The organism is Pseudomonas sp. WS 5027 (assembly GCF_012985695.1).
Classification (GTDB): Bacteria; Pseudomonadota; Gammaproteobacteria; order Pseudomonadales; family Pseudomonadaceae; genus Aquipseudomonas; species Aquipseudomonas hygromyciniae.
This window is the reverse complement of record NZ_JAAQWU010000017.1, coordinates 1-57,671: the sequence shown is the minus strand read 5'-3', so window position 1 is coordinate 57,671 and position 57,671 is coordinate 1. Positions and strand designations below refer to the sequence as shown.

Genomic DNA, 57,671 nt, shown 5'->3' with positions numbered 1-57,671 from the left:
CTTGAGCAGGGCTTGCACGGTCAGCGCCACACCGGCTTCGCGGGCCGCCAGGTGCGGCGCGATGGCGGGCTCAAAGGCCAGCGGATTGACTTCGGCATAGGCCAGCGGCAACGAGCACTCCGCCAGCAAGGCCAGGGCATCGGCGTTGCGCAAGCCCCGTGGGGTCACTTCGCAGCCCGAGGCCACTGGTTTGCCGGCAGCGGTGCTCTTGCCTGCCTGTCGAGCCGCATGCAACAGGCCCGCGGCGACAGTAGTCTTGCCGACATCAGTGTCGGTGCCCGTGATGAAATAGGCAGCGCTCATAAGGGTTTCTCCAATACGGCGTACACGACTTGATAGGTTGCTGGCAGGCCCTGGACTTGGCGCAACTGCTCGTAGGCCTGCACCAATGCAACAATCCGCGCGCGGCCTGTCAAGCCACCTGGGCGCCCCGGATTGATATTGTGGGCCCCCAATGCTTTCAGTTCGTGGGTCAGGCTGCGTACATCCGGGTAATGCAGCACGTGGGGGCGCTGCTCCAGGCTCACCACGCGCAAGCCACTGGCCGCACACTGCTGTTGGTACGTGCTGAACGGGCGAAAACGGTTGACGTGAACCATGGTGTCGGCCGCCCGCCAACTGTCGCGCAACTCATCCAGGGTGCCGACGCACAGGCTGGCAAACGCCAGCACGCCACCGGGCTGCAACACCCGCTGGGCCTCACGGAGCACCGCCATGAAGTCAGCACACCACTGCACCGCCAGGCTGGAGAAGATCAACTCGCAACTACCGTCCTGCAACGGCAAACGCTCGGCATCCCCGGCGATAAAGTGCTCGGCACCGCCCAAGGGCCGCGCGTGGCTGAGCATACCTTCGGCGATATCCAGCGCCAGGCCTTGGCCCTGCGGGAACGTTCTATTCAATTGGCGGCTGAAAAATCCGGTACCGCAGCCCAGATCCAGCCAGCGCCGGGGCATCAACGCCGATGGCAAGCGCCCGAGCAACTCGCCGCCCACGTCACGCTGCAACGCGGCGACACTGTCGTAACTGGCCGCCGCCTTGGAAAACGATGCCGCGACCTGGCGTTTGTCGGGCAAGGCGCCCGGCAATGGAGGATGGGACAAGTCAGTCATCGCCGCACTCATGCAAAAAAGCCTGGATCGCCCCTGCCACTCCGTGGGGGTTGTCCAGTAGGAAAGCGTGCCCGGCCTGTTCAATCAGACCGACCTCAACATCGGGCAATAACTTCAGCAGTTCAGTGGCGGCTTCACAGGGCACCAACTCATCGAGACCGGCGAACAGATGCAACTGCGGGCCACGAAAGGCCTGCAAGGCCTCGCGGGTATCCAGTTGCGCAAGCAGTTCAAGACCGCTCATCAACGCGCCGGACGGCGTTTGCGGCGCGGCGCTGATCAACAAGCGCGCCAGCCCGCGAGGGTCTTGGGCACCTTTGCCACACAACAGGCCGAAGCGCTTTAGGGTGACCTGGGAGTCGGCGTGGCAGCCGGCGAGGAATGCATCGAAGGTGTGCGCAGGCATAGCGCTAGGCCAACTATCATGGGCGACAAAACACGGATTGCTCGCCAGGGTCAGCAACCCGCAGCACCGTTCGCCACGTCGCGCCGCCAATTCAGAGGCCAGCATGCCGCCGAGGGACCAGCCGCCAAGCCAGGCGTTATCCGGCAAGGTGGCGTCGAGTTCGTCCAGCCATTCGCCGAGATCACTGGCCTCCAGCGCCGGCAACGGCTCGATGTGTACGTGCAGGTGTTCGTCCAGCCCCTGCAATGCGGCGGCCAAAGGCCCCAGGGGCGATACGCCGAGGCCCCAGCCGGGCAGCAATATCAGTCGATCACGCATGGTCGAGCTCCAGGGCGCCTAGCAAGCGGAAACACTCTTCCAATGCGCTTAACAATAGCTGCACCTGCGCCTCGCTGTGGGCCGCCGTCAATGTCACGCGCAAACGGGCGCTGCCGGCTGGCACAGTGGGTGGGCGGATGGCCTTGACCATAATCCCGCGCTCGCGCAGCATCTGTGACAGGCGCACCGCTCGAGCGCTGTCGCCAATCATGATCGGCTGGATCGGTGTGAAGCTGTCCATCAGCTCCAGACCGATCTGCTCGGCTCCCCGGCGGAACTGACGGATCAGCATGTGCAAATGCTCACGCCGCCAATGCTCACTGCGCAGCAGCTCCAGGCTCTTCAATGTGGCGCAGGCCAGCGCCGGCGGTTGGCTGGTGGTGTAGATATACGGGCGAGCGAATTGGATCAGGCTTTCGATCAGTTCCTCGCTGCCAGCAACAAACGCCCCGGCGGTACCGAAGGCCTTGCCCAGGGTGCCGACCAACACCGGCACATCCTCCTGGCCCAGGCCGAAATGCTCGACGATCCCGCCGCCCGTGGCGCCCAGCGGCCCGAAGCCATGGGCATCATCCACCATCAGCCAGGCGCCCTTGGCCCGGGTTTCGCGAGCCAGGGCCGGCAGGTCGGCGAGGTTGCCGTCCATGCTGAACACGCCGTCGGTGACTACCAGGGTATTGCCGCAAGCTCTTTCCAGACGCTTGGCCAGGCTGACCGCATCGTTGTGCAGATAGCGATTGAAACGCGCACCAGACAGCAAGCCCGCATCCAGCAGGGAGGCATGGTTGAGCCGGTCTTCGAGTACCGTATCGCCCTGCCCGACCAGCGCGGTGACGGCACCGAGATTGGCCATATAACCGGTGGTAAACAGCAGCGCACGCGGGCGCCCGGTGAACTCGGCCAGCGCCTCCTCCAATTCATGGTGTGGCGTACTGTGGCCGACGACCAAGTGCGAGGCGCCTCCACCCACGCCCCAGCGGGCAGCCCCGGCCTGCCAGGCTTCGATGACTTGCGGATGATTGGCCAGGCCCAGGTAGTCGTTATTGCAAAAGGCCAATAGCGGTTGGCCGTCCACCACCACCTGCGGCCCCTGGGGACTTTGCAGCAGCGGGCGTTGGCGGTAGAGATGTTCTGTACGGCGGGCAGCGAGGCGCGCGGCGAGATCGAATGACATGCTGGCCTCGGATTTAGCGGTTGAACTCGATCAAACATGTGGGAGCAGGCTTGCCCGCTCCCACATTTGGATGGCATTTCAATCAGACGACAGCGTTGTAGAACTGCTCGCTGCTTTTCTGCTCGACCAACGCCTGCTCAATCGCCGCTTGGTGAACTTCATCGGCATGCTCTTCACGGGCTTGCGGCAGGATGCCCAGGCGCGAGAACAGCTGCATGTCCTTGTCGGCCTGTGGGTTGGCGGTGGTCAGCAGTTTGTCGCCGTAGAAAATCGAGTTGGCGCCGGCAAAGAACGCCAAGGCCTGCATCTGGTCGTTCATCGCCTCGCGGCCGGCTGACAGGCGCACATGGGATTGCGGCATCAGGATGCGTGCCACGGCGAGCATGCGGATAAAGTCGAACGGGTCGATATCCTCGACATTCTCCAGGGGGGTACCCGCCACCTTGACCAACATGTTGATCGGCACCGACTCAGGATGCTCCGGCAGGTTGGCCAACTGGATCAGCAGGTTGGCGCGGTCGTCGAGGGACTCGCCCATGCCGAGGATGCCGCCCGAGCAGATCTTCATCCCCGAATCACGCACATACGCCAGGGTTTGCAGGCGTTCGCTGTAGGTGCGGGTGGTGATGATCGAGCCGTAGAACTCCGGCGACGTGTCCAGGTTGTGGTTGTAGTAGTCCAGGCCGGCCTGGGCCAGCGCCTCAGTCTGCTCCTGGTCCAGACGACCAAGGGTCATGCAGGTTTCCAGGCCCAAGGCTTTCACGCCTTTGACCATCTGCAAGACATAAGGCATGTCTTTGGCCGACGGGTGCTTCCAGGCGGCGCCCATGCAGAAACGGGTCGAACCGATGGCCTTGGCGCGTGCAGCCTCTTCGAGGACCTTCTGCACTTCCATCAGCTTCTCTTTTTCCAGGCCGGTGTTGTAGTGGCCCGACTGCGGACAATATTTGCAATCTTCCGGACAGGCGCCAGTCTTGATCGACAACAAGGTAGACACCTGCACCCGATTGGCATCGAAATGCGCGCGGTGCACGGTCTGCGCCTGGAACAACAGGTCATTGAACGGCTGGACGAACAGGGCTTTGACTTCGGCCAAAGACCAGTCGTGACGCAAGGTGGCAGTGAGGCTGGCGCTCATGGGCGATTCCTTGTTTATGCTTGGGCAAGCGCTGTGGGAGGGCAATACCCACAGGCACGACACGGATGCCCGGCATATTTAAGGAAGATTCATGCACTGTCAACCTGACTACAAACACAAGGTTTACATCTGGTTAAAAAGCAACCAAACCTGTCTAATCTGCGATGAGCCGACTGATTCGCCGTCTACGGTGTGCAACGTCTGCGAAATCGAGCTGCCGTGGCTGACCGACTGCTGCCAAGTGTGTGCCCTGCCGTTGCCAATGAGCGGGCTGGTCTGTGGCCAATGCCAGCAGTCACCGCCTGCGTTTAAACAGGTCGCGGCGCCCTGGACCTATGGTTTTCCGGTGGACAGCCTGATCAATCGCTTCAAGCACCAGGGTAAATGGCCCCTGGGGCATCTGCTGGCAAGCCTGCTGGGGCAATGCCTGCAAGACCGCTTCGACAACGCCGAACTGGCACGCCCCGACCGCTTGCTTGCAGTGCCGATGGCCGCCAAACGCCTGCGCCAACGCGGCTACAACCAGGCCGCCATGCTCGCCCGCTGGCTGAGCCGGGACCTCGACCTGCCCGTGGATGAACAACTGCTGCTGCGCCCCCACGACACCATCGCCCAACAGCAACTGGACGCCAGGCAACGCCAGCGCAACCTGCTCAAGGCCTTTGCCCTGGCCCCGGGTGCGCAGGTACAGGGCCAGCACCTGGCGCTGGTGGACGACGTACTGACCACCGGCGCCACCGCCCACAGCCTGGCCCGCCTGCTGATAGATGCCGGCGCGCGCCAGGTCGATGTGTACTGCCTGGCGCGCACGCCCAAGCCCGGCACATGACTTGACTCTGGCGGCGCCTGCCCGCAACGTCCCGGGTATTCCAAGCCAGTGTGCAGCCGTTCGCCATGCCTTTACCGTCTCTGTTGAGCCAACATATCGTCCGTCGCCCCCAGCGTATCGCCTTGCTACAACATATCGCCGAGCAGGGCTCCATCACCCGTGCCGCGAAAAGCGCCGGCTTGAGCTACAAGGCCGCGTGGGATGCCATCGATGAACTGAACAACCTGGCGCAAAAGCCTCTGGTTGAACGCAGCGTCGGCGGCAAAGGCGGCGGCGGTGCGCGGCTCTCGGCAGAAGGTGAACGGGTGTTGCGCCTGTATCAGCGCCTGCAGACCCTGCAGGCCCAGGTGCTGGAGGGCGCCGAAGACGCCAGCGACTTCAACCTGCTGGGCCGCCTGATGCTGCGCACCAGCGCGCGTAACCAATTGCACGGTCAAGTGATCGGCATCGACAGCCATGGCCGCAATGATCGGGTGCGACTGGAACTGGCCGGCAGCTTGACCCTCGATGCGCAGATCACCCATGACAGCACCCTGCGCCTGGAACTGGAAATCGGCACTGAGGTAGTAGCGTTGATCAAGGCCGGCTGGCTGGAGCTGATCGCGGCTGACCAAGCGCCGACGCTTGGATTTAACTGCATGGGCGGCGTGGTCGAGGCCATTCTTGATGCCGATGATGGCCCCAGTGAAGTGCGCATCGCCTTGCCCAGCGGCCTGGTGCTGTGTGCGCTGGCGGCGCCCGAGCAGCTCAAGGCGCTGGGGGCGGGTGAAGGCACGCTGGTTCAGGTGCAGTTTGCGCCGAGCAATGTGCTGTTGGGCACGCCGGTTTAGGTGATCTTTAGGGCCTCATCGCGGCATAGGCATCTACACAACGTTCAGACACTGACGCCCCCCCTGTGGCGAGCGGGCTTGCCCCGCGTTGGGCTGCGAAGCAGCCCCAAAACCAGCCGCTACGGATTATCTGATACACCGCATTCGGCTGATGGGGGCTGCTTCGCAGCCCAGCGCGGGGCAAGCCCGCTCGCCACAACAACCACAACCACAACCACAACAGCACTGCCTGCTTGGATTTATGGGTTACGGCAACATTGTGTAGGTACCGATGCTCACCGCGGGCACACACACCACCTATCCAAGGCCCGGTGCGCTACCATACCCGGCCGGACGCGGCGACCTGCTGCGCGCAGGAGTTCGCATGGCCCACCCGTTTGAAACATTGACCCCCGACCTGGTTCTCGACGCTGTCGAAAGCATCGGTTTCCTCAGCGACGCCCGCGTATTGGCGCTCAATAGCTACGAAAACCGTGTCTATCAAGTCGGCATCGAAGACTCCGAGCCGCTGATCGCCAAGTTCTACCGCCCCCAGCGCTGGACCAACGAGGCGATCCTCGAAGAACACCGCTTTACCTTTGAGCTGGCCGAGTGCGAAGTCCCAGTCGTCGCGCCGATGATCCATAACGGCGAAAGCCTGTTCGAACACGCGGGCTTTCGTTTCACTCTGTTCCCGCGCCGTGGAGGCCGGGCGCCGGAGCCGGGCAATCTCGATCAGTTGTACCGCCTTGGGCAGTTGCTCGGGCGCTTGCATGCGGTGGGCGCCACCCGCCCCTTCGAACACCGCGAAGCCCTGGGGGTGAAGAACTTCGGTCATGACTCCCTGAACACCTTGCTCGAAGGCAACTTCATTCCCAAGAGCCTGCTGCCTGCCTACGAATCCGTGGCCCGCGACCTGCTCAAGCGCGTGGAGGATGTGTACAGCGCCACGCCGCACAAGAACATCCGCATGCATGGCGACTGCCACCCCGGCAACATGATGTGCCGAGACGAAATGTTCCATATCGTCGACCTCGACGACTGCCGCATGGGCCCGGCGGTGCAGGATTTATGGATGATGCTGGCCGGCGATCGCCAGGAATGCCTGGGGCAGCTGTCGGAGTTGATGGACGGCTACCAGGAATTCCACGATTTCGATCCTCGCGAACTGGCGCTGATCGAGCCTCTGCGCGCCCTGCGCCTGATGCACTACAGCGCCTGGCTGGCACGGCGTTGGGATGATCCGGCATTCCCCCACAGCTTCCCGTGGTTTGGCAGCGAGCGGTATTGGGGCGACCAGGTGCTGGCGCTGCGCGAGCAATTGTCGGCGCTCAACGAAGAACCTCTGAAGCTGTTCTAAGAAATCACCCGCGCTCATCAATGTAGGAGCGAGCTTGCTCGGGAAGATCGTTAACGATAACGCGGGAAACCTGACACCCAGCGGTGCCCTCAGGTTTTTCGCGAGCAAGCTCGCTCCTACAAAAAGCCAACCCATCGATAGACAAACTTCCTTACAATCACGGTTTTGTTAGCTGCCTATGCAAGGATTCTGCATGCAAGCCGCCAACCCGCGTCGCGGGTACATCCTGGGCCTGAGTGCCTACGTCATCTGGGGCCTGTTCCCGCTCTACTTCAAAGCCATCGCCAGCGTGCCGGCCGCCGAAATCATCGTCCACCGCGTGCTGTGGTCGGCGCTGTTCGGCGGTTTGCTGTTGCTGGTGTGGAAACACCCCGGCTGGTGGCGCGAACTGCGGGACAACCCCAAGCGCCTGGCGATCCTGGCGTTGAGCGGTTCGTTGATCGCAGGCAACTGGCTGACCTATGTATGGTCGGTCAACAGTGGCCGCATGCTCGAAGCCAGCCTGGGTTACTACATCAACCCACTGGTCAACGTGCTGCTGGGCATGCTGCTGCTCGGTGAACGCCTGCGGCGCCTGCAATGGGTCGCCGTCGGGCTGGCCGCCGTGGGGGTTGCGCAACAGGTATGGCAGGTGGGGAGTTTGCCGTGGGTGTCGCTGGTGCTGGCGTTGACCTTTGGTTTCTACGGCTTGATCCGCAAGCAGGCGCCGGTCAAGGCACTGCCGGGCCTGGTGGTGGAAACCTGGATGCTGGTGCCGATTGCCCTGGCGTGGCTGCTGCTCAACCCCACCGCCCATAGCGCCAATATGGCGTTCTGGAGCACATCCGAAGCCTGGTGGCTGGTGGCCGCAGGCCCGGTGACATTGATCCCGCTGGTATGTTTCAACGCTGCCGCGCGGCACTTGCCGTACACCACGCTCGGTTTCCTGCAGTACTTGGCGCCGACCCTGGTGCTGCTGCAGGCGGTGCTGCTGTTCGACGAACACATGAGCCCCGCCAGCCTGGTGGCGTTCGTGTTTATCTGGGCTGGGCTTGCGGTCTACAGCATCGATGCGTGGCTGAGCCTGCGCAAACGCTGATCAAATAACGTACAAAACCCTGCAAGCCACAGCCGGCTTGGCTTGCAGGGTTTCACCCCAAGGTTATCCACAACCTGATCCCCGGCGTTTGTGCACAAGCCGTTGAAATTGCTCGTTTTTTGCTCAACACGCGGCAAGCCCCGGCCGGCGTGGCCTGGCGCCGAGTCTCTACAGCTTATCCACAGGCCCATGCAAGATTTCCATGAACAACCCTGTGGATGGTTATTCCTCGCTGCGCAGCTGCAATTCCACCATCAAATCATCGGCCAGGGTTTCCAGGGCAGCCTGCAACGTGTCCAGCGCCAGGGTGGAAGGCACCGCCAGCGCGGCTTCGGCGTGAAACAACAGGTCGCTGCTCATGGGCGCCGGGCGCACGTCGGTACTCAGGCGCTCCAGGTTGACCCCTTGCTTGCTCAACAACGCGGTGATTTCACGCACGATCCCCGGCCGGTCATTGCCCACCAGGGTCATCAGGATCGGCTTGCTTGCCGACGCCTGCACGCCGCTGCTTTCACCGACCAGTACACGAATGCCATGGGTGGACAGGTCCTCCAGGGCGCTGACCAGCTCACTGCGGTTTTCCATCGGCACACTGACCCGCAGGATCCCGGCAAATTGCCCCGCCATATGGGCCATACGACTTTCCAGCCAGTTGCCACCGCGCTCGGCAATGCAGTGGGCGACACGTTCGACCACGCCGGGTTTGTCGGCGGCGATGACGGTGAGTACGAGATGGTCCATGGCAACAGTCCTCTGGTGATGAATACTCGATTATAGGCACCTGCCTGTAGGAGCGAGCTTGTCTCCGGGCGGCGTTCCGACGAAAAACTCAAGTGCGCCGCGTATATCCAGGATGCCCGCGTCATCGTTAGCGATCTTCGCGAGCAAGCTCGCTCCTACAGGGGATTTAGCTAGCCGCAAAACAAATCGTGTACCATTTTTATATTTATCTGGAACAATCCATTGGTTTTTTGAGAACATCCCATTCCCCGCTGTGACCGTACAACCAAAGTGGGTCGCTAAACGACGTATTTAGTCTAATTTTCACAACCGCAACTCATCATGTAGTATGCCTCGTCGCGCACTACATAACGTTAGGTCGATGTCTGCCCAGGCGCCGTCAGAACCCCGAACACCCTGTCAGCAAGCCTTGCGCCGTTGATTGGAACCACCCAGCCGCCGTTGATGGCATGTACTGGTACCTTGGGTTTGTGGTTTAAATGGCCAGAGGCTTCATTGGTAAATTGAAAAGCTGAAAAGCGAATTAGCTCCGCAGAGTGAGGCAAGCAATGACTGAACACGTTCAAGTCGGTGGCCTGCAGGTCGCCAAAGTCCTGTTCGACTTCGTGAACAACGAAGCCATTCCCGGTACCGGCCTGACCGCCGACCAGTTCTGGGCCGGCGCCGACAAGGTCATCCACGACCTGGCACCGAAGAACAAAGCCCTACTCGCCAAACGCGACGATTTCCAAGCGCGGATCGATGCCTGGCACCAGACCCACGCCGGCCAGGCCCACGACGCGGTGGCCTACAAAGCCTTCCTGCAAGATATTGGCTACCTGCTGCCAGAAGCAGCGGATTTCCAGGCGACCACACAAAACGTCGATGACGAAATCGCCCGCATGGCCGGCCCGCAGTTGGTGGTACCGGTGATGAATGCGCGGTTCGCCCTCAACGCCTCCAACGCCCGTTGGGGCTCGCTGTACGACGCGCTGTATGGCACCGACGCCATCAGCGAAGCCGACGGCGCCGAGAAAGGCCAGGGCTACAACAAGGTGCGCGGTGACAAGGTCATCGCCTTCGCCCGCGCCTTCCTCGACGAAGCCGCACCGCTCACCGCCGGCAGCCATGTCGACTCCACCGGCTACAAGATCGTCGACGGCAAGCTGGTGGTCAGCCTCAAGGGTGGCAGCAACAGCGGCCTGCGTAGCGACGCCCAGTTGATCGGCTACCAGGGCGATGCCGCCCAACCAATCGCCATCTTGTTGAAGCACAACGGCCTGCACTTCGAAATCCAGGTCGATGCCAGCACCCCGGTCGGTCAGACCGACGCCGCCGGCGTCAAAGACATCCTGATGGAAGCCGCGCTGACCACCATCATGGACTGCGAAGACTCCGTCGCCGCCGTCGATGCCGACGACAAAGTAGTGATCTACCGCAACTGGCTCGGCCTGATGAAGGGCGACCTGGCCGAAGAAGTGGCCAAGGGCGGCAAGACCTTTACCCGCACCATGAACGCCGACCGCACCTACACCGGTGTCGACGGCAATGCGGTGACTCTGCATGGTCGCTCGCTGCTGTTCGTGCGCAACGTTGGTCACCTGATGACCATCGACGCGATCCTCGACGCCCAGGGCAATGAAGTGCCCGAAGGCATCCTCGACGGCCTGATCACCAGCCTGGCAGCGATCCACAGCCTCAACGGTAACAACAGCCGCAAGAACAGCCGTACCGGCTCTGTGTACATCGTTAAACCGAAGATGCACGGCCCGGAAGAGGCGGCGTTCACCAACGAACTGTTCGGTCGCATCGAAGAGGTGCTGAACCTGCCGCGCAACACCCTCAAGGTCGGGATCATGGACGAGGAGCGCCGCACCACGGTCAACCTCAAGGCCTGTATCAAGGCCGCCAGCGAGCGCGTGGTGTTTATCAACACCGGCTTCCTCGACCGCACCGGCGACGAAATCCACACCTCCATGGAAGCCGGCGCGATGGTGCGCAAGGCGGCTATGAAGGCGGAAAAATGGATCGGCGCCTATGAGAACTGGAACGTCGATATCGGCTTGAGCACCGGCCTGCAAGGCCGTGCACAGATCGGTAAAGGCATGTGGGCGATGCCCGACCTGATGGCTGCCATGCTCGAGCAGAAGATCGCTCACCCGCTGGCCGGCGCCAACACCGCGTGGGTACCGTCGCCGACGGCTGCCGCACTGCACGCGCTGCATTACCACAAGGTCGATGTATTCGCCCGCCAGGCCGAACTGGCCAAGCGCGAACGCGCTTCGGTGGACGATATCCTGACCATTCCCCTGGCGCAGAATACCGACTGGTCCGAGGAAGAAATCCGCAACGAACTGGACAACAACGCCCAGGGCATCCTCGGCTACGTGGTGCGCTGGATCGATCAGGGCGTAGGTTGCTCGAAAGTGCCGGATATCAACGATGTGGGCCTGATGGAAGACCGCGCCACCCTGCGTATCTCCAGCCAGCACATCGCCAACTGGCTGCGCCATGGCGTGGTCAGCGAAGCCCAGGTCATGGAAAGCCTCAAGCGCATGGCGCCGGTGGTGGATCGGCAGAATGCCGGGGACGCGCTGTACCGTCCTTTGGCTCCGGACTTCGACAGCAATATCGCGTTCCAGGCAGCGGTGGAGTTGGTGATTGAAGGGACCAAGCAGCCCAATGGTTATACCGAGCCGGTGTTGCATCGTCGGCGGAGGGAGTTCAAGGCCAAGAATGGTTGTAACTAACGCCTTGAAATGAAAAAGCCCTGATCGCGAGGTCAGGGCTTTTTCGTACCTACTGCCCCCCATCAGCTCTGAAGATACCGGTTACACGAAGTTCTGGACTGAACCTCAGATCGAAACTACCGTCTTGCTGATATGGGTTTTCGCTCACCGTCAGACGGACAGTCGCTTCAAATGTGGAACTCTCCTTGCCCTCGCGGTCAGTGTACGCGCCACGCACTCTACTCCCCGGGAGCCATTCATGCTTGCCGGTTCCCGGATAGCTCGGGTAGTAGAGCATGACCCATTCCCCCTCACCCTCAATCCTTATTGCCATAGTGAACAACCATATTTCCGTCGCAGTGAAGACCCGTTCCACGACTCCATCTCGGTAAACCGTGACGCTAGCCGCCCCTCCGGCTTTCGCACCTTTATCTTCAGAATCAAATTCTTTAGTGGTCATAATAAACTCCTGTTCTCTGTCTAGAGCAGCACGCTCGCAAACAGTGAACATCCAGAGTTCATACTTGCCTACTGTCAGATCTGACAGTTCGGAGGAGTTGCCGATAGACGGCGGCTTTACTGCGCCATCCCCAACTCGCGCTTGACCAACTTAGCCAACTTCACGCTATCAATCGGCTTGAGCAGAAAGTCCACCACGCTCAAATGCATTGCATCGATCACGTCCGGCGCTTCGGCGTCCCCGGACATGATGATGATCGGCAATGCCGCGCGGGTGGATTCGCGCACTTGGCGGATAAGTTGCAGGCCGTTGCTGGGGGCCATCCGCAGGTCGGTGATCAGTAAGCCGATGGAAGTGCTGGACTTCAACAATTCCCACGCTGCCTCGCCACTGTCCGCCGTCATGCAGCGAATGCCGTCCAGCCCCAGGATTTCGGCCAGCAATTCCCGGGCGTCTTTATCGTCATCGACGATCAGAACCCGCTGCGGCGGTAAATCAGGCTCCAGCATCACGGCGCTCAGCGCCTCGCGCTCGGCATCACTCAAAATATCTAGGTCGGGCATAGGTCTCTCGGCAGCTTTTCACAATCTCCCAGCACAGAAGTCAGACATCGCCGGAAGGGCGAACAATGTGCACTTCGTCGGATAGTTTTCCTAGTGGGCGTTCTACGGGTCTGGACGATATTCATGTAAGGTTTTTCCTTAGTCATCGAAGGCCTTATAGCTACCTAGACTTACGTCCAATGGGCACCCGCCGCGTGGGGGTCGACCATGAGGGACGATAACGACAAAAAAACTGCGGTCATGGTTATGAGTAAAGCTGATGCTTTCACCCAGGCAGGGAAAACTGCGGTGTTGCAGAACATTCACGGCACCCTGCAATTCCTTCAACGGTTCCCGCCCTTCAACCAGATGGAAAACGCCCACCTGGCGTTTCTGGTGGAACAGTGCCAATTGCGCTTCTACGGCCCCGGCGAGAGCATTCTCAAACCGTCGGCAGGCCCGGTGGAGCACTTCTATATCGTCAAGCAGGGGCGCGTGGTCGGCCAGCGTCCGGATTCGGCCGAGACCACCTTCGAAATCGCCACCGGCGAATGCTTCCCCCTGGCCGCCCTGCTGGGAGAGCGGGCTACCCGCACCGAGCACAAGGCCGCCGAAGACACCTTCTGCCTGCAATTGAACAAGCCGGCGTTTATCAAGCTGTTTGCCCTGTCCGGGGCGTTCCGCGATTTTGCCTTGCGTGGGGTCAGCAGCCTGTTGGATCAGGTCAACCAGCAAGTCCAACAGAAAGCCGTGGAAAACCTCGGCACCCAGTATTCACTCAATACCCGCCTGGGCGAATTGGCCATGCGCCATCCGGTGACGTGCAGCCCGCTGACGCCGCTGCGTGAGGCGGTCACGTTGATGCATGAGCAGCAGGTCGGCAGCATCGTGGTGGTCGATGAACACAAGGCCCCCCTGGGGATTTTCACCCTGCGTGACCTGCGCCATGTAGTGGCCGATGGCATCAGCGACTTCAGTCAGGCCATCGAGCGCCATATGACCCAGGCGCCGTTCTTCCTCAGCCCGGATCACAGCGCCTTCGACGCGGCAATTGCCATGACCGAACGGCACATCGCCCACGTGTGCCTGGTCAAGGATCGACGCTTGTGTGGCGTGGTGTCCGAGCGTGACCTGTTTTCCCTGCAACGGGTCGACCTGGTGCACCTGGCCCGCACCATCCGCAATGCGCCACGGGTGGAAAACCTGGTGGCGCTGCGTGGCGAGATCGGTCAACTGGTAGAGCGCATGCTGGCCCATGGCGCGTCCTCGACCCAGATCACCCATATCATCACGCTGCTCAACGATCACACGGTGTGCCGGGTCATCGAACTGAGCATCGCCGACAAAGGCGACCCCGGCGTGCCGTTCAGTTGGCTGTGTTTCGGCAGCGAGGGGCGCCGCGAGCAGACTCTGCATACCGACCAGGACAACGGCATCCTGTTTGATGCACGGGACGCCGCCCATGCGGCCGAGATTCGCGGCCTGCTGTTGCCGCTGGCGCAGCAGATCAACCAGAGCCTGGCGCTGTGCGGCTTTACCCTGTGCAAGGGCAATATCATGGCCGGCAACCCCGAGCTGTGCCTGTCCCGCGCCGAGTGGGCCCGGCGCTTTGCCGCGTTTATCCGCGAGGCGACGCCGGAGAACCTGCTCAAATCCAGCATCTACTTCGACCTGCGCGTGGTATGGGGCGATGAGCAGGGCTGCGACCAGTTGCGCCAGGGCATTCTTGACCAGGTCGCAGACAACCGCTTGTTCCAACGGATGATGGCCGAGAACGCCCTGCGCCAGCGCCCGCCGGTGGGGCGCTTCCGTGATTTTGTGCTGACGCGCAAAGGCTCGGACAAGGCCACCCTGGACCTCAAGGTGCAGGGCCTGACACCGTTCGTAGACGGTGCCCGCCTGTTGGCCCTGGCCAATGGGATCGCCGCCAACAACACCCTGGAGCGCTTGCGCCAGCTGGTGGACAAAGAGGTGATCGAACGCCTGGACGGCGCAGCCTATGAAGAGGCCTACCACTTTATCCAGCAAACCCGCATGCAGCAGCACCAATTGCAGACTCGCGAGAACCAGCCGTACTCCAACCGGGTCGACCCGGACAGCCTCAACCACCTGGACCGGCGCATCCTGCGCGAGTCCCTGCGCCAGGCCCAGCGCCTGCAAAGCAGCCTCGCCCTGAGGTATCAGCTGTGAGCCTGTTCAGTTGGCTACGCCCACACCGACCGGGGCTCGATGCCCTGCAACAAGCACGCCTGCAACAACTGCCAGCCCCCGGAACACTCGGCGACAACACCTTGCGCGACCAGCGCTGGGTGGTCCTGGACCTGGAAACCAGCGGCCTGAACCTCAATCGCGATCAGGTGTTGTCGATTGGTGCAGTGGTTATCGAAGACGGTGCCATCGACTTTTCCCAGCAGTTCGAACGCACCCTGCTGCGGGCGCACACCAAACTCAGCCCCAGCGTCCTGATCCACGGCCTGGGGCCCAGTGCGATCGCCGCCGGTTGCGATCCAGCCGAGGCGTTGCTGGACTTCATGGATTTTGTCGGCGACAGCCCGCTGCTGGCGTTCCATGCACCGTTCGACCAACACATGCTCGGCCGGGCGCTCAAGGACAGCCTGGGTTATCGCCTGGCCCATCCGTTCCTCGACGTGGCAGACCTGGCGCCGCTGCTATGTCCCCAAGCGCATATTCGCGAAGCGGGCCTGGATGACTGGATCGCCCACTTCAACCTGCAAGTCGGTGAGCGCCATCACGCCAGCGCCGATGCCCTGGCCACCGCTGAGTTGATGTTGATTCTGTTCAGCCGCGCCCGCCAGCAAGGGCTGGACAGCCCCGCCGCGTTGCAGCAGCGTCTGAGCCAGTGGAAACGGCGCAAGCAAGCCCCGTCCTTCTAAACACCACAACCCGGCTCCGACCATGGGTTGTGGTGCCATCATCCGACCAACGCCAATTGCGCCGCCTCATCGCCTCTGCCACAATCGCGAATAATTCTCGTTAGTTTAAACTTGCCGATTGGTGATGCCTTGTCGTCTGCCCAAACTCCCCACAGTGAGCTTGTTGGCACGTTGTACCGTGACCATCGCGGCTGGCTGCTGGCATGGTTGCGGCGCAACGTGGCGTGCCCCAGTCGTGCCGAGGACCTGAGCCAAGACACCTTCATGCGCCTGCTGGGACGTGAAGAACTGCGCGAACCTCGTGAACCCCGGGCGTTCCTGGTGGCCGTCGCCAAGGGCCTGCTGTTCGACTATTTCCGCCGCGCGGCGCTGGAACAGGCCTACCTCACCGAACTGATGCTGATCCCCGAAAGCGAGCACCCTTCCCCACAAGAACAGCACCTGATCCTCGAAGACCTCAAGGCCATCGACCGCCTGCTGGGCAAACTCTCCAGCAAGGCCCGCGCTGCCTTCCTCTATAACCGTCTCGATGGCCTGGGCCACGCCGAGATCGCCCAGCGCCTGGGTGTTTCCGTGCCACGGGTGCGACAGTACCTGGCCCAGGGCATTCGCCAGTGCTACATCGCACTGTATGGCGAGCCGCTGTGAGTCAGATCAGCTCCAAACCGGTTTCGGCACGCGTGCTGGATGCTGCGATTGCCTGGCAACTGTCCCTGGATTCCGGGGATCGCAGCGCTGTGGAGCATGACGAGTTCAGTAAATGGCTGGCCAGCAACGACGAACACGCCCGCGCCTGGCGCCAACTGGGCATGCTCGATCAGCGCTTCAGCGTGACCAGCGGCCCGGCGCGGGCGGCGCTGCTGCAATCGCGTGAAGGCATCCGCCGCCGGGTGCGCAAGCTCGGCAGCGGCCTGGCCAGTGTGGTGTTGGTCTGCGGCCTGGCGCTGTTCGCCGGCCAGCGCTACGTGCCCATCAACTATTGGCTGGCCGACCAGCGCACCGCCACCGGCGAACAACGCACGCTGAAACTGGCGGATGGCACCCTGATCAACCTCAACACCCACAGCGCCATTGATGTGCGCTTTGACGAAAAACGCCGGGTGATTGTGTTGCAGGACGGCGAGATCCTGGTCCAGACCGGCCACAACGATGCGCGGCCCTTTGTCGTCCAGACCCGCGACGGCAGCCTGCGCGCCCTGGGCACGCGGTTTATCGTCAAACGCGAGGACGACGGCACGCGGCTCAGCGTTTTGCAGTCGGCCGTCGCGGCGCAGCCCGAGGCGTCGCAACAGGAGCAGGTGTTCAAGGAAGGCCAGCAGGTGCTGATGCGCCATGACGGCCTCCGTCCACTGGCGGCGGTCACGCCCGGCACCGACGCCTGGACCCGCGGCATGCTGGTGGTCGACAACGCGCGGCTGGCGGATGTGGTCGAGGAGCTAGGCCGCTACCGCAGCGGCTATTTGGGTGTGGATAAAAACGTGGCCGACCTACGCATCACTGGCAGCTTCCCGCTGCAGGACACCGACCTGGCCCTGAATGCCCTGCTGCCCACCTTGCCAGTGCAGATCCAGCAGCGTACGCCGTGGTGGGTGACGGTGGTGCCGAAAGTCGCGGGTAAGCCCTAGGGCCTATCGCAGGCAAGCCAGCTCCCACATTTTGAACTGTGAATACCATCAGATGTGGGAGCTGGCTTGCCTGCGATGACACCCTATAAGCCCCCCTATTTTCCCCAGACAAAAAATATTTTCACCTGCCCCTATCACTTTTTGATTCTCGCTCGGCACACAGGCAATTGAGAAATATTTCCATTTCGGAGCCGCCCTATGTCCCGCACGCTAGACACCTTGTTGCGCCCCAGCCTGTTAGCCGTGGCCATTGCCCTTAGCGCCCCGCTGGCCAGCACTGCGCTAATTGCCGCCGAACAGGCGTCCAGCGTGCGTGCCTACAACCTGCCAGCCGCCCCGTTGGCCAGCACCCTGAACCAGATCGCCAGCCAGGCCGGCCTGGCACTGACCCTCGACCCAGCACTGGCAACAGGCAAGACCTCGGCCCCGGTCAAAGGCCAGTTCGACGCCCCGGGTGCCCTGCGTGAAGCCCTGCGCGGCAGTGGTTTGCAGTTGGAGCAGAGCAGCGCCGGCACCTTCACCCTGGTGCCCGTCCCGGAGGGTGTAATTGCGCTGCCAGAGACCAGCATCATTGGCCAGGGCAGCTATGAAAGCGCCTGGGGACCGGTGGATGGCTATGTCGCTACGCGTACGGCGGCGGGGAGCAAGACTGATACCGCGCTGGTAGAAGCACCCCGCTCGATCTCCGTCGCAACCCGCCAGCAGATGCTGGACCGCAACGTGCAGAACCTGGATGACGCGGTCAAGTACATGCCCGGCATCGTTTCCGCCAGCTATGGCAGTGACACCCGTTATGACTGGATGCGCGTGCGCGGCTTCGAACCCACCCATTTCCTCGATGGCCTGCCACTGCCTCGTGGTGTGTACGCCAACCCGAAAGCAGAAACCTGGAACCTCGACCGCCTCGCCCTGCTGCGTGGCCCTGCCTCGTCGGTCTACGGCCAGACCCCACCGGGCGGTCTGCTGGATATGGTCAGCCGGCGCCCCAGCGCAGAATCAAGCAATGCCATCCAGGTGCAGTACGGCAGCGACAACTACCGCCAGATCAACTTCGCCAGCACCGGCAAGATCGATGATGAAGGTCAGTTCCTCTATGGCCTCAGTGGCGTGGTGCGCGACGCCGGCACCCAGGTCGATCACATCGACAACAAGCGCTACAACATCGCGCCGAGCCTGACCTGGAATATCAATACCGATACCAAGCTGACCTTCCTGTCGCAGTTCACTCGCGACGATACCGGCACCACCAGTCAGTTCCTGCCGATCGTGGGCACCAAGATCAAATCTCCGTTGGGCGAAGTATCCCATCACAAGAACCTGGGTGACCCGGACTACGAGTTCTACGACCGTACCTACTACGCATTGGGCTACGCCTTTGAGCATCGTTTCAACGATACCTGGCAATTCAAGCAAAACCTGCGTTACACCAAATCGGAGCTGTCCTTCCAGCAACTGACCGTGGGCGCTTACTTCTACGCCCCGGTGGACGCTGAGGGCAATATCAGCCGCACCTCGACCGATGTGGACGAGGACATCGCTCAGTTTGCAGTGGACAACAACTTCCAGGCTGACTTCGCCACCGGCAATATCAATCACACTGTGCTGATCGGCCTGGATCATCAGCGCACCAATAGCTCTTATCTATCGATTTTTGGTGACGGTGGTTCCGTTAACATCTACAACCCGGTCTACGGGCAGCCAATCGTGCGCCCAGCGCGCAAGGATGCGTTCTACGACTACGACCAGAAAACCGTACAGACCGGTCTCTATGTGCAAGACCAGATGGCCCTGGACAAATGGCGCCTGACCCTGGGTGGACGTGAAGACTGGGTGCATCAAGGCACCACGTACCTCAACAAGAGCGACGCGACCAATACCGACCGCAGCAAAAACTTCAGTGGCAACGCTGCACTGAGTTATGTGTTCGACTCGGGCTTTGTACCGTACCTGTCCTATGCCGAGTCATTCCAGCCAGCGAGCAACGCCAGCGTTGACCCGGTCAAGTCGTACAAACCCACCGAAGGCAAGCAATGGGAAGTGGGGGTCAAGTACCAGCCCCCCGGCAGCAACACACTGCTCAGCGCAGCGGTTTACGACCTGACCCAGAAAAACGTGCTGGTCACTCGGTTCGGCTCGGGTGGCGAATCGATCACCGACCAGGCCGGCGAAGTGAAGGTCAAGGGTCTGGAGCTGGAAGCCATCTCTGATGTGACCGAGAACCTCAAGGTCATCGCCGCCTACACCCTGGCCAAATCCGAGGTGCAGACCGGTATCTACAAAGGTAACCGCCTGCAACTGATGCCAAACCAGCAAGCATCCCTGTGGACCGACTACACCTGGCACGACGGTGTTCTCGACGGTTTCGGCATTGGCGCTGGCGCCCGCTACACCGGCAACACCTATGGCGACCAAGGCAACACCTGGCTGGGCAAGGCCGATGCCTACACGGTGTTCGATGCCGCCGTGCATTACGACCTTGGCCGCCTCGACAATAGCCTCAAAGGTGCCTCGGTAAAACTGAACGCCACCAACCTGTTCGATAAGCAGTACATCTCCACCTGTGATGCCTCCTACTGCTACTACGGCGACCAACGCAGCGTCGTCGCCAGCGCCACCTACCAGTGGTAATGCACTGAGCTAACCTGCTCCACAGCCAGGCCGCCTCCCGTGGGCGGCTTTGGCTTGTCTGAAGGCTATGAAATGAAAAGCACAACCATCCGCCGCTGGTCCTTCATCCACACCTGGACCAGCCTGATCTGCACCGTATTCCTGCTGATGTTGGCGCTGACCGGCCTGCCGTTGATCTTTCACCATGAGATCGATCACCTGCTGGGCAATGAGCCCGAGCTCAAGCAGATGCCGGCCGATACCCCGCAGCTCAACCTTGAGCAACTGGTAGCCAAGGCCCAGGCCCATCGCCCTGGCGAAGCCATGCAGTACCTGGCCTGGGACGAAGACGACAAGAACGGCGTGATTGCAATCATGGCGGCCACCGCCGGCACCGAGCCCAATTCGTCCCACACCTTTATGCTCGACGCGCGCACCGGCGAAAGCGTGGAGATGCCGTCGGCCAATGGCGGCTTGACGATGTTCCTGCTGCGCCTGCATGTGGATATGTTCGCCGGGCTGCCGGGCAAGTTGCTGCTGGCGTTCATGGGTGTGCTGTTTGTGTTGGCGATCATTTCCGGCACGGTGTTGTACCTGCCGTTCATGCGGCGCTTGAAGTTCGCCACCGTGCGCCAGGACAAGTCCACGCGCCTGCGCTGGCTGGACCTGCACAACCTGATCGGCGTCGTCACCCTGACCTGGGCGTTGGTGGTGGGCGTCACCGGGGTGATCAGCGCCAGTGCCGACTTGATCATCGCCGCCTGGCGCAATGACAGCCTCACCGCGATGATCGAACCCTACAAGAACGCGCCGCCACTGACCTTGCGTGCGCCCGCCACCGACCTGCTGAAAATCGCCGAACAGGTCGCGCCGGGCATGACGCCCGACTTTATTGCGTTCCCCGGTACGCGGTTTTCCAGCGAGCACCATTACGCGGTGTTCATGAAAGGCAGCACACACCTGACCTCGCACCTGCTGACGCCAGTGTTGATCGACGCCAGCGACCTGAGCGTCACCGCCGTCGCCGGGCGGCCGTGGTACATGGACGCCATGGGCATGTCCCAGCCCCTGCACTTTGGCGACTATGGCGGCATGCCGATGAAAATCCTCTGGGCGGTCCTGAATGTGCTGACCATCATCGTGCTGGGCAGCGGTGTGTATCTGTGGCTGGTGCGGCGCAAGGCGGCCAAGCCATGAGGCCACGGCAGTCGAATTTCTGGAAGGTGTTCGGAGTGCCGCTGGGCATCGGGCTGCTCAGTTCTGCCGGATTGTTTGCGGCGTTGCTGGGGGATGGGGCTTGGGACTCCCTCAGTTGGCTTGGTCTGGGGATACCCGCAGCAATCGGTCTGTGGGGATTGGTACGGCGGCCTTGAGGACGCTATCGCAGGCAAGCCAGCTCCCACAGTTTGATGTGTGAACACCGTCAAATGTGGGAGCTGGCTTGCCTGCGATGAAGCTCGCAAAAACAACCAAGATCCCCCTCGCCAGTCACCTCGCAACTGTCTAGTCTATGGCCGACCTTTTCCGAGGATTGCCCATGTCCGCGCCCAGCATGACGTTGTTCCAGCACCCCGCTTCGCCGTTTGTCCGCAAAGTCCTGGTCCTGCTCCATGAAACCGGCCAGCAAGACCGGGTCGCCCTGGAGACCGTGCTGGTCACGCCGGTCAACCCGATCCTTGCGCTGAACGAAGGCAACCCCGTGGGCAAGATCCCGGCCCTGCGCCTGGCCGATGGCAATGTGTTGCACGACAGCCGGGTGATCCTCGACTACTTCGACCACCAGCACGTCGGCAACCCACTGATCCCCCGCGACGGCTCGGCTCGCTGGCGGCGCCTGACCCTGGCCTCGATGGCCGACGGGATCATGGACGCGGCCGTGCTGGTGCGCTATGAAACCGCCCTGCGCCCGGCCGACAAGCAGTGGGAAAGCTGGCTGCAAGAACAGCGCAACAAGATCCGCCGTACCCTGGCCGAACTAGAGCGGGACGCTATCGCCGAGTTGGCCAGCCATTTCGACATCGCCGCCATCAGCGTCGCCTGCGCCTTGGGCTATGTGGATTTTCGCCATCCGGACCTGCAGTGGCGTTCGAGCAATCCCAAACTGGCCACCTGGTACGCCGAGGTCAGTCAGCGGCCTTCAATGCTGGCGACCCAGCCGCCTGCCTGACTGCTGCGGCTACCAGGTTGCCGTGACGAGCAGGCTTGTTGTGGCGAGCGGGCTTGCCCCGCGCTGGGCTGCGAAGCAGCCCCAATCCAGCAAAACGCGGTGTGTCAGGGGCTCCTCGGTGCTGGGGGTTGGGGCTGCTGCGCAGCCCAGCGCGGGGCAAGCCCGCTCGCCACAACAAGCCCGCTTGCCACAACAGGCCTGCTAGCCACAACAAGCCCTCCAACCACAACAGACCCACTTGCCCCAAAGGCGTCGCGCAACTCGGGAAACAGCGCGTTGATTTTCCCCACCAGTTGCGCCCTCTCCCGCTGGTCTTCCCGTAATCCGATCATTGCACCGCCTCCAGGTCAAACTCCAACGGCTCACTCGCCTTACGCTTGCCCACGCCATACCAGTCCAGTTTGCGTGTCAGCACCATCACCGTGCCCAGCAGCCCGAACAGCAACAGCGAGCCCATCAACAACGCGTAGTCCTCGGCACTCAACAACCCGTACAGCAAGCCATACAGCGCCGCCAATCCCGCCGAGAATCCCAGGCCGTGGGCCACGCTGCGCAGCACGTGGCACACATAAAAACCGATCAACAACACACAGGCACTGGCCGAGATCAGGTACGCCAGGGCAAAGCCGATATGCTCGGACAGCGACAACAGCAGCAGATAGAAGAACGCCAGGGCCACCCCCACCAACGCGTACTGGATCGGGTGCACCGCCAGGCCCTTGAGCACTTCGAACAGGAAGAAGCCGGCGAACGTCAGGGCGATAAACAGCAACGCATATTTGATCGCGCGGTCGCTCTTGAGGTACTGGTCCACCGGGTCGATGAAGTTCACGCCAAAGCCGCGTTCATTGAAGTTGTCACAGCGACTGCCGACCACGCAGCCGTATAGCGCCTCTTCAAGGTTGGTGGAGAAAAATGAGGTCTGCCAGTTGGCGCTGAATCCTTGGTCGTTGATTTCGCGCTGCGCCGGCAGGAAGTTGCCGACAAAGCTGGGATGGGGCCAGTTGGAGGCCAGCTTGACCACACTGGTCTTGCCCACCGGCAGCACTTGCAATTGCTCGGTGCCTTGCAGGCGCAGATCGAAGGCGAAGTCCAGGGGCGCTGGGTTCTTGCTGTCCTGGGCGGGCAGCGGAACATGCACCCCGGCGCCAAGAAAACTCACTTGAGTGCCCGGTGCAAACTCCAGGCGTTGGCTGCCCAGCTCCAGTTTCAGGGCGTTTTCGATCCCGCGGATGTCGCTGATACCAACGGCCAGGAATGCCTGTTCAAACGTGTAATCGGCAAAGTCTTCCTTGATCCCCATCTGCGCCGGCAACACAAAGCGGCCACTGATACGGTTGTCGGCATGGAACAGCCGCGCCTGGTAAATCCCCCGGGCCCGCAGTTCGGTTTGCACCTTGCCGTCGAGCTCGAAATGCTCCGGCAGGAAGTACAGGCGGCCTTGCTCTTCGCTGAGCACTTCATAGCGCTTGTTGAGCTTTTCATTGAGCTTCCACTCACGCACGGTCTTGCGATACGGCACCACCATCAACGGCCCGCTCACCTGCTGGCTGTAACTGGAGCTGCGGGCAATGTCCATCAATACGCCGTCGCGTAGCGCCTGGCGTTCGTTGATGATGCCGTTGATCATCAGCAACGGAATCAGCAATAGCAGGATCAGCAGCGCGATGGCGCCCAGTTTGAATAGCAGGCTGCGGTTCATGGGTCTCTCCCTGTTTTGATGGGGAGAGTCTGGCGCCAGCCTGTGGGGGATTTATGAGGGCAATGTGGAGACTGTGTGGAGATGCAGCACCACTTGCACCCCGCCCGGCACGTTGCCGATCTGCAATGAGCCGCCGTGCAGCTTCATCACTTCCTCGACAAAGTTCAGGCCCAGGCCGGTGCTTTTACGCCCGCTGACCGGGCGCGGCAGGGAGTAGAAACGCTCGCTCAGGCGTGGCAGGGCGTATTCGGGGATCGGCTCGGTCTGGTTGAACAGGCACACATCGACATCGTGATGCCGCACCTGGGCGCTAAAGCGCAGAGTGCCGCCGGGCGGGGTAAAGTCCAGGGCGTTTTCCAGCAGGTTGCCCAAGGCCTGGCGCAGCAGGAACGGTTCGCCATACAGCTTTACATCAGCCCCGATCAGACGCTCGACCTGCAACCCAGCCTGTTCGATCCGCGCGCATTGCGCCTTGAGGACTTCATCCACCAACGCGGCCAACGGCACGGTGGTTTGCTGCTCCAGCCCTTGGCGCTGCTCGACCTGGGCCAGGTTCAGCAGGCGCTCGATCAACTGCTGCAAACGTGCGCTTTCGCTGGCGATATTGCCAACAAAGCGCTGCTGCTGGGCCGGGGTCATTTCACCCTGCAACAACTCCGCCGCACCGCGGATCGCGGCCAGTGGGCTTTTCAGTTCGTGGGTCAAGGTGTGCACGTAACGCTCGACATAGGCCTTGCCTTCCAGTTGCGTGCGCATGTGCTCCACCGCCGTGGACAGTTGCTCCAACTCACCACCGCGATAGTGCGGCAACTCGGCGCGCCGCCCTTCGCTGACGGCCTGGGCATAGGTGGTCAGGCGCCGCAGCGCAGCGCTCAGCCACCACGACAGCAACGCCCCCAGCACCAGGCCCAGGGCCACCAGGCCGGCGCCGTACCACAGCAGGCGGCGCTCGGTACGGTCGACATAGGGTTGCAGCGAACTGTTGGGCTTGGCCACCGTGACCGCGCCGATGATCTGCCCGTTGTCACGGATCGGCGCACCGACGTGCATCACCGACGAGGCCGGATCATCGGCATCGCTGCGGGTCGAGCGGGCGCCATATTCGCCGCGCAGGGTCAGGTACACGTCGTTCCATTTCGAGTAGTCCTGGCCCACGGCTTCGCCTGCCGAGTCCAGTAGTACAACGCCCTTGGCATCGGTGACATAGATACGGTGGTTGACCTGATTCTTCGCCAGCCCCCAGATCGTCGCGCCGGGCTGGCGCTCGCCATAGGCCTTGAGCACGGTCGGCCAGTGGCTTTGGCCCAGGGTGCGGTTCTTCACGTCCTCACGCAGGATTTCCGCCAGCAGGTTGGCGGTGTCCACCAGGGTTTCCTCGGTGGACTGGCGCACGCCGGGGCGGATTTCCTTCATCACCGTGTTGAGCACAAAGTAGCCGGTCAGGCCGATAAACAGCGCATACACCAGGAAAATCCGCAGCCCCATGCGCATCAGGCGTGGCTCGGGCTGTAGCTGTAGCCCAGGCCCCGATGGGTCTGGATCGGCTCGGCATCGGCGGCCACACCCCGCAACTTGCTGCGCAGGCTTTTGATATGGCTGTCGATATTGCGCTCGTAGCCGGCATCGGCGGCCACGCCGACGGCATCGAGCAGTTGCTCGCGGCTGAACACCCGCTCGGGCTGCTCCAGCAGGCAGTTGAGCAAGCGGAACTCATGCCGGGTCAGGCCCAGCAACTGCCCGCGATAGTGGATCTGCACCCGCTCGTGGTCCACCTGGAACAGCCCGCCGCTGGCCGGCGCGGCAACCGGCGCGACACGCTTGAGGATCGCCTTGACCCGCGCCGCTACTTCCCGTGGGCTGAAGGGCTTGACCACATAATCATCGGCGCCGATTTCCAGGCCCACCACGCGGTCGATTTCGCCGTCGCGGGCACTGAGGAACATCACCGGCACTTCGCTGAAACGGCGCAGTTGCTTACAGGTTTCAAAACCGCTGATGTCCGGCAGGCCGATGTCGAGGATCAGCAGGTCTGCCGGGGTCTGCCGTTGATGCTCCAGCGCGGCCTGGCCAAGGGTCAGCCAGGTGGTGGTGAAGCCTTCGCCTTGCAGGGCAAAAATCAGCGTATCGGCTATCGCCGCTTCGTCTTCGACAATCAGGATATGGGGCATGGCGTCCGAGCACTGGGAGCTAAAGGTGAACGGTGCCCCATGCCTAATGCGGCGTCAATCAGCAGTCGGGTTTGTCGGCGGTATAGCGGCGGGCCGGGTTCACGGCGGCGCCGAATTCACGCAGGGCCTTGGCGCCGATCAGCAGCGGGTAGTTGAAACTGCTGCGGTCGGTGAGGTTGACCTCCACCGTGCGCTTGACCTTGCCCAGGCACATTTCCAGCTCTACCACCGGGCGCTTGGCCACGCTGGTATCTTCGCCGTCTTCGTCTTCGTCGGCGCGGTTCTTGATCTTGCTGATGCGCGCCACTTTGTGCTCGTAAACCTTGTTGCTGACGTCCTTGCCGCTGAGGCGGAAACGCACCCAGTCTTCGCCATCGCGGGTGAAGGTCTGGATGTCGCGAGCCGACAGCGAAGCGGTCAGCGCACCGGTGTCCATCTTGGCCTTGAAGGTCTCGCCGATTTCCGGCAACTGGATGTATTCGTAGCGCCCGTACAGGGTCGGCTCGGCGGCCATGACCGGCAGGGCCACCACGGCTAATAGGGCAAGGAGAGATTTCACGTAGGAGGATTCCTTGAGGTAAGTAGGCAAATACTAGACTGCAAACGCAGCACAAAGTTGGATCGTGCCCCAGCATACGCAACACAAAGTGAAACATTCGTCAGGCCATTTGCGATTTGGCCTCTAGACTCAAGCTGCTTATCATGGCCCGTCCAACCGCTTGCAAGAGTTCCTTATGCGCCGCCTGCTCACCGGCTGTTTCGTCACACTGCTGCTGTTACTCAACACGCTGATTCTGATCGGCCCCCTGATGGTATTCGCCCTGCTCAAGCTGGTGGCGCCCGGTCGTTCACGGGACTACGCCTCCGGTGCCGTGATGTGGATCGCCGAGACCTGGGCCGAGATCGACAAGCTGATCTTCGCCCTGTGCATTCCTACCCAGTGGGATATTCGCGGCGATACCGGGTTGAGGGTCGATACCTCGTACCTGGTGATCAGCAACCATCAATCCTGGGTGGATATCCCGGCGCTGATCCAGACCCTCAACCGGCGTACACCGTTCTTCAAGTTCTTCCTGAAAAAGGAACTGATCTGGGTACCGTTCCTGGGCCTGGCCTGGTGGGCCCTGGACTACCCGTTCATGAAGCGCTACAGCAAGGCGTTCCTGGCCAAGCACCCGGAACTGGCGGGCCAGGACCTGAAGATCACCAAACAGGCGTGCGAGCTGTTCAAGCGCCAGCCGGTGACGGTGGTCAACTACCTCGAAGGCACGCGCTTCACCGAAGCCAAGCGGGCCCAGCAACACTCACCATTTACCCGCCTGCTCAAGCCCAAGGCCGGTGGCGTGGCGTTTGTACTGGCGGCGATGGGCGAACAGCTGGATGCGATCCTCGACGTGACCGTGTTGTATCCACAGGAGAAGATTCCAGGGTTCTGGGATTTGATCAGCGGCGCGGTGCCCCGCGTGATTGTCGATATCCGCACCCGCGAGCTGGATCCAGCGTTGTGGCAGGGGGATTACGAGAATGATCCGGCGTTTCGCCAGACCGTCCAGAACTGGGTCAACCAGCTCTGGATGGAGAAGGATGCGCGCATTGCCCAACTGCGCGCCGAACAGCCTTAGCTGCCGGTACCCCAGGCCTGGGCCAGCTTGCCAAGCAATGAACTGTCGGCACCCTGGCCGCCCAGGTACTGCAGGATCACCGGGGCAAACTGGCCGATCATGCCGCTGTCCATGCCCAAGGCGCTGAACGCGGTGTTCAGGTCGTTGGTGTCCTTGACGTTACCCAGCAGGCCATCGAGGCCGCTGGTCTTGCTGCCACCGGTTTGGCCGAGCATGCCGCTCAGGGCGCCCAGGCTGCCCAATGCGTTGCTACCCGACAGCTTGTCCAGGCCCGGTACGCGCTTGCCCAACTGCGAATAGTCAGTGCTGCTGAGTTGGTTCTTGGCCAGGCCCAACATGGCGCCGGTACCACCAACAGCCTGCTCCGGGGTGACATTCAACTGCTTGGTCAGTGCGCCCAACAAACCGGCGGTTTCCGAGCTCGGCGCAGCAGCAGCGGCCTTGTTGGTGCCCTGGGCGCCAGCAACGGCATTGGCCACATCGCCCAGGCTGAAGCCTGCTGCAAACACCGGGCTGGCCGCCACGGTCAGGAGGCAGGACAGGGCAAAACCGCGTGAAATCTTCATCGAGACAACCTCGTAAATTTAGGAGCTGAAGCAGCCGTTGGACTCAGCATCCACTAGGTTGTTCCACGTCACAGATTTGTTCAGAAAAGCCCCAAGCCCCCAGACCATCAAACTGCCACTAGGAACCCATCGCCCGCCACAGGGTCAATCAACACACTACAAAACTTGTCAGGAAGAGCCTTATGACTGCGACCCTCCCCCCAGTGATCGAGCACAAGCCCTCATTCTGGACCCGCCCGCGTCTGTTCATCGGCGTCTGCGTGGTGGTGGTTGCCGGTATCGGCGGCGCGCTCTACACACAGGACAGCGTGAAGTCCGCCGCGACCCTGGTCAGCACCAGCCAACAACCAGCTGCGCAAATCATGGCGCACAAGGATTACCTGGAAGTCCAACCGATTGCCGCCACCGCGCCGGAGCCGGACCGCAGCCTCGAACTGTGGGCCCTGCCAGCCGGCGGTACACCGGTATCCCTGGGCCTGTTGCCGGAAGATGGCAAAGGCATCATTGGCCTGAATCCGCGCCAACAGGAAACCATCAGCCAGCCGGTGGAATTGATGGTCAGTTCGGAAACCAAGGGTGGCTCGGTAAGCAAGCAGCCTACCGGCCCGACGGTGTACCAGGGCGCGCTGGCAATTCGCTAACGCCCAAACACAACACAACCAATGTGGGAGCGGGCTTGCTCGCGAAAGCGGTGTATCAGTCGCCATATTCGCTGACTGACACTCCGCTTTCGCGAGCAAGCCCGCTCCCACATTGCTATCAGGGGCTGTGATTACGCCGCGCTGAACAGCTTGTGCGGGTCAATCACAAACTTCTTCGGCACACCGGCATCGAACTCGCCATAGCCACGCGGCGCGTCATCCAGGCTGATCACCTGTACGCCCACGATTTCGGCGATGTTGATGCGGTCCCACATGATTGCCTGCATCAACTGGCGGTTGTACTTCATCACCGGAGTCTGGCCGGTGTGGAAGCTGTGGGACTTGGCCCAGCCCAGACCGAAGCGAATGCTCAGGCTGCCCATTTTCGCGGCAGCGTCCACCGCGCCCGGGTCTTCGGTGACGTACAGGCCGGGGATGCCGATCTTGCCTGCGACGCGCACCACGCCCATCAGTGAGTTGAGTACCGTGGCCGGGGCCTCGTGCTTGACGCCATCATGCCCGTGACCACGGGCTTCAAAGCCCACGCAATCCACCGCGCAATCCACTTCCGGCTCGCCCAGCAAGGCGGCGATCTGCTCATGCAGTGGCGTGTCCTTGGACAAGTCGGCGATTTCAAACCCCTGGGCCTTGGCGTGGGCCAGGCGGATCGGGTTGACGTCGCCGATGATCACCACCGCCGCGCCCAACAGGCGCGCCGAAGCCGCTGCGGCCAGGCCCACGGGACCGGCGCCAGCGATGTACACGGTGCTGCCCGGGCCAACGCCAGCGGTAACGGCGCCATGGTAGCCGGTGGGCAGGATGTCGGAGAGGCAGGTCAGGTCGCGGATTTTTTCCATGGCCTTGTCGCGATCCGGCAGTTTGAGCAGGTTGAAATCGGCGTACGGCACCAGCACGTACTCGGCCTGGCCGCCGGTCCAGTCGCCCATGTCCACATAGCCGTAGGCACCACCGGCACGCGCCGGGTTGACGGTCAGGCAGACGCCGGTGTGTTGTTCCTTGCAGGAGCGGCAGCGCCCACATGCAACGTTGAATGGCACCGACACCAGGTCGCCGAGTTTCAGGTTCTCGACGTCGCTGCCCTTCTCGATCACCTCACCGGTGATTTCATGGCCCAGAACCAGGCCAGTCTGGGCGGTAGTGCGGCCGCGCACCATGTGTTGGTCGGAGCCGCAGATGTTGGTGGAGACCACGCGCAGGATGACGCCGTGCTCAATCTTCCTGCCACGGGGGTCCTGCATTTTGGGATAGTCGATTTTCTGTACTTCGACCTGACCGTTGCCGAGATACACGACACCACGATTACCAGACATGCTTTCACCTCGCTGTTGTTTTTATGGAACCGCGTCGCCCTTGGGTTGGGCTGCGCGTTTAAGTGCTCGGGTTGCAGATGCTGTTTTTTGCGTTGTTAGTGAGGGCCTCTTCGCGAGCAAGCCCGCTCCCACATTCGACTGCATTCCAACTTTGGAACACGGTCAAATGTGGGAGCGGGCTTGCTCGCGAAGGCGTCCATCAGAGCACCACCGTTCTATTGGCGTTCAAAAACACCCGCCGCTCAATGTGATACCCCACCGCCCGGGCCAAGGTCAGCCCTTCGATATCCCGCCCCTTGGCAATCAAATCCTCGGGGTAATGACTGTGATCCACTACCTCCACGCCCTGGGCGATGATCGGACCTTCATCCAGATCGTTGTTGATGTAATGCGCCGTGGCGCCGACCAGCTTCACCCCCTTGTTGTACGCCTGGTGGTACGGCTTGGCGCCCTTGAACCCCGGCAGCAATGAGTGGTGAATGTTGATCGCCTTGCCATCGAGCTTGCGGCACAGTTCCGGCGACAGCACTTGCATGTAGCGCGCAAGGATCACCAGCTCGGCGCCCGCCTCTTCAATCACTTGCCACACCTGACGCTCCTGGGACGGTTTGTCGTTGGGGTCGAGGGGGAAATGGTAGTAGGGAATCTGGTGCCAGTCGGCCAACGGCTTGAGATCAGGGTGGTTGGACACCACCGCGACCACATCCATCGACAGTTGCCCGATGCGCTGGCGATACAGCAGGTCGTTGAGACAGTGATCGGCCTTGGAGACCATGATCACCACTTTGGGCCGGTAGTTGGGCGCCGTCAGCTCGAAGATCATCCCAAAGGCTTCGCCACGCGTGGCCAGGCCATCGCGAAAACCCTGCTCGTCGAAGCCGTCGGGTTGACGGAATTCCACGCGGATAAAAAAGCGCCCCGAGAGGCGATCATCGAACGAATGGTGCTCGGTGACGTAGCAGCCCTGTTCGAACAGATAGCGGGTGACCGCGTCCACCGTGCCGAGCACGCTGGGGCAATCGGCGGTCAAAATCCATGTATCGGGTGCGCGGCTCATTACAGTTAACTCCTCATACAGCGATGCTGCTTACTGTAGGAGCGAGCTTGCTCGCGAAAAATCCAAGGGCGCCGCGTTCATTCTGGATGTGCGCGTTATCGTTGACGTTTTTCGCGAGCAAGCTCGCTCCTACAGGGTCATGTCAGGCTTGGACATTCAGGCCGTATTCGGCCGCCGCATCCTGCAACCACAACCACCAATAATCCGAGAAACTGCGACGAATCAGCAGCTCCCAAGTGTCCTCGGCGGTATGCCGGATTACCAGTTGCGACTTGGCGAACACCGTGCCCACCGCCTTGCCTACCGGGAAGTTGTCGGGGTGCACGTCGTAGCTGGTGGACTTCATCAGCACATCGCGCACGTTCGGGCCGCTGAGTTCGAGGATCTGCTGGCCGCCGCTGACATTGACGATCTGGATATGCAAATCCCCCAGGGCGGCACGCAGGTTTTGCTCGGCAGCGAACTCTTCACCGCTAGGCACCACCAGCAGCCACTCATCCGGGCCGAGCCATTGCAGGCTGGTTTCACCGTTGACGATTACGCTCAAGGCCCCCGGCAATTCGATGCCCAGGGCCTTGTGTACGCCAGCGGCAAACGCGGCGTCATGGCCATCGCCACGGAGGGTCAGGTGGCCGAGGAGTTTCTTTTCACGCACGGTCACGCCGGCGTTCTTGCGGCCCTTGCCGACAAGGCTGGCGAGGTCGGCATGGTGCAGCGACGACTCGGCCTTGGCGCCGGTGGTGGGGCGTTGTTGGTACACATTGGCTGCGGTCATAAAGCACCTTTCTTGAATTCTGTTGTGCGGCTACTGCCGCCATCGCGAGCAAGCCCGCTCCCACATTTTGGAATACAGCTCCCCTGTGGGAGCGGGCTTGCTCGCGAAGGCCGCGCCTCGGTCTATCAGATGTTCTGGCGATCACCCTTCGGATCAAAGAACACCGAAGACACAATCTCGGCCTCGATCACGCTGCCATCCGCCTGCGGTGAAAACACCCGCTCGCCCATACGCTTCAAGCCGCCCTTGACCACCGCCATCGCAAACGAATAACCCAGGGAGTTGTGCGCATAGCTGGAGGTGACGTGACCGACCATCTTCATCGGGATCGTCTGCTTCGGATCAAACACCAATTGCGCGCCTTCCGGCAGCCAAACCTTCGGATCAATCGGCTTCAAGCCCACCAGTTGCTTGCGTTCTTCACGCACGCAATCTTCGCGGTTCATCCCACGCCAGCCGATCCACGAGAACGGTTTGGTACGGCCTACGCACCAGCCCATGTTCAGGTCGTCCGGGGTCATCGAGCCGTCGGTATCCTGGCCGACGATGATGAAGCCCTTCTCGGCCCGCAGTACGTGCATGGTCTCGGTGCCGTACGGGGTCAGGTTGTATTTCTTGCCGGCCTCAACGATCTGTTCCAGCACGCCCATGGCGTAGTCGGCCTGCACGTTGACTTCGTACGACAGTTCACCGGTAAACGAGATACGGAACACCCGCGCCGGCACGCCGCCCACCAGGCCTTCTTTCCAGGTCATGAACGGGAAGCCGTCCTTGTCCAGGTCGATGTCGGTGACTTCGCTCAACAGCTTGCGGCTGTTGGGTCCGGACAGGGTCATGGTCGCCCAGTGGTCAGTGACCGAGGTGAAGTACACCTTCAGATCCGGCCATTCGGTCTGCTGGTAGATTTCCAGCCACTGCAGCACACGGGCGGCACCGCCGGTGGTGGTGGTCATCAGGAAGTGATTGTCTGCCAGGCACGCGGTCACGCCATCGTCGAAGACCATGCCGTCTTCCTTGCACATCAGGCCGTAACGCGCCTTGCCCACGTCGAGCTTGGTCCAGGCGTTGCTGTAGATGCGGTTAAGGAACTCCCGGGCATCCGGGCCCTGGATATCGATCTTGCCGAGGGTCGAGGCATCCAGCAGGCCGACGCTGTCGCGCACGGCCAGGCATTCGCGCTTGACTGCCGCGTGCAGGTCTTCACCGTTGCGCGGGAAGTACCACGGGCGTTTCCACTGACCGACATCCTCGAACTCGGCGCAGTTCTTAACGTGCCAGGCTTGCAGCGCGGTGTAGCGCACCGGCTCGAAGATATGCCCACAGTGCCGGCCCGCCACGGCGCCGAAAGTCACCGGCGTGTAGTTGGGGCGGAACATGGTGGTGCCCATCTGCGGGATCGTCACGTTCAGCGAGCGCGCGGCAATTGCCAGGCCGTTGACGTTGCCCAGCTTGCCTTGGTCGGTGCCGAAGCCCAGCGCGGTGTAGCGCTTGACGTGTTCCACCGACTCGAAGCCTTCGCGGGTCGCCAGCTCGATGGCGGCGGCGGTGACGTCGTTTTGCAGGTCGACAAATTGCTTGGGCGCCCGTGCAGTGGCTTTTTCATGGGGCACCTGGAACAGCGCCAGGGTTGGTTCTTCCAGGCGTGTCAGGGCCTTGGGCAGCGTACCTTCCACCGGGGCAAACCCGGCTTCGCTGGCGGCACGCACGCCACCCTCAAAGCCGTCAGCCAGGGAATCACCCAAGCCGTAAACGCCGTTGATGCCACCGACGCACACACGTTTCTGCGGTGCTTCGCCCGGTACAAAACCGAGGATATCTTCACGCCAGGTCGGTTTGCCGCCCAGGTGCGAGGCCAGGTGAACCACCGGGCTGTAGCCGCCGGAGCTGGCTACCAGGTCGCAATCGAGCCATTCGCCAGGGCTGGTGACGGTGTGGGCTTTGACATCGATAGCCGCCACACGCGCACCAGTCACGTGCTTGCTGCCACGGGCTTCGATCACGGCACTGCCGGTGAGGATGCGAATGCCTTTGGCACGGGCTTCTTCCACCAGCGCGCCGCGTGGGTTGTGGCGAGCATCGGCTACGGCGACAACGCTGAGGCCCGCGTCAAACCAGTCCAGCGCCACGCGGTAGGCGTGATCGTTGTTGGTCGACAGCACCAGCTTTTTACCTGGCGCCACGCCGTAACGGCGCACGTACGTCGAAACCGCACCCGCCAGCATGTTGCCCGGCACGTCGTTATTGCCGTACACCAGCGGGCGCTCGCACGCACCGGTCGCCAGCACCACGCGCTTGGCGCGCACCCGGTGGATACGCTGGCGCACCACACCAATCGGCGCACGGTCGCCGAGGTGATCGGTGAGGCGCTCGTGGATGGTCAGGAAGTTATGGTCGTGATAGCCGTTGACGGTGGCGCGAGGCAGCAGCACCACATCCGGCAACGCCTTGAGCTCGGCGATCACACTGGCGACCCACTCGGCCGCCGGCTTGCCGTCGAGGCTTTCACGGGAGTCGAGCAACGACCCGCCGAACTCCTCCTGCTCATCGGCGATGATCACCCGCGCACCACTGCGCGCAGCCGCCAGGGCCGCCGACAGGCCAGCGGGCCCGGCACCGACGATCAGCACGTCGCAATGGCGGTTCATGTAGTCGTAGGTGTCCGGATCGTTCTCGGTCGGCGAGCGACCCAGCCCTGCGGCCTTGCGGATGTACTTCTCGTAGGTCATCCAGAACGATTGCGGGTACATGAAGGTTTTGTAGTAGAAACCCGGCGGCATCAGCTTGCCGCCGACCTTGCCGAGAATGCCCATCATGTCGTTGTTCACACTCGGCCAGCCGTTGGTGCTGGTGGCGACCAGGCCCTGGTACAGCGCCTGTTGCGTGGCGCGCACGTTGGGAATCTGGGTGGCTTCGGTGGCGCCGATCTGCAGCACCGCGTTCGGCTCTTCGGCACCAGCGGCAAAGATGCCGCGCGGGCGCGAGTACTTGAAGCTGCGGCCGATGATATCCACGCCGTTGGCCAGCAAGGCTGCGGCCAGGGTGTCGCCTTCAAAGCCTTTGTAGCTCTGGCCGTTGAAGGTAAACGTCAGGACTTTATTACGGTCAATGCGGCCACCGTTGGACAGGCGATTGATCTGGCTCATACCTTCTCTCCAGAAGCCTTGGCGGTGAATTGTGGCTTCTCGCCGATCTTGTAGGTTTCAAGAATTTCGTAGGTCAGGGTGTCGCGGGTGGCGTTGAAGTACTGACGGCAACCGGCGGCATGGATCCACAGTTCGTGATGCAGGCCACGGGGGTTATCGCGAAAGAACATGTAGTCGCCCCACTGTTCATCGGTGCAGGCATTGGGGTCCAGCGGGCGCGGGATATGCGCTTGGCCGGAGGCGTGAAACTCTTCCTCGGAGCGCAGTTCGCCACAGTGAGGACAGAAGATATGCAACATAGGGAATTTCTCCTGTTAGTGGGCGACGGCCGCAGCGCCGTGTTCGTCGATCAGCGCACCGTTATGGAAACGGTCGATGGAGAAAGGTGCTGCCAACGGGTGCATTTCACCCTTGGCCAGGCTCGCGGCAAACACGTTGCCTGAGCCGGGGGTGGCCTTGAAGCCACCGGTGCCCCAACCGCAGTTGAAGAACATATTCGCAACCGGGGTCTTGGAGATGATCGGGCATGCGTCCGGCGTGGTGTCGACGATGCCGCCCCACTGGCGGTTCATGCGCACCCGCGAGAGCACCGGGAACATCTCGACGATGGCCTGGATGGTGTGTTCGATTACCGGGTACGAGCCGCGCTGGCCGTAGCCGTTGTAGCCGTCGATACCGGCGCCGATCACCAGGTCGCCCTTGTCGGATTGGCTGATGTAGCCGTGCACGGCGTTGGACATGATCACGCTGTCGATAATCGGCTTGATCGGCTCCGACACCAACGCTTGCAGCGGGTGGGATTCGATCGGCAGGCGGAAACCGGCCAGCGAAGCCATGTGCCCGGAGTTACCGGCGGTGACCACACCGACGCGCTTGGCACCGATAAAGCCTTTGTTGGTTTCCACGCCGATGCACACGCCGTTTTCCTTGCGAAAGCCGATCACTTCGGTCTGCTGGATCAGGTCCACGCCCAGGGCGTCGGCGGCGCGGGCAAAGCCCCAGGCCACGGCATCGTGACGGGCCACGCCGCCGCGCCTTTGCACGGTAGCGCCGAGGACCGGATAGCGGGTGTTTTTCGAGCAGTCGAGGTACGGGATTTCGTCGGCCACTTGTTTGCCGTTGAGCAGTTCGCCGTCCACGCCGTTGAGGCGGTTGGCACTGACGCGGCGCTCGGAATCACGAATGTCTTGTAGGGTGTGGCACAGGTTGTACACACCACGCTGGGAGAACATCACGTTGTAGTTCAAGTCCTGGGACAGACCTTCCCAGAGCTTCATCGCGTGTTCATACAGGTGCGCCGACTCATCCCACAGGTAGTTGGAACGCACGATGGTGGTGTTGCGCGCGGTGTTACCGCCGCCCAGCCAACCTTTCTCGACCACGGCCACGTTGGTGATCCCGTGTTCCTTGGCCAGGTAATAAGCGGTCGCCAGACCATGCCCGCCGCCGCCGACGATGACCACGTCGTACACCTTTTTAGGAGTCGGCGTGCGCCACATCTTCTGCCAGTTTTCGTGGTGACTGAGTGAGTGCTTGAAGAGGCCGAAGCCTGAGTAGCGTTGCATAGTCATTACTCCAAAACCGCGCTCAGCGATAAACCGGGAAATCAGCGCACAGGGCAGACACGTGCTTGGCCACGTTGGCCTCGACATCGGCATCGCCGAGGTTGTCGAGGATGTCGCAGATCCAGCCAGCCAACTCGACGCACTGCGCCACTTTGAAACCGCGTGTGGTCACCGCCGGGGTACCGATGCGCAGGCCCGAAGTCACGAATGGCGACTGCGGGTCATTGGGCACGGCGTTCTTGTTGACGGTGATATGGGCGCGACCGAGGGCGGCGTCTGCGTCCTTGCCGGTGAGGCCTTGGCGGATCAGGCTGACCAGGAACAGGTGGTTATCGGTGCCGCCGGACACTACATCGTAGCCACGCTTGATAAACACGCTGGCCATGGCCTGGGCGTTGTCGATCACCTGCTGTTGATAAGCTTTGAAGCCTGGCTCCATCGCCTCCTTGAAGCACACAGCCTTGCCCGCGATCACGTGCATCAGCGGGCCGCCCTGTGCGCCTGGGAACACGGCGGAGTTGAGTTTTTTCTCAATCTCTTCGTTGGACTTGGCCAGGATCAGGCCACCCCGTGGACCGCGCAGGGTCTTGTGGGTGGTGGTGGTAACCACATCGGCGTACGGCAGCGGGTTCGGATACAGGCCGGCGGCAACCAAGCCTGCGACGTGGGCCATGTCGACGAACAGCAGCGCGCCGACCTTGTCGGCGATCTGGCGGAAGCGCGGAAAATCCAGGGTCTTGGAGTAGGCAGAGAAACCGGCCACGACCATTTTTGGCTTGTGCTCCACGGCCAGGCGCTCGACTTCGTCGTAGTCGATCAGGCCGGTGTCGGTGTTGATGCCGTACTGCACGGCGTTGTACAGCTTGCCCGAGGACGACACCTTGGCGCCGTGGGTCAGGTGGCCGCCGTGGGCCAGGCTCATGCCGAGGATGGTGTCGCCGGCGTTCAGCAGCGCCAGGTACACCGCGCTGTTGGCCGATGATCCGGAGTGCGGCTGCACGTTGGCGTAATCGGCGCCGAACAACTGCTTGGCGCGCTCGATGGCCAGGGCCTCGACTTTATCCACATGCTCGCAGCCACCGTAGTAGCGCTTGCCAGGGTAGCCTTCGGCGTATTTGTTGGTCAGGCCACTGCCCTGGGCCTGCATCACGCGTTTGCTGGTGTAGTTCTCCGACGCGATCAGCTCGATATGATCTTCCTGGCGCTGCTCCTCGGCATTCATGGCCGCCAGCAGTGCGTCGTCATATCCCTGGATCTGGTCTTGTTTGCTGAACATCGCGTCTCTCCCAGCCTTTCGTATTGTTGAGGCCCGTGCAGGGCCCTTTGATGCGATGGTAGGGCTGGCGCAGGCAGGTCAAATGCCTACGCACGCCACGCAAAGGTGCGTTTACGACATGGCCAGAACAACACCGAACAAATGTGGGAGCGGGCTTGCTCGCGAATGCGGTATGTCAGGCAGCACATGCATTGGCTGGTCCACCGCATTCGCGAGCAAGCCCGCTCCCACAGGGACTATGTGATGACCTTTCGAAGGAGTAGCAGCAGTAAGAAATGCGCGGGATAAAGTGCATACGCCCAGCGCCGCATAGTCGGCGGTGAGACATGTGTGACCTGTCGCAACAAGACCAACCCGGCCAATGGCGCAATCAGGCACGTGGCCAACCCAAGCAGCGCGACGAGGTTGCCGCTATTGAGCAATACCTGCCATTGATTGGCAGCCACACACACCAACCCCGGCACGATGCTCAAATACCAGGGGCGACTAAACACCAACAACATCGCCAACGGCAGCAATACACCAAAAAATCCGAACATCAGTTGCGCCGAGAACACGCCGGCGATTAACAGCGCGATCAGCGCCAATCCTCGATCAATCAGCGCCTTTTGCTGCCATCCCCGGGCAACCAGCAAGCCCAGCGCCAGGGTCGGCAGTACATTCAACGTATCGGCATCCTCGATAAACATCCGATACGGCACCTCGCTGATCACGCTGAACAGCAGCAACCAGCCCAGGTAACGCCATTGAAAGATCGTCGGCCCATCCTTGACCCGGTGCAGGTTCGCCGCAATCGCCAGGCAAAACCAGGGGAACGCCAGGCGCCCCGACACGTACAGGCCATCGAGGCTCAAACCGATATAGCGCAGGTGATCGAGCACCATACTCAGCAGCGCCAGCCATTTGAGCAGGTCCAGCGCGCCATCGCGGCCGCGCCTTACAGGAATCGTTTCAGTACCGTGCATAATTCCCCAGAGACTTTGCATTAACAGTGCGTGCGCCCGCCGGATATTCTTGGTTAAAGTGCGCACCAATATCGACCACAGGAACGGGCCATGACCGACAAGAGCCAACAATTTGCCAGTGACAACTATTCGGGTATCTGCCCGGAAGCCTGGGCCGCCATGGAACTCGCCAACCAGGGCCATCAACGCGCCTATGGCGACGATGAATGGACCCACCGCGCCGCCGACGGTTTCCGCAAACTGTTTGAAACCGACTGTGAAGTGTTCTTCGCCTTCAATGGTACGGCGGCCAACTCCCTGGCCCTGTCTTCGCTGTGCCAGAGCTACCATAGCGTGATTTGCTCGGAAACCGCCCACGTCGAGACCGACGAATGCGGCGCGCCGGAGTTTTTCTCCAACGGCTCCAAACTGCTCACCGCCCGCACCGAAAACGGCAAGCTGACCCCCGAGTCGATCCGCGAGATCGCCCTCAAGCGCCAGGATATCCACTACCCCAAGCCCCGCGTCGTGACCCTGACTCAGGCCACCGAAGTAGGCAGCGTGTACACCCCGGATGAAATCCGCGCCATCAGCGTCACCTGCAAGGAATTGGGACTGAACCTGCATATGGACGGCGCACGCTTCTCCAACGCCTGCGCCTTCCTCGGCTGCTCGCCAGCGGACCTGACCTGGAAAGCCGGGGTGGATGTGCTGTGTTTTGGCGGGACCAAGAACGGCATGGCGGTGGGTGAGGCGATCCTGTTCTTCAACCACAAGCTGGCGGAAGACTTCGACTATCGCTGCAAACAGGCTGGCCAACTGGCGTCGAAAATGCGCTTCCTGTCAGCGCCGTGGGTCGGCCTGCTGGAAAACGACGCCTGGCTCAAGCACGCACGCCACGCCAACCACTGCGCGCAATTGCTCAGCAGCCTGGTGGCGGACATTCCCGGCGTCGAATTGATGTTCCCGGTGCAGGCCAACGGCGTGTTCCTGCAACTCTCGGAACCGGCCATCGCCGCGCTGACGGCCAAGGGCTGGCGCTTCTACACCTTTATCGGCAAGGGCGGCGCACGCTTCATGTGCGCGTGGGATACCGAAGAAGAACGGGTACGCGAACTCGCGGCGGATATACGCGAAGTGATGGGCGCCTGACCTGTGGCGAGGGGGCTTGCCACAACAAGCCTCCTCGCCGCCGGCCTCTACAGTTTCAAGGGTTGCAAAGCATCCCACTGATCAATAGGCCCGGGATTGTTTTCGATTGTCCCGCCCTCAAAGATGACCGCCAGTTTGTTCACCGCATTCAAGGCCGTGGTCACAGCGCCCTCGGCCCAGCCCCCGGTCCAGGAAATGTCATCTCCCGACAAAATAAAACCGTCCGGCTTGCCCCCCTCCACAACGTTCATGAACTGGGAAAACAGCAGGCGCTGATACTCATACTGCCCCGGCAGGTTCATCTTGAAGGCCCCCAGGTAAAACGGCTCGTCTTCCCAGTTGATCTCGATAAACGGATCAACCATGCCGAACTCGGCCGCCAGGTCCAGTTGCGTATCGGCGTACACCGTATCCAGCAAGGTGGTACACAACTGCACATGGGTCGGCAACGGCGCGCTGCGATCGCCCAGGAACTTCAGGCTGTCATCGTTCCAGGTATACGAAAGGAACATCCCACTGCCCTTGCTCGCCCCGTTGCCCGGCCCGTAGTCCAACAGGTAGGTGCCTCGGGTCAGGCGATCCGACAGGGTCACGCTCATCTTGTAGCGACCGTCCTGGGCATCATTCCAAAATGGCCGCTGGGTGGTGGCAAAGATTTTCGCCGACTGCATGTAATGGGTGTACATCACCGCCTCCCAGGTCTTTCGAGGCAGCAAGCTGTCCATCAGGTTAAAACGGTCCTTGGCGTCCATGTAGCGGAACTTGTCGAGCACCCGCACGTGAGGCGTGTAGACCACACTTTTAAAATTGCGCTCGGTACCCGTATTCAGCTGGTTGTCATACAGGTACACCTTGAATGAGCCACCGGACAGACGCTGGATCTGCCGGACCTCCTGATGCAGCGGGTCGGCGATCTCGCGACGCGTCAGGCTCTCCACGGTCGTGTCCGCCGGCCAATGGACCTGGGTGTCGCCAAACGATGCCGGCGTGCCGCTCCACAAGCGCAGGGGCAACTCGCTGGAGCCGTCGTACATCAAGGAGTGGTTGGTATCCAGGCCGGTATAAAGCACCCGCAGCACTTCAAGAAAGCAGTTCGGGTAGTCGGTGTTCCAGCCGCCGGTGCCAAAACCGATCTGGCCAAACAGGTCGATGTCTTCCCGAGTCCACTTGGCCTGCTCAACCATGGCGGCGTAGAAGCTCAGGTCATCCCATCCCGACCGCAGGATCGTGTTCCAGATGGCCTTGATTTCAGCCTGGTTCACCGCACTTTCCTGCATCGCGTTTTCCATGTCGGTGAAGCGGATCGGGTCCTGCTCCAGGAATTGGCCGAAGAACATATCCTCGATGCGTTTGTATTGGTCCGGCAGATCATTGCCCTCGTAGTACGTCTGCTGGTTCTTGTAATCGACAACCGTGCTGGGCGCAGCCGCCGAGCCGGGGTTGGGGAAGTCCGTCGAATTGCCGCCCATGCCGACCTTATTGAAGTAGTGCATCAACGCCTTGCCGGACTTGGGAAAACGCATGGCCCCCAGTTCACAGATCACCCGGCCCTGCGGGTCGTTGCGGTCACCCAGCACATGAGCAAACAGGCGCCCACCAATGCGCCCCGAGGCTTCGACCACCACCGGATGCAGACCCATGCGCATCGCCTCGTAGGCGGCCACCAGACCGGACACGCCCGCCCCGACGATCAACACCTGCTCGCCATGATGCTGTGGCGCGACATGGCCCAGGGGTTTCTTGAGGATTGCCGCCTGCCACAGATAGCGGGCGTAATGGAACGGAAAATCAGGAATCAGCGCCGTGATGTTTTTGTTCAACAGGCGCTGGGCCCCCTGGGAACGGGAGGGAATCGCAGACATGGTGGCTTCCTTGCAGATTGGGTGAGCGTCCACCCTTTACGACAAGGCTAAAGGCGACTGCGACGGGACTAAAAACCAGATTAGAAGACCTACCCCACCCGGCTTATATCGCTTTGCAATAAGACAGAGCGGTTCCATCGCTGCCCGCGAAAAAGCATTACTTAAGGAAAGTCTGAAGTAATTATTTATAGATCACGATTCAATTGGCCCGCCAGTTACCCGATGCTCCGGCACTCAGCCCCTATAAAAATAAACCGTGAACCTATGAACGCCCTATCCGACAAGACCGCTCCCCGCGCCGCCCCCGGCCTGAAAATAGAGACCCGTTCCATTGACTACGTGCCGCGCAACGAACGCCACGGCAAAGTCTGGCACCAGGGGCCCTTCTGGTTCACGGGCAACTTCGTCCTCACCACCATGGTCACCGGCTTCACCGGGGCGGCGCTGGGCTTGAGCCTGGTCTATGCCGTGCTGGCGATTGTCATCGGTGTGTGCCTGGGCACTTTCGCCATGGCTTTCCACGCCAACCAGGGCCCGCGCATGGGCTTGCCGCAGATGATCCAGTCACGCGCCCAGTTCGGCCTGCGCGGGGCCATCGTGCCGTTTATCGCGGTGATCTTTGTGTACATCGGCTTCAACGTGTTCAACGTGATTCTCGCCACCGATGCCATCAATACAGTCCTGCCGGGGAGCCGCGCGCCGTGGTATGCGCTGATGATCATCCTCGCGGTGGTGATTGCCGTGATCGGCCATGACCTGCTGCACACCGTGCAACGCTGGCTGACCTACGTGATGATCAGCGTATTCGCGGTGCTGACCGTCGCCGCCCTGATGAGCCTGTCGGCCGACGCAGCGGTGGCCGATGCACATTTCTCGTGGTCGGCGTTCCTGATTCAGCTCAGCGCCGCTGCCGGTTATCAGATCAGCTACGCCGTGTACGTGTCGGACTACTCGCGCTATCTGCCCCACCAAACGCCGTCGCGCCGGGTGATTTTCTGGACCTACCTGGGCGCCGCAGGCTCTGCTTTGTGGCTGATGTCCCTGGGCGCATTCCTTGCTTCGGCGCTGCCCTCGCCGGATGCCATCACCAGCGTGCGCACCGTGGGCAACCAAGTGATCCCTGGCTTCGGCACCTTCACCGTGCTGATCGCAGTGCCGGCGCTGATTGGCATCATGGCGGTCAACTGCTACGGCGCCATGCTGACCGGCATCAGTGCCATCGACGGCTTCGTGAAGATCCAGCCGCGCCTCAAGAGCCGGATCATGGGGATTAGCCTGGTGGCGGTGATCATCTTCCTGATCGCCCTGAGCATTCCTGACAGCTACCTGGCCAGCTTCAACACATTTGTGCTGCTGATGTTGTATTTCCTGGTGCCGTGGACCGCCGTCAACCTCGCGGATTTTTATCTGGTGCGCAAAGGCCAATACGCCATCAGCGACATCTTCAACCCCGCCGGTATCTATGGCCAGTGGGGCAAAGCAGGCCTGCTCGCCTATGGCCTGGGCATGGTCTCGATGGTGCCGTTCATGTCGTTGAGCTTCTACGTCGGGCCGGTCGCCGTGGCGCTGGGCGGTGCCGACATTGCGTTTGTGATCGGCCTGGGCGTTTCCGCGCTCGCCTACTGTGTGATGAACCGCAACCTTGACCATAACGCCGAGCGCCGTGCGATTGCCGCCAGCGAGGCTATGTTGGAAGGCAACAACCCATGAACACCGTCCGTATCGCCTGTCATCAACTGGCGCCCCGTATCGCCGATGCGCAGTACAACCGCACCCTCAGCGCCGAGGCCATCCGCCGTGCCGCAGCGCTGGGCGCGCAGGTGGTAGTGCTGCCGGAGTTGATGCAGAGCGGTTATGTGTTCACGGACCTGCACGAAGCCCTTAGGGTGTCCGAAACCCTGGATGGACCGACACTGACCCTGTGGAAAACACTGGCAAACGAGCTGGGCATTATTGTTGTGGCCGGTTTCTGTGAGCGGCTGACGGCAACTCAGGTGGCCAACAGCGCCGCGCTGATAGAGCCGGACGGCAGGCTGACGGTGTACCGCAAGGCACATTTGTGGGACCGCGAAAAATCCATCTTCACCCCCGGCACCGAGCCCCCGCCGGTGGTCGAAACCGCCGTCGGACGCATCGCCGTGATGATCTGCTACGACCTGGAACTGCCCGAGTGGGTACGCCTGGCCGCCCTGGCCGGTGCCGACCTGCTCTGTGCGCCGGTCAACTGGCCAGATGGCCCGCGCCCCGCCGGCGAAAGGCCGGCAGAAATCGTCCGGGTCCAGGCCAATGCCGCCGTCAACCGCCTGTTCATTGCCGCGTGCGACCGTCATGGCGAAGAACGCGGCGTCAACTGGGTAGGAGGGTCAGTTATCGTCGATGCCGATGGCTACCCCCAGGCCGGCGCGACCTCCCATCAGCAAGAACAGTGCCTGGTGGCGGACCTGCCTTTGGCCCAGGCCCGAGATAAGTTCATCAGTGCGCACAACCATGTGCATCAGGATCGTCGGCCAGGGTTGTACTAAGCCCCGCCACGGTTAAGGCCAATACATATATAAAAAAACGCATCCAACTAACAAAAATAAGATTTTAAACAAGTATTTACCCTACCCCCCATCGCAGACTCTTTAAACACAAAGTCCATCTCCGTCTACTGTCAACTCTGACAGTAGCAACCTCCAGTGACGCGGAATAATATCCGTCTTACCTTGAGCGACCAGTGGTCCCGCTGGAGGTACAGGAAAATCCATGCTGGATATTTAAACTTCATGAAGAGGTGACTAGTCATGCCGCATATTGACCCACTGAGAATTGTCTTTAACTTTATCAAAAGCACACCCCCGTTCGTCTCATCGGATTCAATTATCATCCCTCACAACTCAGGGCACCGCGATATTCTTAAATGCGCAGCGCGTGGAGATAGTGTCGACATCTTCGACGAGGATCTCGGCAGGAGACTCAAAGGAGACATCTGTAAAAAGCTATATCGCACGGGCGCAGTCCGGGAATTCGAACTTGAATTTACTGTACTAGAGGACTGAATAGAAACTTGCTTGAATACTGCGCGTTGAATAGGTGCCATGGCGGGTTCATTTATCTAGAAAAAGCCGTTAACACGGCCCAACTTTTCTATACCTCAATAAATGAACCCGTCTTCCTCTTGTTCGGCTCTTGATAACGTCAGAACTCGATCCGCACATCCCCCTTCGGCACGCTGCAGCACGACAGGATGTAGCCCTCGGCTTCGTCTTCTTCGGTGATGCCGCCGTTGTGCTCCATCTCGACCTCCCCGCCCAGCTTCATCACCTTGCATGTGCCGCAAATGCCCATGCCGCAGGCTTTGGGGATCAGCAGGCCGAGCTTGGCGGCGGCGGCATGCACGGTTTCGCCCGGCGCCACGCGGATGCTTTTACCCGACGCAATGAATTCCACCTGATGCAAATCCGCCTGGTCGATCTGCGGCGCGTCGGCGGCTTGTTCGGCTTGTTCCACCGCATCGGCGCGGGCTTCCGGTGGCGTGGCGCCGAAGGATTCCTCGTGGTAGCGCGCCATATCGAAGCCCGCCGCTTCGAGCAGGCGTTTGACCGCGCTCATATAAGGCGTCGGCCCGCAGCAGAACACTTCCCGCTCGAGGAAGTCCGGCACCATCAATTCCAGCATCTTATGGTTCAGGTAGCCGCGATACCCGGCCCAGGGTTCGCCCAGGCCGTGCTTCTCGCAAATCAGGTGCAGGCTGAAGTTGTCGATGCGCGACGCCATGTGTTCCAGCTCGCGGTGGTAAATGATGTCTTTGGGCGAGCGCGCGCTGTGGATAAAGGTCATGTCGACATTAGCGTTGGTGTCATAGAACCAACGGGCCATGGACATGACCGGAGTGATCCCCACGCCACCGCTCAGGTACAGCACCTTCGGGCTCGGGAAGTCGATAGCGTTGAACAGCCCCACCGGCCCGTGCACCGCCAACTCTTGCCCTTCATGCAGGGTGTCGTGCAACCAGTTCGACACCCGCCCGCCCGGCACGCGCTTGATGGTTACCGAGAAGCTGTAGGGCACCGATGGCGAGCTGGAAATGGTGTACGACCGCATGATCGGCTGGCCGTCGATTTCCAGCTCCAGGGTGACGAACTGCCCCGGTTTGAAAAAGAACAGGATCGGCTGATCGGCCATAAAGCAGAAGGTGCGCACATCCCAGGTTTCCTGGATGACTTTGACGCACCGCACGATGTGCCGACCATTGGCCCAGGTCTGGGTGGTGACAGGATTCAGGAAGGTGTTGGACATGCTGTTCTCCACGGCCGTAGTTCGGCTTGATGCTGGCGATTCTGCGTAAGGCCGCAACCTGCCATTTACCTATCTGCGACATTCGCATACTTATCGCGACCAGCCCCCATGCCACTGGGGTTGCGCGTCGGGAACAGAGTGGGCCATGTCGTTAATGGATAAGGTTGCGGGCAGCGCCGGGCCCACACTCGCAGCCAACAACGACGCTTTCTTTACGCCTTGCTGCAAACCTGATTAGCCACTTATCGCGGCCACACAGAATGGCCTTGAGGACACACACGATGGACGTCACCGCAACCTTGAGCTTGGGCGATCCGCTGGAACCCGCACGCAAGGCCACCGCGCAAATGCTGCAAGAGCGCGAGCGCACTTTTTCGCTGCCCCAGCCGTTTTACTCTGACCAGCGGCTGTTCGATATCGACATGCAGGAGATCTTCCAGAAGGAATGGTTGATCGCCGGCATGACCTGCGAAATCCCCACCAAGGGCAACTACCTGACCCTGCAGATCGGCAAGAACCCGATCATCGTGATTCGCGGTGCCGAAGGCGTGGTGCATGCCTTCCACAACGTCTGCCGCCATCGCGGTTCGCGATTGTGCACCAGCGACAAGGGCAAGGTCGCCAAGCTGGTTTGCCATTACCACCAGTGGACCTACGAACTGGACGGGCGCCTATTGTTCGCCGGCACCGAGATGGGCGCCGACTTCGACATGAAGCAGTACGGCCTCAAGCCGGTTAACGTGAAGACCGCCGGCGGCTACATCTTCATCAGCCTGGCCGAGAACCCGCCGGCCATCGATGACTTTTTGTCGACGCTCACCCACTACATGGAACCCTACGACATGGAAAACACCAAGGTGGCGATCCAGACCACCTTGTTTGAAAAAGCCAACTGGAAGCTGGTACTGGAAAACAACCGCGAGTGCTACCACTGCAACGCCTCGCACCCCGAGCTGCTGAAAACCCTGCTGGAATGGGACGACGTCACCGACCCGCGTGCCGACCAGGCCTTCAAGGACCACGTCGCCGCATCCGCCGCTGCCTGGGACGCCGAGAAGATCCCTTACGCCCACGCCAGCTTCGGCCTGCGAAACCGTATCGTGCGCATGCCGCTGCTCAAGGGCACCGTCTCCATGACCCTGGATGGCAAGCAGGGCTGCAAGAAACTGATGGGCCGGATCAAGAACCCCGACCTGGGCTCGATGCGTATCCTGCACCTGCCCCACTCGTGGAACCACTGCATGGGCGATCACATCATCGTCTTCACGGTGTGGCCGATCAGCGCCCAGGAAACCATGGTCACCACCAAATGGCTGGTGCATAAGGACGCGGTGGAAGGTGAAGACTACGACGTCGACCGCATGCGCCAGGTGTGGGACGCCACCAATGACCAGGACCGCCGCCTGGCCGAAGAGAACCAGCGCGGGATCAACTCCACCGCTTACCAACCGGGGCCGTACTCCAAGACCTATGAGTTTGGCGTGGTGAACTTTGTGGACTGGTACAGCGAGCGCATGCTCAACAACCTGGGAGCGGCGCCGGCGCCGTACCTCAAGGGCATTGCCGCACACGAGTAACTGACTGTGGGAGCAGGCAAGCCCTAATGCCACGTAGGAGCGAGCTTGCTCGCGAAGGACGTCAACGATAACGCGTGTTTGCTAGGTAAACGCGGCGCTCTCAAGTTCTTCGCGAGCAAGCTCGCTCCTACATGGCATTAGGGCTTGCTCGCTCCCACTTTTGAGCCCGTTCCTGGTCAAAAATTGAGCATAGGGCCGCAAGCCCGCTGTTATCCTGCCCTGTAGCCATCCTCCAACAACTTATCCACAAACCCACCCACAGCAATTGTGGGCAACTACCCTTTCCCTTCGAAATAAAACCAAGAAAATCCGTGACTTATTCAAAGCAGCGGGTTTTATCCAACATTGATCATTTTTTAACCACAAGTACGCAGACCCCGTTTTATATGGCCTGTAGCGGAACGCAAACACCTTATCCACAGAAGCGCCAACAGACTTTGGGGGCAACTTTGGCCTATCTGTGGAAAACCGCCTGCGGCCCATCAAAATCGAGGCTTTACCCGCGTAAACCCATGGAAACAGCGATATTGATCATATTTCAACCAACCCACTGCAAGCCTTTATCCATAAGGCTTGCAGCGTGTAGCGAACATCTTATCCACAGAAGCACCAACAGACTTTGGGGGCAACTCTGAGCGGGGCTTTTCCCTTATCCACAGAAAAAGCCCAGTAAAAACCGGTGCTTAGGTTGGTTGTTTTTCGTACAGAGGGCTGTAGAGCTTGATTTACATGGGGTGTGGACAGCCGCGAACAGGTTATCCACAGGTGGGTTAACAGGGATTGTGGGTAAACAGGCTTGTAGGAGCGAGCTTGCTCGCGAAAAAGGCCGACGATCACGCAGCGTGTCTGGTTTAACGCGGCGCGCTCAGGTTCTTCGCGAGCAAGCTCGCTCCTACAGGGGGTCAGCGCACTACGCCTTCTTCGATCAGCAGCTTAAGAATCGCTTCGGCGCCCGCCTCGGGGCTGAGGCCCTTGAGCACCTGGCCACTGCCGCCGCTGGCCTTGGCCGTGGCGGCTTTCATGCGGTCGGCGCCGCTCTTGGCCTTGATCACTTTGAGGCGCTTGGGTCGAGGCTTGGCCGGTTGCAGCACGGCGCCTGTGAATAACTCATCGTTCACCACCTGCACGTCGTGCTCCTGCAGCACCCCGCGCTGGGCCGGGCCGTAGGCGCTTTGCCGAGGCTTGGGCCCGGCGTTATCCACCGTGGCCAGGAACGGCAGGCGCACCTTCAGGCGCCGCCGCTGGCCGCGTGGCAGGGCTTGCAGTACATGGGCCACACCGTTGTCGATGGACTCCACCTGGGCCAGCCCGACAATCAGCGGCCAGCCCAGTTGTTCGGCCAACAGGAACGGCAGCATGCCCGAGCCTTCGCCGGTTTCTGCCTGGCTGCCGGTAAGCACCACCTGGGCGCCAGCGTCCCTTAGGTAGTCGCCAAGTACCGGCAAGGCATCGGCGCCGGCCGGCTGCTCCAGCACGTGCAACTGCGCCAACCCCATGCCCAGGTAGGCGCGCAGGGTCGGTTCGGCAATGTCGCCGGCATGCAGCACTTGCAGGTTATCCCCCGCCAGTTGCAACCCTAGCTCGACGGCGCGCGCATCCTGTTCGGCGCGACGTGGGCGGCCGGAGGTCGGGTGGGCGCCTATGGATACCAGGCTGATTACATGGGTGGTCATGGCCATATCCTTTGCTTAAGCCGCATCGCGCTTGGCGCCGTTGCGGTGGGCCTGGACCGCTGCGATCAAGGCCCGGAGAATTTCGCCGCTGTCACCGATCACCGACAGGTCGGCGCGCTTGATCATGTCGCACCCCGGATCGAGGTTGATCGCCACGACTTTGTCGCAGGCACCGATGCCTTGCAGGTGCTGGATCGCCCCGGAGATCCCCACGGCCACATACACTCGCGCAGTGACCCAGATACCACTGGCGCCAACCTGCCGATCACGGGCCATGAAGCCATCGTCCACGGCCACCCGCGACGCACCTTCGGTAGCCCCCAGGGCGGCAGCGGTCTGGTGGAACAGCTCCCAGTCCTTGACCCCGTTGCCGCCCGAGAAAATAAACTCGGCTTCGGCCATGGGAATCGCGCCCGGGTCCACCGTTACGGCGCCCAGATCCTCGATACGCGGCAAGCTACGCGCCAGCGCTGTGGATAACTCCACCGGCAACACTTCATGGCGCGTATCGCTGACAGGATCGGCACATTCCACGGCGGCCAGGATCAGCCTTGGCAACGCTCGCGCCAGGTCTTCCTGGCCCGCACCGGCACGGCCGATACACTCGTTGCCCTTGATCTGCCACACCCGGGTTGCCGGGCGTTCCTTGAGGCTCGCGGCAAAGCGCCGCCCCAGTTCGCCGCCGCCACTGCGGCTGTCGGGCAGTAGCCAGTGACGCGGGCTGAACTGGTTATCCACAGCCCGCAGGCCATGGACCCGTTGCTCCGGTGAATAACCGTCGAATGCGTGGCCGTCCAGCACCAACAGGCGATCCACGCCGGCCGTGTCGAAGGCACTTTCCTTATGCTCGCCAAACACCACCGCCAGTACCGCACCGTCGCTGCCGGCGAGTTGCCGTGCCAGGCCCAGCAAGTCGCGGTCGTGGCTGCTCAGGCGGCCGCCGACCATATCCGGCACCACGTTGATGTAGAACGCCGGGGCTGGCACCTGGTGCAGCGGCAACTGCACTTGCACCGCTGCCGTGCGCTTGGTCGCGCCACCCTGCTGGGCGCCGCTGCGGTCGATACGCTTGATGCCGTTGGGGCCGATAAAACCAATGCCATGCACGTTTTTACGGAGGATGCCGTTAGGCCCCATCCAACTGTGCTGCTCCGGTTGCATCGCCGCATGCAGCGGGTGCAGGCGGTTGCGGGCGATCCATTCAGCCCGTGGGTCGCGGCGGATAATGTCGCTCATCAGTGGACCTCCGCAGGTTGACGGGTGTTCTTGGCCGATGCGGCCTCTTCGAGCAAGGCATCCGCCACCAACTCGGCAATGTCTTTGATCAGTGGGCGTGGTTCGACCACCCCTTCGAGCATCGCCGTGCACTGCGGACACCCGACGGCCACCAGCTCGGCGCCGGTCTCGCGGATGTCTTCCATGCGCATGTCGGGAATGCGCTGCTTGCCGGGAATATCGGTGATCGGCGCGCCGCCACCACCGCCACAGCAACGGGAACGGAAGCCCGAACGTTGCATCTCCTTGACCTCGATCCCCAGCGCCCGCAGTACTTGGCGCGGAGCCTCGTACTCGCCGTTGTAACGGCCCAGGTAGCACGGGTCGTGATAGGTCACGCTGTTGCCTTTGTGCTGGCCCAGGTTCAGCGCGCCGGCGTCGATCAACTCGGCCATGTAGGTGCTGTGGTGCTGCACGCGGTAGTTGCCGTCGAAGGCGCCGTATTCGTTTTTCAGTACATGGAAACTGTGGGGATCGCAGGTCACGATGCGCTTGAAGCTGTACTTGGCCAGGGTCTGGATATTGCGCGCAGCCAGTAGCTGGAACGTCGCCTCATCCCCCAGGCGCCGGGCCACGTCGCCACTGTCGCGTTCCTCCAGGCCCAGCACGGCGAAATCGACCTTGGCCGCCTTCAGCACTTTGACGAAAGCGCGCAAGGTCCGCTGGTTACGCATGTCGAAGGCACCATCGCCAACCCAGAACAGTACGTCAGTTGTCTGCTTGTCGCCGAGCAGCGGCAGGTTCAAGTCCGCCGCCCAGTTCATCCGCCCGCCCGGGGCAAAACCGCCAGGGTTGTCGGTGGCGATCAGGTTCTCCAGGACTTCGGCGCCCTTGTTCGGGGTCGCGCCTTTTTCCAGGGTCAGGTGACGGCGCATATCGACGATGGCGTCCACGTGCTCGATCATCATCGGGCATTCTTCGACGCAGGCGCGGCAGGTGGTGCACGACCACAAGGTCTCGGCGTCCACCAGGCCGTTGACGATCGGTTGGTGCGGGTTGCCGCTGTGCTCGCCAATGGCCTTGCCCGGATACGGGCTGCCGGCGAACTTGGCATCGGTGCCACCGGCCAGGCCGACCACCATGTCCTGGATCAGCTTTTTTGGGTTCAGTGGCTGGCCGGCAGCGAACGCCGGGCACGCGGCTTCGCACTTGCCGCACTGCACGCAAGCGTCGAAGCCCAGCAATTGGTTCCAGGTGAAGTCCTTGGGTTTTTCCACGCCCAGGGGCGCGCTTTTATCGCTCAGGTCCAGCGGCTTCAAACCGGTGGAACGGCCACCACCAAAGCGTTCGGCGCGGCGGTGCCAGGCCAGGTGCAAGGCACCGGCGAAGGCGTGTTTCATCGGGCCGCCCCAGGTCATGCCGAAGAACATTTCCGACACGCCCCACAGCACGCCCACACCCAGCAGCGCGGCCAGCAGCCAGCCACCGAAGTCGGCGGGCAGGATCCCGGCCACCGGCAAGGTCACCAGGAAGAAACTTACCGAAAACGCCATCAGGCTTTTCGGCAAGCGCATCCACGGGCCCTTGGACAGGCGCGATGGCGGGTTGCGCCGGCGCAGGTAGACGAAGGTGGCGCCGACAAACATCAGCACCGAGGCCAGCAGCAAGGCGTAGCCGAGGATGCGATTCTGCAGGCCGAAACCGTGCACCAGAATCGCCAGCAACGCCGACAACACAAAGCCCAGGGCCGTGGCCACGTGGGTATTGGCGATGTATTTGTCGCGGGCAACCACGTGGTGCAGGTCGACCATGTAGCGCTTGGGCATGGCCAGCAGGCCGCCCAGCAGATCGACCTTGGCGGCACGGCCACGGCGCCACATGCTCACCCGGCGCATAGCACCAAGGACAGCAAGGCCCAGCGCTGCAAACAGGAGAATCGGAAGAAGGGTGTTCAACATGGTGAAGCTCCCACAGACCACGCAGGTCTAATGTGGGAGCGGGCTTGCTCGCGAAGGCGGTGCATCAGCCACCGGATGTATCGACTGACACACCGCTTTCGCGAGCAAGCCCGCTCCCACATTTTTGACCGAGTCCACATTGGTTCGGTGTTGGGTTAGAAATCCTTGCACAAGCGCAGGGCGTCGTAGATCGCGGCGTGGGTATTGCGCTGGGCCACACAGTCACCGATGCGGAACAGCAAGTACCCTTCCCCCGGTTCGCTCAGGCATGGTTGCGGCTTGATCGCGAACAACGCTTCGACGTCCATCTGCCCCTTGTTGCGCGCCCCTTGCTTGAGGGCGTAGTAGATTTCTTCATCCGGGCGCACGCCGTTCTCCACCACCACCTGATCCACCACCCGCTCCTCCTTGGCGCCGGTGTATTCGTTCTCCAGCACCGCTATCAGCTTGTCACCCTCGCGGTAAACCTTCTCCAGCATCATGTCGCCGGTCATGATCACTTCCTTGGGGTACATGCTGCGGTAGTAGGTCGGGAATGACGTACCGCCGATGGCCACGCCAGGCTTGATATCGTCGGTGACGATCTCGACCTGGCAGCCCTTGTCGGCCAAAAAGTCGGCCACCGACATGCCGGTGAATTCACAGATGGTGTCGTACACCAGCACATTCTTGCCTGGCGCCACCTTGCCATCGAGCACGTCCCAACTGCTGATCACCAGGCCTTCTGCCGCGCCCCAGTGTTCGTTCTGCTCAATGAACGGATGCCCACCCACCGCCAGCACCACTACATCCGGGCGCAAGTCGAGGATGGTCGCGGCATCCGCCGCCACGCCCAGGCGCAGGTCGACGTTCAGCCGTGCCAGTTCCAGCTGGAACCAGCGGGTGATACCGGCGATCTGGTCGCGCTGCGGGGCCTTGGACGCGGTGGTGATCTGCCCGCCGATAAAGTCTTTTTTCTCCAACAGGGTCACGTCGTGGCCACGCTCGGCAGCAACCCGCGCCGCTTCCATCCCGGCCGGGCCGGCACCGACCACCACCACTTTGCGCTTGGGTCCGGTGGATTTCTCGATGATGTGCGGCACGCCCATGTATTCACGGGAGGTCGCGGCGTTCTGGATGCACAGCACATCCAGGCCCTGGTACTGGCGGTCGATGCAATAGTTGGCGCCGACACACTGCTTGATCTGGTCGATCTGGCCCATCTTGATCTTGGCGATCAGGTGCGGGTCGGCCATGTGCGCACGGGTCATACCGACCATGTCCACATAACCGCCTTCGAGGATGCGCGTGGCCTGGTTCGGGTCCTTGATGTTCTGCGCGTGCAGCACCGGGACCTTGACCACTTCCTTGATCCCGGCGGCCAGATGCAGGAACGGCTCCGGTGGGAAACTCATGTTGGGGATCACGTTGGCCAGGGTGTTGTGGGTGTCGCACCCCGAGCCGACCACGCCGATAAAGTCGAGCATGCCGGTGTCGTCGTAATACTTGGCGATCTGCTTCATGTCCTCGTGGGACAGGCCGTCCGGGTGGAACTCGTCGCCGCACAGGCGGATGCCGACGCAAAAATCCGGGCCGACTTCTGCACGCACGGCCTTGAGCACTTCCAGGCCGAATTTCATCCGCCCCTCAAAGCTGCCGCCCCACTCATCGGTACGCTTGTTGACCCGCGGGCTCCAGAACTGGTCGATCATGTGCTGGTGCACCGCCGACAGTTCCACGCCATCCAGGCCACCGGCCTTGGCCCGAGCTGCGGCGCTGGCGTAGTTGCCGATCACCCGCCAGATTTCTTCCGGCTCGATGGTTTTGCAGGTGGCGCGGTGTACTGGTTCACGGACGCCGGAGGGTGACATCAAGGTCGGCCAGTTAAAGCCGTCCCAGCGTGAGCGACGGCCCATGTGGGTAATCTGGATCATGATCTTGGCGCCATGCTTGTGCATCGCGTCAGCCAGGTTCTGGAAGTGCGGGATGATGCGGTCGGTGGACAGGTTGACCGAACTCCACCATTCCTGCGGGCTGTCGATCGCCACCACGGAGGAACCGCCACAGATTGCCAGGCCAATGCCGCCCTTGGCTTTCTCTTCGTAGTACTTCACATAACGTTCGGTGGTCATCCCGCCGTCGGTGGCATACACCTCGGCGTGGGCGGTACTGAGTACGCGATTGCGGATGGTCAGTTTGCCGATCTGGATCGGCGCAAACATTGCTTCGAAAGCCATGGCACGGTCCTCGGCTTACAACGGCTTGACGGTGAACAGACCGTCGTCATGGCCCTCTTCGGAGCCTCCGTAGACTTGTTCGGCGACGGTGCGGATATTGCTGCCGCGCGCTTGCAGAATCTGGTCCATGGCGCCGGCAAACCAGCCGGTGAACATGTAGTCAACCTTGCGCCCGACCTTGCCGTACACGTAGACGAATGCCGAGTGTTCGAGCTTGACGCTGGCGGTGCCTTTGTCGAGGTCGATGTCCTGGATCTTGAACAGGCCCCAGCCGCGTTGCGACAGGCGCTTCATGTAGTGCTCGAACACCGCGACGCCTTCCAGGCCGTGGCATTCGGCTTCTTTTTCACACCAGTGCCAGGCGGATTTGTAGCCGGCCTTGTAGAGGATTTCGGCGTAGGCATCAGCGCCCAGCACCTCTTCGATGCCCATGTGGTTGTTGACGAAAAAATGACGGGGCACGTACAGCATCGGCAAGGCGTCGGAGGTCCAGACACCGGTTTCGCTGTCGACTTCGATTGGCAATTGCGGGGCGATCTTGGCCATGGAAACTTAACTCCAGAAAATTCTTGGTAATGCCCCGGCACGAATGGCCGGGGGAGAAAAAACGGTGGCTTACTCGCCCCAGACGTCTTTCAACACGTTGACCCAGTTCTCGCCCATGATCTTGCGCACCACGCGTTCGCTGTGGCCGCGCTTGAGCAGGGTCTCGGTCAGGTTGGGGAACTCGCCCACGGTGCGGATGCCCAGCGGGTTGATGATCTTGCCGAAGCTGGTCAGGCGGCGGGCGTAGCCCTTGTCATGGGTCAGCATTTCGAAGAAATCCTGGCCATGGCCCTGGGTGAAGTCGGTGCCGATGCCGATGGCGTCTTCGCCGACGATGTTCATGGTGTACTCGATGGCTTCGGCGTAGTCGTCGATGGTCGAATCGATGCCCTTGGCCAGGAACGGCGCAAACATGGTCACGCCGACAAAGCCGCCGTGGTCGGCAATGAATTTGAGTTCTGCATCGGACTTGTTGCGCGGATGCTCTTTAAGGCCGGACGGCAGGCAGTGGGAGTAGCACACCGGTTTTTTCGATTCGAGGATGACTTCTTCGCTGGTCTTGGAGCCGACGTGGGACAGGTCGCACATGATGCCGACACGGTTCATCTCACCGACAATTTCACGCCCAAAGCCCGACAGCCCACCGTCGCGCTCATAGCAGCCGGTGCCCACCAGGTTCTGGGTGTTGTAGCACATCTGCACCACGCCGACGCCGAGCTGCTTGAAGATCTCGACGTAACCGAGCTGGTCTTCAAAGGCGTGGGCATTCTGGAAGCCGAAGATGATGCCCGTCTTGCCCTGCTCCTTGGCGCGGCGGATATCGGCGGTGGTTTTCACCGGGATCACCAGGTCGCTGTTCTCACGGATCAGGGTCTGGCTGGCCACGATGTTATTGATCGTGGCCTGGAAGCCTTCCCACACCGACACCGTGCAGTTGGCGGCGGTCAGGCCACCCTTGCGCATGTCCTCGAACAGGTCGCGGTTCCACTTGGCAATGATCAGCCCGTCGATAACGATGCTGTCGGCGTGCAGTTCGGCTGGGCTCATCAGGCGTCCCCTTATTGGCGATTCATGCGCCGAATCGTCTGCCGGCGCTTTGGGGCCAGCATATGCCCAGGGGCTGAGGGAGCCGGGTGCAAAAACGACAGGGGAATTGCCGAAAGCGTCAATCCACGACAAAGGGTGCACAGACGTGTCTGTCGTGCATCTGTTCTTTGGCCTACGCTTGAGCCAGAATTCGACCCACCCACTGATATGAGAAGGCGCAATGAAACCGATTTTCCTGGCTTTGGCACTCCTCGCCACCGGCGTCCACGCAGCTGAAGACACCGACAGCACGCCGTGTGATGGCATCGAAAACGACAAACAGACCCTGGAATGCGCCTCCTACAACAAAACCACCGCCGAACAGCTGCTCAAGGATAACTACCAGGGCCTGCTGGAACGCATGAGTTCTACCTACGCCAGCAACAAGGCGCAGTTGGCGGACATCACCGCTCGTCTGAAGGATGCCCAGCAGAAGTGGGAAAAACTGCGGGATGCCGATTGCGCGGTGGACACCTTCCCGGCAGTGACCGGCACCAAGGCCTACGCCATTGCGCAGAATGACTGCCTGGCGCGGATGAGTGATGAGCGGTCGGAGTTTTTGGAGTCGATTGGCCAGGAATAAGCGACAATTGCGCGCATTCTTTCCTCTGAACCAAGGCTACCCATGACTCTGTGCGGCATCGAAATCAAAGGCAGCGAAGCCATCATCGCCGTTGCCGCCCCGGACCTGACCCACGTCACCGTGGCCACCAAGAAAATCGCCCTTGAGGACGATGACGAGGCCGCCAACGTCAAAGCCTTCGCCAGCCAAGTGGCCGCGTTTGTGCGCGACAACGGCATCACCCGCATCGCGATCAAGAAACGCAGCAAAAAAGGCGAATTCGCCGGCGGCCCGACCACGTTCAAGATCGAAGGCGTGTTGCAGTTGCTGGACGGCGTTGACGTGACGCTGCTCTCGCCGCAGACCATCAATGCGCAGAACAAGAAGCACAACTTCGAACTGCCGGCGACGCTGAACAAGTATCAGCATGAGGCCTTTAAAACCGCGTGCTCGGCCTTGGTAAAAAAATAAACCACGCCACACATCCAATGTGGGAGCTGGCTTGCCTGCGATAGCCATGAGTATCTACACAACTCTCTGATACTTCTGGGCTCTGGGTTTTGGGCTGATGTAGGGGGCATATCCATTGCTGCGGTAACGGCAGCTATGGGTTCCGCTTTTACAGCGGCTCACTTTTGAACAGCGCAAAAGTAAGCAAAACGCTCTTGCCCCACCACTCGGTGCCTCGCCTAGGCTCGGCATGCCCGCAGTCAGGCATTGCTCCGTGGGCCCGCCGCGATCGGCCATCCATGGCCGTGTCGCGGCTACCCCGGCATCCTGCCGGGGTG

General features: G+C 61.3%; 50 protein-coding genes and 1 pseudogene (1 of these 51 running past the window's edge). 22 read left to right on the top strand and 29 right to left on the bottom strand.

Features of this window, described 5'->3' with window-relative positions; translation table 11 throughout:
* The 5 genes from bioD to bioB all read right to left on the bottom strand — a co-directional run.
* Positions 1–303: the start of a dethiobiotin synthase gene (gene bioD, locus HBO09_RS20200; protein ID WP_169998000.1), read on the bottom strand. Its footprint begins 378 nt before the window's first position; the window shows 303 of its 681 coding nt (coding positions 1–303); its start codon is at positions 301–303; its stop codon lies off the left edge, out of view.
* Positions 300–1,112 (bottom strand): malonyl-ACP O-methyltransferase BioC, encoded by an 813-nt coding sequence (gene bioC, locus HBO09_RS20195; protein WP_169998002.1) that lies wholly within the window; start codon positions 1,110–1,112, stop codon positions 300–302. Before bioC ends, bioD begins: the two co-directional genes overlap by 4 nt.
* The gene (locus tag HBO09_RS20190) at positions 1,105–1,836 is read right to left on the bottom strand and encodes an alpha/beta fold hydrolase (RefSeq protein ID WP_169998004.1); all 732 of its coding nucleotides are present in this window, start codon (positions 1,834–1,836) and stop codon (positions 1,105–1,107) included. The genes bioC and HBO09_RS20190 overlap by 8 nt, the downstream gene beginning before the upstream one ends.
* The gene (gene bioF / locus HBO09_RS20185) at positions 1,829–3,010 is read right to left on the bottom strand and encodes an 8-amino-7-oxononanoate synthase (protein ID WP_169998006.1); all 1,182 of its coding nucleotides are present in this window, start codon (positions 3,008–3,010) and stop codon (positions 1,829–1,831) included. The genes HBO09_RS20190 and bioF overlap by 8 nt, the downstream gene beginning before the upstream one ends.
* Positions 3,011–3,092: 82 nt before the next feature.
* The gene (gene bioB, locus HBO09_RS20180; protein WP_169998008.1) at positions 3,093–4,148 is read right to left on the bottom strand and encodes a biotin synthase BioB; all 1,056 of its coding nucleotides are present in this window, start codon (positions 4,146–4,148) and stop codon (positions 3,093–3,095) included.
* Positions 4,149–4,239: 91 nt separating this feature from the next.
* Here bioB and HBO09_RS20175 point away from each other — a divergent pair, with 91 nt between their 5' ends.
* The 5 genes and pseudogenes from HBO09_RS20175 (at position 4,240) to rarD (ending at position 8,224) form a co-directional block, all read left to right on the top strand.
* Entirely contained in the window at positions 4,240–4,977 is a 738-nt protein-coding gene (locus tag HBO09_RS20175; RefSeq protein WP_169998010.1) for a ComF family protein, read from the top strand.
* 65 nt (positions 4,978–5,042) lie between these two features.
* Positions 5,043–5,807, top strand: a complete 765-nt coding sequence (locus HBO09_RS20170) for a TOBE domain-containing protein (protein WP_169998012.1) — start codon at positions 5,043–5,045, stop codon at positions 5,805–5,807.
* A 364-nt stretch (positions 5,808–6,171) separates the two neighbouring features.
* Positions 6,172–7,146, top strand: coding sequence for a serine/threonine protein kinase (locus HBO09_RS20165; RefSeq protein WP_032858595.1), 975 nt, complete (start codon positions 6,172–6,174; stop codon positions 7,144–7,146).
* Between the two features lie 16 nt (positions 7,147–7,162).
* A pseudogene (locus tag HBO09_RS29015) lies at positions 7,163–7,267 on the top strand (outer membrane lipoprotein carrier protein LolA); the annotation flags it as partial.
* A 72-nt stretch (positions 7,268–7,339) separates the two neighbouring features.
* Positions 7,340–8,224, top strand: coding sequence for an EamA family transporter RarD (rarD, locus tag HBO09_RS20160; protein ID WP_029296920.1), 885 nt, complete (start codon positions 7,340–7,342; stop codon positions 8,222–8,224).
* A gap of 222 nt (positions 8,225–8,446) precedes the next feature.
* Here the strand turns inward: rarD and HBO09_RS20155 are convergent, their stop codons facing one another.
* A complete protein-coding gene (locus HBO09_RS20155; protein ID WP_169999435.1) occupies positions 8,447–8,965 on the bottom strand; it encodes an ACT domain-containing protein in 519 nt (172 codons plus the stop codon).
* Positions 8,966–9,513: 548 nt separating this feature from the next.
* Between HBO09_RS20155 and HBO09_RS20150 the strand changes: the two genes are divergently transcribed.
* Positions 9,514–11,694 carry a malate synthase G gene (locus HBO09_RS20150; protein WP_169999436.1) on the top strand — a complete coding sequence of 727 codons (2,181 nt, stop codon included), beginning with the start codon at positions 9,514–9,516 and terminating at the stop codon, positions 11,692–11,694.
* Between the two features lie 49 nt (positions 11,695–11,743).
* Here HBO09_RS20150 and HBO09_RS20145 read toward each other — a convergent pair whose 3' ends face one another.
* Both HBO09_RS20145 and HBO09_RS20140 read right to left on the bottom strand, forming a co-directional pair.
* The gene (locus HBO09_RS20145; protein WP_169999437.1) at positions 11,744–12,133 is read right to left on the bottom strand and encodes a hypothetical protein; all 390 of its coding nucleotides are present in this window, start codon (positions 12,131–12,133) and stop codon (positions 11,744–11,746) included.
* A gap of 116 nt (positions 12,134–12,249) precedes the next feature.
* Positions 12,250–12,696, bottom strand: coding sequence for a response regulator (locus tag HBO09_RS20140; protein WP_169999438.1), 447 nt, complete (start codon positions 12,694–12,696; stop codon positions 12,250–12,252).
* 246 nt (positions 12,697–12,942) lie between these two features.
* Here HBO09_RS20140 and HBO09_RS20135 point away from each other — a divergent pair, with 246 nt between their 5' ends.
* From HBO09_RS20135 to HBO09_RS20105, 8 genes are all read left to right on the top strand, one after another.
* Positions 12,943–14,865: a putative nucleotidyltransferase substrate binding domain-containing protein gene (locus HBO09_RS20135; RefSeq protein WP_169999439.1), complete on the top strand. Its 1,923-nt coding sequence runs from the start codon at positions 12,943–12,945 to the stop codon at positions 14,863–14,865.
* Positions 14,862–15,569, top strand: a complete 708-nt coding sequence (locus HBO09_RS20130) for a 3'-5' exonuclease (protein WP_169999440.1) — start codon at positions 14,862–14,864, stop codon at positions 15,567–15,569. Before HBO09_RS20135 ends, HBO09_RS20130 begins: the two co-directional genes overlap by 4 nt.
* 129 nt (positions 15,570–15,698) lie before the next feature.
* Positions 15,699–16,217 carry an RNA polymerase sigma factor gene (locus tag HBO09_RS20125; RefSeq protein ID WP_169999441.1) on the top strand — a complete coding sequence of 173 codons (519 nt, stop codon included), beginning with the start codon at positions 15,699–15,701 and terminating at the stop codon, positions 16,215–16,217.
* Positions 16,214–17,194 (top strand): FecR family protein, encoded by a 981-nt coding sequence (locus HBO09_RS20120; RefSeq protein WP_169999442.1) that lies wholly within the window; start codon positions 16,214–16,216, stop codon positions 17,192–17,194. The genes HBO09_RS20125 and HBO09_RS20120 overlap by 4 nt, the downstream gene beginning before the upstream one ends.
* A gap of 198 nt (positions 17,195–17,392) precedes the next feature.
* Complete coding sequence (locus tag HBO09_RS20115) at positions 17,393–19,822, top strand: TonB-dependent siderophore receptor (protein ID WP_169999443.1); 2,430 nt, start codon at positions 17,393–17,395, stop codon at positions 19,820–19,822.
* 72 nt (positions 19,823–19,894) lie between these two features.
* Complete coding sequence (locus HBO09_RS20110) at positions 19,895–20,998, top strand: PepSY-associated TM helix domain-containing protein (RefSeq protein WP_169999444.1); 1,104 nt, start codon at positions 19,895–19,897, stop codon at positions 20,996–20,998.
* A complete protein-coding gene (locus HBO09_RS29010) occupies positions 20,995–21,174 on the top strand; it encodes a hypothetical protein (protein ID WP_262381291.1) in 180 nt (59 codons plus the stop codon). The genes HBO09_RS20110 and HBO09_RS29010 overlap by 4 nt, the downstream gene beginning before the upstream one ends.
* Before the next feature lie 164 nt (positions 21,175–21,338).
* A complete protein-coding gene (locus HBO09_RS20105) occupies positions 21,339–21,968 on the top strand; it encodes a glutathione S-transferase family protein (protein ID WP_169999445.1) in 630 nt (209 codons plus the stop codon).
* Positions 21,969–22,296: 328 nt separating this feature from the next.
* On the opposite strand, the gene creD is transcribed toward HBO09_RS20105, so the two are convergent.
* The 4 genes from creD to HBO09_RS20085 are packed head-to-tail and all read right to left on the bottom strand — an operon-like array spanning position 22,297 to position 26,397.
* Positions 22,297–23,670 (bottom strand): cell envelope integrity protein CreD, encoded by a 1,374-nt coding sequence (creD, locus tag HBO09_RS20100; RefSeq protein WP_169999446.1) that lies wholly within the window; start codon positions 23,668–23,670, stop codon positions 22,297–22,299.
* A 51-nt stretch (positions 23,671–23,721) separates the two neighbouring features.
* A complete protein-coding gene (creC, locus tag HBO09_RS20095) occupies positions 23,722–25,161 on the bottom strand; it encodes a two-component system sensor histidine kinase CreC (protein ID WP_169999447.1) in 1,440 nt (479 codons plus the stop codon).
* Complete coding sequence (gene creB, locus HBO09_RS20090; protein WP_169999448.1) at positions 25,161–25,838, bottom strand: two-component system response regulator CreB; 678 nt, start codon at positions 25,836–25,838, stop codon at positions 25,161–25,163. The genes creC and creB overlap by 1 nt, the downstream gene beginning before the upstream one ends.
* A 58-nt stretch (positions 25,839–25,896) precedes the next feature.
* The gene (locus tag HBO09_RS20085; RefSeq protein ID WP_169999449.1) at positions 25,897–26,397 is read right to left on the bottom strand and encodes an ATP-dependent zinc protease; all 501 of its coding nucleotides are present in this window, start codon (positions 26,395–26,397) and stop codon (positions 25,897–25,899) included.
* A gap of 175 nt (positions 26,398–26,572) precedes the next feature.
* Here HBO09_RS20085 and HBO09_RS20080 point away from each other — a divergent pair, with 175 nt between their 5' ends.
* Positions 26,573–27,460, top strand: coding sequence for an acyltransferase (locus HBO09_RS20080; protein ID WP_169999450.1), 888 nt, complete (start codon positions 26,573–26,575; stop codon positions 27,458–27,460).
* Here HBO09_RS20080 and HBO09_RS20075 read toward each other — a convergent pair.
* Positions 27,457–28,026, bottom strand: a complete 570-nt coding sequence (locus HBO09_RS20075) for a DUF2780 domain-containing protein (RefSeq protein ID WP_169999451.1) — start codon at positions 28,024–28,026, stop codon at positions 27,457–27,459. The genes HBO09_RS20080 and HBO09_RS20075 overlap by 4 nt on opposite strands.
* Positions 28,027–28,208: 182 nt before the next feature.
* Here HBO09_RS20075 and HBO09_RS20070 point away from each other — a divergent pair, with 182 nt between their 5' ends.
* Positions 28,209–28,667 (top strand): anti-sigma factor, encoded by a 459-nt coding sequence (locus HBO09_RS20070; RefSeq protein ID WP_169999452.1) that lies wholly within the window; start codon positions 28,209–28,211, stop codon positions 28,665–28,667.
* Positions 28,668–28,798: 131 nt separating this feature from the next.
* Here HBO09_RS20070 and fdhA read toward each other — a convergent pair whose 3' ends face one another.
* The 8 genes from fdhA to HBO09_RS20030 all read right to left on the bottom strand — a co-directional run bounded on the left by fdhA (position 28,799) and on the right by HBO09_RS20030 (position 38,779).
* Positions 28,799–29,998 (bottom strand): formaldehyde dehydrogenase, glutathione-independent, encoded by a 1,200-nt coding sequence (gene fdhA / locus HBO09_RS20065; protein WP_038443950.1) that lies wholly within the window; start codon positions 29,996–29,998, stop codon positions 28,799–28,801.
* Between the two features lie 199 nt (positions 29,999–30,197).
* Positions 30,198–31,055: a formyltetrahydrofolate deformylase gene (purU, locus tag HBO09_RS20060; RefSeq protein WP_029296961.1), complete on the bottom strand. Its 858-nt coding sequence runs from the start codon at positions 31,053–31,055 to the stop codon at positions 30,198–30,200.
* Positions 31,056–31,197: 142 nt separating this feature from the next.
* Positions 31,198–31,830 carry a sarcosine oxidase subunit gamma family protein gene (soxG, locus tag HBO09_RS20055; protein ID WP_169999453.1) on the bottom strand — a complete coding sequence of 211 codons (633 nt, stop codon included), beginning with the start codon at positions 31,828–31,830 and terminating at the stop codon, positions 31,198–31,200.
* Positions 31,831–31,955: 125 nt separating this feature from the next.
* Positions 31,956–34,973 (bottom strand): sarcosine oxidase subunit alpha, encoded by a 3,018-nt coding sequence (locus tag HBO09_RS20050; RefSeq protein ID WP_169999454.1) that lies wholly within the window; start codon positions 34,971–34,973, stop codon positions 31,956–31,958.
* On the bottom strand, positions 34,970–35,272 hold the full coding sequence (locus HBO09_RS20045; protein WP_073525868.1) for a sarcosine oxidase subunit delta: 303 nt from the start codon (positions 35,270–35,272) through the stop codon (positions 34,970–34,972). The genes HBO09_RS20050 and HBO09_RS20045 overlap by 4 nt, the downstream gene beginning before the upstream one ends.
* 15 nt (positions 35,273–35,287) lie before the next feature.
* Complete coding sequence (locus HBO09_RS20040; RefSeq protein WP_169999455.1) at positions 35,288–36,538, bottom strand: sarcosine oxidase subunit beta family protein; 1,251 nt, start codon at positions 36,536–36,538, stop codon at positions 35,288–35,290.
* 22 nt (positions 36,539–36,560) lie between these two features.
* Positions 36,561–37,814: a serine hydroxymethyltransferase gene (gene glyA / locus HBO09_RS20035; RefSeq protein ID WP_169999456.1), complete on the bottom strand. Its 1,254-nt coding sequence runs from the start codon at positions 37,812–37,814 to the stop codon at positions 36,561–36,563.
* Between the two features lie 236 nt (positions 37,815–38,050).
* The gene (locus HBO09_RS20030) at positions 38,051–38,779 is read right to left on the bottom strand and encodes a TraX family protein (protein WP_169999476.1); all 729 of its coding nucleotides are present in this window, start codon (positions 38,777–38,779) and stop codon (positions 38,051–38,053) included.
* A 90-nt stretch (positions 38,780–38,869) separates the two neighbouring features.
* On the opposite strand from HBO09_RS20030, the gene HBO09_RS20025 reads away from it, so the two are divergent.
* Positions 38,870–39,910 (top strand): low specificity L-threonine aldolase, encoded by a 1,041-nt coding sequence (locus HBO09_RS20025; RefSeq protein ID WP_029296975.1) that lies wholly within the window; start codon positions 38,870–38,872, stop codon positions 39,908–39,910.
* 47 nt (positions 39,911–39,957) lie between these two features.
* Here HBO09_RS20025 and HBO09_RS20020 read toward each other — a convergent pair whose 3' ends face one another.
* The gene (locus HBO09_RS20020; RefSeq protein WP_169999477.1) at positions 39,958–41,772 is read right to left on the bottom strand and encodes an NAD(P)/FAD-dependent oxidoreductase; all 1,815 of its coding nucleotides are present in this window, start codon (positions 41,770–41,772) and stop codon (positions 39,958–39,960) included.
* A gap of 264 nt (positions 41,773–42,036) precedes the next feature.
* Between HBO09_RS20020 and HBO09_RS20015 the strand changes: the two genes are divergently transcribed.
* Complete coding sequence (locus HBO09_RS20015) at positions 42,037–43,482, top strand: cytosine permease (protein WP_169999478.1); 1,446 nt, start codon at positions 42,037–42,039, stop codon at positions 43,480–43,482.
* Positions 43,479–44,294, top strand: a complete 816-nt coding sequence (locus HBO09_RS20010; protein WP_169999479.1) for a nitrilase-related carbon-nitrogen hydrolase — start codon at positions 43,479–43,481, stop codon at positions 44,292–44,294. The genes HBO09_RS20015 and HBO09_RS20010 overlap by 4 nt, the downstream gene beginning before the upstream one ends.
* A 655-nt stretch (positions 44,295–44,949) precedes the next feature.
* Here the strand turns inward: HBO09_RS20010 and gbcB are convergent.
* Positions 44,950–46,050, bottom strand: a complete 1,101-nt coding sequence (gene gbcB / locus HBO09_RS20005; RefSeq protein WP_169999480.1) for a glycine-betaine demethylase subunit GbcB — start codon at positions 46,048–46,050, stop codon at positions 44,950–44,952.
* Positions 46,051–46,331: 281 nt separating this feature from the next.
* On the opposite strand from gbcB, the gene gbcA reads away from it, so the two are divergent.
* On the top strand, positions 46,332–47,627 hold the full coding sequence (gene gbcA / locus HBO09_RS20000; protein WP_169999481.1) for a glycine-betaine demethylase subunit GbcA: 1,296 nt from the start codon (positions 46,332–46,334) through the stop codon (positions 47,625–47,627).
* A gap of 902 nt (positions 47,628–48,529) precedes the next feature.
* On the opposite strand, the gene HBO09_RS19995 is transcribed toward gbcA, so the two are convergent.
* From HBO09_RS19995 to HBO09_RS19970, 6 genes are all read right to left on the bottom strand, one after another.
* The gene (locus HBO09_RS19995) at positions 48,530–49,300 is read right to left on the bottom strand and encodes an electron transfer flavoprotein subunit beta (RefSeq protein WP_169999482.1); all 771 of its coding nucleotides are present in this window, start codon (positions 49,298–49,300) and stop codon (positions 48,530–48,532) included.
* Positions 49,301–49,315: 15 nt separating this feature from the next.
* A complete protein-coding gene (locus tag HBO09_RS19990) occupies positions 49,316–50,536 on the bottom strand; it encodes an electron transfer flavoprotein subunit alpha/FixB family protein (protein WP_169999483.1) in 1,221 nt (406 codons plus the stop codon).
* Positions 50,536–52,473, bottom strand: a complete 1,938-nt coding sequence (gene dgcB, locus HBO09_RS19985) for a dimethylglycine demethylation protein DgcB (protein ID WP_169999484.1) — start codon at positions 52,471–52,473, stop codon at positions 50,536–50,538. The genes HBO09_RS19990 and dgcB overlap by 1 nt, the downstream gene beginning before the upstream one ends.
* Before the next feature lie 155 nt (positions 52,474–52,628).
* On the bottom strand, positions 52,629–54,689 hold the full coding sequence (gene dgcA / locus HBO09_RS19980) for a dimethylglycine demethylation protein DgcA (protein WP_169999485.1): 2,061 nt from the start codon (positions 54,687–54,689) through the stop codon (positions 52,629–52,631).
* Positions 54,690–54,704: 15 nt separating this feature from the next.
* Entirely contained in the window at positions 54,705–55,235 is a 531-nt protein-coding gene (locus HBO09_RS19975) for a DUF5943 domain-containing protein (protein ID WP_003194877.1), read from the bottom strand.
* Between the two features lie 69 nt (positions 55,236–55,304).
* Entirely contained in the window at positions 55,305–56,282 is a 978-nt protein-coding gene (locus HBO09_RS19970) for a dipeptidase (RefSeq protein ID WP_032858660.1), read from the bottom strand.
* Positions 56,283–56,502: 220 nt separating this feature from the next.
* Between HBO09_RS19970 and HBO09_RS19965 the strand changes: the two genes are divergently transcribed.
* Together HBO09_RS19965 and HBO09_RS19960 are read left to right on the top strand one after the other, a co-directional pair.
* Positions 56,503–56,904, top strand: coding sequence for a lysozyme inhibitor LprI family protein (locus HBO09_RS19965; protein ID WP_169999486.1), 402 nt, complete (start codon positions 56,503–56,505; stop codon positions 56,902–56,904).
* Between the two features lie 42 nt (positions 56,905–56,946).
* Complete coding sequence (locus tag HBO09_RS19960) at positions 56,947–57,354, top strand: DUF3010 family protein (RefSeq protein ID WP_169999487.1); 408 nt, start codon at positions 56,947–56,949, stop codon at positions 57,352–57,354.
* Positions 57,355–57,671: the final 317 nt, after the last annotated feature.

Coding starts and splice junctions, on each gene's coding strand:
- bioC (WP_169998002.1), bottom strand. CDS start 1,112: ATGACTGACTTGTCCCATCCTCCATTGCCGGGCGCCTTGCCCGACAAA.
- HBO09_RS20190 (WP_169998004.1), bottom strand. CDS start 1,836: ATGCGTGATCGACTGATATTGCTGCCCGGCTGGGGCCTCGGCGTATCG.
- bioF (WP_169998006.1), bottom strand. CDS start 3,010: ATGTCATTCGATCTCGCCGCGCGCCTCGCTGCCCGCCGTACAGAACAT.
- bioB (WP_169998008.1), bottom strand. CDS start 4,148: ATGAGCGCCAGCCTCACTGCCACCTTGCGTCACGACTGGTCTTTGGCC.
- HBO09_RS20175 (WP_169998010.1), top strand. CDS start 4,240: ATGCACTGTCAACCTGACTACAAACACAAGGTTTACATCTGGTTAAAA.
- HBO09_RS20170 (WP_169998012.1), top strand. CDS start 5,043: ATGCCTTTACCGTCTCTGTTGAGCCAACATATCGTCCGTCGCCCCCAG.
- HBO09_RS20165 (WP_032858595.1), top strand. CDS start 6,172: ATGGCCCACCCGTTTGAAACATTGACCCCCGACCTGGTTCTCGACGCT.
- rarD (WP_029296920.1), top strand. CDS start 7,340: ATGCAAGCCGCCAACCCGCGTCGCGGGTACATCCTGGGCCTGAGTGCC.
- HBO09_RS20155 (WP_169999435.1), bottom strand. CDS start 8,965: ATGGACCATCTCGTACTCACCGTCATCGCCGCCGACAAACCCGGCGTG.
- HBO09_RS20150 (WP_169999436.1), top strand. CDS start 9,514: ATGACTGAACACGTTCAAGTCGGTGGCCTGCAGGTCGCCAAAGTCCTG.
- HBO09_RS20145 (WP_169999437.1), bottom strand. CDS start 12,133: ATGACCACTAAAGAATTTGATTCTGAAGATAAAGGTGCGAAAGCCGGA.
- HBO09_RS20140 (WP_169999438.1), bottom strand. CDS start 12,696: ATGCCCGACCTAGATATTTTGAGTGATGCCGAGCGCGAGGCGCTGAGC.
- HBO09_RS20135 (WP_169999439.1), top strand. CDS start 12,943: ATGAGTAAAGCTGATGCTTTCACCCAGGCAGGGAAAACTGCGGTGTTG.
- HBO09_RS20115 (WP_169999443.1), top strand. CDS start 17,393: ATGTCCCGCACGCTAGACACCTTGTTGCGCCCCAGCCTGTTAGCCGTG.
- HBO09_RS20110 (WP_169999444.1), top strand. CDS start 19,895: ATGAAAAGCACAACCATCCGCCGCTGGTCCTTCATCCACACCTGGACC.
- HBO09_RS29010 (WP_262381291.1), top strand. CDS start 20,995: ATGAGGCCACGGCAGTCGAATTTCTGGAAGGTGTTCGGAGTGCCGCTG.
- HBO09_RS20105 (WP_169999445.1), top strand. CDS start 21,339: ATGTCCGCGCCCAGCATGACGTTGTTCCAGCACCCCGCTTCGCCGTTT.
- creD (WP_169999446.1), bottom strand. CDS start 23,670: ATGAACCGCAGCCTGCTATTCAAACTGGGCGCCATCGCGCTGCTGATC.
- creC (WP_169999447.1), bottom strand. CDS start 25,161: ATGCGCATGGGGCTGCGGATTTTCCTGGTGTATGCGCTGTTTATCGGC.
- creB (WP_169999448.1), bottom strand. CDS start 25,838: ATGCCCCATATCCTGATTGTCGAAGACGAAGCGGCGATAGCCGATACG.
- HBO09_RS20080 (WP_169999450.1), top strand. CDS start 26,573: ATGCGCCGCCTGCTCACCGGCTGTTTCGTCACACTGCTGCTGTTACTC.
- HBO09_RS20075 (WP_169999451.1), bottom strand. CDS start 28,026: ATGAAGATTTCACGCGGTTTTGCCCTGTCCTGCCTCCTGACCGTGGCG.
- HBO09_RS20070 (WP_169999452.1), top strand. CDS start 28,209: ATGACTGCGACCCTCCCCCCAGTGATCGAGCACAAGCCCTCATTCTGG.
- fdhA (WP_038443950.1), bottom strand. CDS start 29,998: ATGTCTGGTAATCGTGGTGTCGTGTATCTCGGCAACGGTCAGGTCGAA.
- purU (WP_029296961.1), bottom strand. CDS start 31,055: ATGAGCCGCGCACCCGATACATGGATTTTGACCGCCGATTGCCCCAGC.
- soxG (WP_169999453.1), bottom strand. CDS start 31,830: ATGACCGCAGCCAATGTGTACCAACAACGCCCCACCACCGGCGCCAAG.
- HBO09_RS20050 (WP_169999454.1), bottom strand. CDS start 34,973: ATGAGCCAGATCAATCGCCTGTCCAACGGTGGCCGCATTGACCGTAAT.
- HBO09_RS20045 (WP_073525868.1), bottom strand. CDS start 35,272: ATGTTGCATATCTTCTGTCCTCACTGTGGCGAACTGCGCTCCGAGGAA.
- HBO09_RS20040 (WP_169999455.1), bottom strand. CDS start 36,538: ATGCAACGCTACTCAGGCTTCGGCCTCTTCAAGCACTCACTCAGTCAC.
- glyA (WP_169999456.1), bottom strand. CDS start 37,814: ATGTTCAGCAAACAAGACCAGATCCAGGGATATGACGACGCACTGCTG.
- HBO09_RS20030 (WP_169999476.1), bottom strand. CDS start 38,779: ATGCACGGTACTGAAACGATTCCTGTAAGGCGCGGCCGCGATGGCGCG.
- HBO09_RS20025 (WP_029296975.1), top strand. CDS start 38,870: ATGACCGACAAGAGCCAACAATTTGCCAGTGACAACTATTCGGGTATC.
- HBO09_RS20020 (WP_169999477.1), bottom strand. CDS start 41,772: ATGTCTGCGATTCCCTCCCGTTCCCAGGGGGCCCAGCGCCTGTTGAAC.
- HBO09_RS20015 (WP_169999478.1), top strand. CDS start 42,037: ATGAACGCCCTATCCGACAAGACCGCTCCCCGCGCCGCCCCCGGCCTG.
- HBO09_RS20010 (WP_169999479.1), top strand. CDS start 43,479: ATGAACACCGTCCGTATCGCCTGTCATCAACTGGCGCCCCGTATCGCC.
- gbcB (WP_169999480.1), bottom strand. CDS start 46,050: ATGTCCAACACCTTCCTGAATCCTGTCACCACCCAGACCTGGGCCAAT.
- gbcA (WP_169999481.1), top strand. CDS start 46,332: ATGGACGTCACCGCAACCTTGAGCTTGGGCGATCCGCTGGAACCCGCA.
- HBO09_RS19995 (WP_169999482.1), bottom strand. CDS start 49,300: ATGACCACCCATGTAATCAGCCTGGTATCCATAGGCGCCCACCCGACC.
- HBO09_RS19990 (WP_169999483.1), bottom strand. CDS start 50,536: ATGAGCGACATTATCCGCCGCGACCCACGGGCTGAATGGATCGCCCGC.
- dgcB (WP_169999484.1), bottom strand. CDS start 52,473: ATGTTGAACACCCTTCTTCCGATTCTCCTGTTTGCAGCGCTGGGCCTT.
- dgcA (WP_169999485.1), bottom strand. CDS start 54,689: ATGGCTTTCGAAGCAATGTTTGCGCCGATCCAGATCGGCAAACTGACC.
- HBO09_RS19975 (WP_003194877.1), bottom strand. CDS start 55,235: ATGGCCAAGATCGCCCCGCAATTGCCAATCGAAGTCGACAGCGAAACC.
- HBO09_RS19970 (WP_032858660.1), bottom strand. CDS start 56,282: ATGAGCCCAGCCGAACTGCACGCCGACAGCATCGTTATCGACGGGCTG.
- HBO09_RS19965 (WP_169999486.1), top strand. CDS start 56,503: ATGAAACCGATTTTCCTGGCTTTGGCACTCCTCGCCACCGGCGTCCAC.
- HBO09_RS19960 (WP_169999487.1), top strand. CDS start 56,947: ATGACTCTGTGCGGCATCGAAATCAAAGGCAGCGAAGCCATCATCGCC.